The 57,254-nt window shown below is 69.1% G+C and carries 47 protein-coding genes (2 of these 47 only partly in view); 14 read left to right on the top strand and 33 right to left on the bottom strand.

The genetic code is table 11. From position 1 onward, the window contains the following. On the top strand, positions 1 to 383 hold the 3' portion of the coding sequence (locus tag HUA75_RS11245) for a hypothetical protein (protein WP_141647954.1). 208 nt of this gene lie to the left of the window's left edge; 383 of the gene's 591 nt are visible here — the last part of the coding sequence; the start codon falls outside the window, past its left edge; its stop codon occupies positions 381 to 383. Continuing rightward, positions 380 to 2,008: a carboxypeptidase-like regulatory domain-containing protein gene (locus tag HUA75_RS11240; protein WP_141647953.1), complete on the top strand. Its 1,629-nt coding sequence runs from the start codon at positions 380 to 382 to the stop codon at positions 2,006 to 2,008. The genes HUA75_RS11245 and HUA75_RS11240 overlap by 4 nt, the downstream gene beginning before the upstream one ends. Before the next feature lies 1 nt (position 2,009). Here HUA75_RS11240 and HUA75_RS11235 read toward each other — a convergent pair whose 3' ends face one another. From HUA75_RS11235 to mutL, 5 genes are all read right to left on the bottom strand, one after another. Then, positions 2,010 to 2,525 carry a hypothetical protein gene (locus HUA75_RS11235; protein WP_174456598.1) on the bottom strand — a complete coding sequence of 172 codons (516 nt, stop codon included), beginning with the start codon at positions 2,523 to 2,525 and terminating at the stop codon, positions 2,010 to 2,012. A gap of 86 nt (positions 2,526 to 2,611) precedes the next feature. Continuing rightward, positions 2,612 to 3,631: a tol-pal system YbgF family protein gene (locus HUA75_RS11230; protein ID WP_174486352.1), complete on the bottom strand. Its 1,020-nt coding sequence runs from the start codon at positions 3,629 to 3,631 to the stop codon at positions 2,612 to 2,614. A 117-nt stretch (positions 3,632 to 3,748) separates the two neighbouring features. After that, positions 3,749 to 4,468 carry an outer membrane beta-barrel protein gene (locus tag HUA75_RS11225; protein ID WP_174486351.1) on the bottom strand — a complete coding sequence of 240 codons (720 nt, stop codon included), beginning with the start codon at positions 4,466 to 4,468 and terminating at the stop codon, positions 3,749 to 3,751. Positions 4,469 to 4,493: 25 nt separating this feature from the next. Continuing rightward, complete coding sequence (locus HUA75_RS11220; protein ID WP_174456601.1) at positions 4,494 to 4,649, bottom strand: hypothetical protein; 156 nt, start codon at positions 4,647 to 4,649, stop codon at positions 4,494 to 4,496. Positions 4,650 to 4,809: 160 nt separating this feature from the next. Next, a complete protein-coding gene (mutL, locus tag HUA75_RS11215) occupies positions 4,810 to 6,672 on the bottom strand; it encodes a DNA mismatch repair endonuclease MutL (protein ID WP_141647949.1) in 1,863 nt (620 codons plus the stop codon). A 102-nt stretch (positions 6,673 to 6,774) separates the two neighbouring features. On the opposite strand from mutL, the gene HUA75_RS11210 reads away from it, so the two are divergent. After that, a complete protein-coding gene (locus tag HUA75_RS11210; RefSeq protein ID WP_141647948.1) occupies positions 6,775 to 7,740 on the top strand; it encodes an SDR family oxidoreductase in 966 nt (321 codons plus the stop codon). Positions 7,741 to 7,742: 2 nt separating this feature from the next. Further along, positions 7,743 to 10,124 (top strand): lysophospholipid acyltransferase family protein, encoded by a 2,382-nt coding sequence (locus tag HUA75_RS11205; protein WP_174486350.1) that lies wholly within the window; start codon positions 7,743 to 7,745, stop codon positions 10,122 to 10,124. A gap of 29 nt (positions 10,125 to 10,153) precedes the next feature. On the opposite strand, the gene HUA75_RS11200 is transcribed toward HUA75_RS11205, so the two are convergent. Next, positions 10,154 to 11,029 carry a GGDEF domain-containing protein gene (locus HUA75_RS11200; protein WP_141647946.1) on the bottom strand — a complete coding sequence of 292 codons (876 nt, stop codon included), beginning with the start codon at positions 11,027 to 11,029 and terminating at the stop codon, positions 10,154 to 10,156. Between the two features lie 130 nt (positions 11,030 to 11,159). Continuing rightward, positions 11,160 to 13,763, bottom strand: a complete 2,604-nt coding sequence (locus tag HUA75_RS11195) for a carboxypeptidase regulatory-like domain-containing protein (RefSeq protein ID WP_174486349.1) — start codon at positions 13,761 to 13,763, stop codon at positions 11,160 to 11,162. 182 nt (positions 13,764 to 13,945) lie between these two features. Here HUA75_RS11195 and HUA75_RS11190 point away from each other — a divergent pair, with 182 nt between their 5' ends. Further along, positions 13,946 to 14,245, top strand: coding sequence for a DciA family protein (locus HUA75_RS11190; protein WP_141648767.1), 300 nt, complete (start codon positions 13,946 to 13,948; stop codon positions 14,243 to 14,245). After that, positions 14,242 to 15,867, top strand: coding sequence for a CAP domain-containing protein (locus HUA75_RS11185; protein WP_174486348.1), 1,626 nt, complete (start codon positions 14,242 to 14,244; stop codon positions 15,865 to 15,867). Before HUA75_RS11190 ends, HUA75_RS11185 begins: the two co-directional genes overlap by 4 nt. A 77-nt stretch (positions 15,868 to 15,944) precedes the next feature. On the opposite strand, the gene HUA75_RS11180 is transcribed toward HUA75_RS11185, so the two are convergent. Further along, entirely contained in the window at positions 15,945 to 16,178 is a 234-nt protein-coding gene (locus HUA75_RS11180) for a hypothetical protein (RefSeq protein ID WP_141648765.1), read from the bottom strand. A gap of 355 nt (positions 16,179 to 16,533) precedes the next feature. Here HUA75_RS11180 and HUA75_RS11175 point away from each other — a divergent pair, with 355 nt between their 5' ends. Further along, entirely contained in the window at positions 16,534 to 18,672 is a 2,139-nt protein-coding gene (locus tag HUA75_RS11175; protein ID WP_174486347.1) for a transglycosylase SLT domain-containing protein, read from the top strand. Positions 18,673 to 18,708: 36 nt separating this feature from the next. On the opposite strand, the gene cmk is transcribed toward HUA75_RS11175, so the two are convergent. From cmk to HUA75_RS11160, 3 genes are read right to left on the bottom strand one after another with little or no spacing between them, the layout of a single operon-like run. Then, positions 18,709 to 19,401: a (d)CMP kinase gene (gene cmk, locus HUA75_RS11170; protein WP_141648763.1), complete on the bottom strand. Its 693-nt coding sequence runs from the start codon at positions 19,399 to 19,401 to the stop codon at positions 18,709 to 18,711. After that, positions 19,398 to 20,489, bottom strand: a complete 1,092-nt coding sequence (gene hisC, locus HUA75_RS11165) for a histidinol-phosphate transaminase (protein WP_174486346.1) — start codon at positions 20,487 to 20,489, stop codon at positions 19,398 to 19,400. The genes cmk and hisC overlap by 4 nt, the downstream gene beginning before the upstream one ends. 26 nt (positions 20,490 to 20,515) lie before the next feature. Beyond that, a complete protein-coding gene (locus HUA75_RS11160; RefSeq protein WP_141648761.1) occupies positions 20,516 to 21,484 on the bottom strand; it encodes an acetyl-CoA carboxylase carboxyltransferase subunit alpha in 969 nt (322 codons plus the stop codon). Between the two features lie 101 nt (positions 21,485 to 21,585). Here HUA75_RS11160 and HUA75_RS11155 point away from each other — a divergent pair, with 101 nt between their 5' ends. Then, positions 21,586 to 22,281 (top strand): tetratricopeptide repeat protein, encoded by a 696-nt coding sequence (locus HUA75_RS11155; RefSeq protein WP_174486345.1) that lies wholly within the window; start codon positions 21,586 to 21,588, stop codon positions 22,279 to 22,281. 200 nt (positions 22,282 to 22,481) lie between these two features. Here the strand turns inward: HUA75_RS11155 and HUA75_RS11150 are convergent, their stop codons facing one another. The 6 genes from HUA75_RS11150 to HUA75_RS11125 all read right to left on the bottom strand — a co-directional run bounded on the left by HUA75_RS11150 (position 22,482) and on the right by HUA75_RS11125 (position 30,902). Next, the gene (locus tag HUA75_RS11150) at positions 22,482 to 24,449 is read right to left on the bottom strand and encodes an ArsA family ATPase (protein WP_141644772.1); all 1,968 of its coding nucleotides are present in this window, start codon (positions 24,447 to 24,449) and stop codon (positions 22,482 to 22,484) included. Between the two features lie 289 nt (positions 24,450 to 24,738). Next, entirely contained in the window at positions 24,739 to 26,184 is a 1,446-nt protein-coding gene (gene nla6, locus HUA75_RS11145; RefSeq protein ID WP_141644773.1) for an enhancer binding protein Nla6, read from the bottom strand. A gap of 78 nt (positions 26,185 to 26,262) precedes the next feature. Next, positions 26,263 to 26,883 (bottom strand): sensor histidine kinase, encoded by a 621-nt coding sequence (locus tag HUA75_RS11140; protein ID WP_371746092.1) that lies wholly within the window; start codon positions 26,881 to 26,883, stop codon positions 26,263 to 26,265. A 259-nt stretch (positions 26,884 to 27,142) separates the two neighbouring features. After that, positions 27,143 to 27,595 carry a cytidine/deoxycytidylate deaminase family protein gene (locus HUA75_RS11135; protein WP_141644775.1) on the bottom strand — a complete coding sequence of 151 codons (453 nt, stop codon included), beginning with the start codon at positions 27,593 to 27,595 and terminating at the stop codon, positions 27,143 to 27,145. A 63-nt stretch (positions 27,596 to 27,658) separates the two neighbouring features. Next, positions 27,659 to 28,531 carry a serine protease gene (locus tag HUA75_RS11130; protein ID WP_141644776.1) on the bottom strand — a complete coding sequence of 291 codons (873 nt, stop codon included), beginning with the start codon at positions 28,529 to 28,531 and terminating at the stop codon, positions 27,659 to 27,661. A gap of 124 nt (positions 28,532 to 28,655) precedes the next feature. After that, on the bottom strand, positions 28,656 to 30,902 hold the full coding sequence (locus tag HUA75_RS11125) for a PrkA family serine protein kinase (RefSeq protein WP_141644777.1): 2,247 nt from the start codon (positions 30,900 to 30,902) through the stop codon (positions 28,656 to 28,658). A gap of 337 nt (positions 30,903 to 31,239) precedes the next feature. On the opposite strand from HUA75_RS11125, the gene HUA75_RS11120 reads away from it, so the two are divergent. Next, on the top strand, positions 31,240 to 32,760 hold the full coding sequence (locus tag HUA75_RS11120) for an Hsp70 family protein (RefSeq protein WP_141644778.1): 1,521 nt from the start codon (positions 31,240 to 31,242) through the stop codon (positions 32,758 to 32,760). 15 nt (positions 32,761 to 32,775) lie between these two features. Here HUA75_RS11120 and HUA75_RS11115 read toward each other — a convergent pair whose 3' ends face one another. After that, complete coding sequence (locus tag HUA75_RS11115) at positions 32,776 to 34,779, bottom strand: response regulator (protein WP_174486344.1); 2,004 nt, start codon at positions 34,777 to 34,779, stop codon at positions 32,776 to 32,778. Positions 34,780 to 34,973: 194 nt separating this feature from the next. On the opposite strand from HUA75_RS11115, the gene HUA75_RS11110 reads away from it, so the two are divergent. Then, on the top strand, positions 34,974 to 37,220 hold the full coding sequence (locus tag HUA75_RS11110; protein WP_174486343.1) for a carotenoid oxygenase family protein: 2,247 nt from the start codon (positions 34,974 to 34,976) through the stop codon (positions 37,218 to 37,220). Positions 37,221 to 37,223: 3 nt separating this feature from the next. On the opposite strand, the gene HUA75_RS11105 is transcribed toward HUA75_RS11110, so the two are convergent. The 3 genes from HUA75_RS11105 to crtI form a co-directional block, all read right to left on the bottom strand. Next, positions 37,224 to 38,270 (bottom strand): HEAT repeat domain-containing protein, encoded by a 1,047-nt coding sequence (locus tag HUA75_RS11105; protein ID WP_256433117.1) that lies wholly within the window; start codon positions 38,268 to 38,270, stop codon positions 37,224 to 37,226. 78 nt (positions 38,271 to 38,348) lie between these two features. After that, positions 38,349 to 39,158 carry a hypothetical protein gene (locus HUA75_RS11100; RefSeq protein WP_174486341.1) on the bottom strand — a complete coding sequence of 270 codons (810 nt, stop codon included), beginning with the start codon at positions 39,156 to 39,158 and terminating at the stop codon, positions 38,349 to 38,351. Between the two features lie 238 nt (positions 39,159 to 39,396). After that, positions 39,397 to 41,016, bottom strand: coding sequence for a phytoene desaturase family protein (crtI, locus tag HUA75_RS11095; RefSeq protein WP_371746091.1), 1,620 nt, complete (start codon positions 41,014 to 41,016; stop codon positions 39,397 to 39,399). A gap of 56 nt (positions 41,017 to 41,072) precedes the next feature. On the opposite strand from crtI, the gene HUA75_RS11090 reads away from it, so the two are divergent. Beyond that, positions 41,073 to 46,388 (top strand): trifunctional serine/threonine-protein kinase/ATP-binding protein/sensor histidine kinase, encoded by a 5,316-nt coding sequence (locus HUA75_RS11090; RefSeq protein WP_174486340.1) that lies wholly within the window; start codon positions 41,073 to 41,075, stop codon positions 46,386 to 46,388. Positions 46,389 to 46,460: 72 nt separating this feature from the next. Here the strand turns inward: HUA75_RS11090 and clpX are convergent, their stop codons facing one another. From clpX to HUA75_RS11075, 3 genes are all read right to left on the bottom strand, one after another. Then, positions 46,461 to 47,738, bottom strand: coding sequence for an ATP-dependent Clp protease ATP-binding subunit ClpX (gene clpX / locus HUA75_RS11085; protein ID WP_141644784.1), 1,278 nt, complete (start codon positions 47,736 to 47,738; stop codon positions 46,461 to 46,463). 223 nt (positions 47,739 to 47,961) lie between these two features. Beyond that, positions 47,962 to 48,618, bottom strand: a complete 657-nt coding sequence (locus tag HUA75_RS11080; protein WP_141644785.1) for a hypothetical protein — start codon at positions 48,616 to 48,618, stop codon at positions 47,962 to 47,964. Between the two features lie 27 nt (positions 48,619 to 48,645). Beyond that, complete coding sequence (locus HUA75_RS11075; RefSeq protein ID WP_174456616.1) at positions 48,646 to 49,569, bottom strand: AgmX/PglI C-terminal domain-containing protein; 924 nt, start codon at positions 49,567 to 49,569, stop codon at positions 48,646 to 48,648. A gap of 44 nt (positions 49,570 to 49,613) precedes the next feature. Between HUA75_RS11075 and HUA75_RS11070 the strand changes: the two genes are divergently transcribed. After that, positions 49,614 to 50,468: a tRNA pseudouridine(38-40) synthase TruA gene (locus HUA75_RS11070; protein ID WP_174456617.1), complete on the top strand. Its 855-nt coding sequence runs from the start codon at positions 49,614 to 49,616 to the stop codon at positions 50,466 to 50,468. A gap of 23 nt (positions 50,469 to 50,491) precedes the next feature. On the opposite strand, the gene HUA75_RS11065 is transcribed toward HUA75_RS11070, so the two are convergent. Then, on the bottom strand, positions 50,492 to 50,656 hold the full coding sequence (locus HUA75_RS11065) for a ribbon-helix-helix domain-containing protein (protein ID WP_141644788.1): 165 nt from the start codon (positions 50,654 to 50,656) through the stop codon (positions 50,492 to 50,494). Positions 50,657 to 50,715: 59 nt separating this feature from the next. Beyond that, on the bottom strand, positions 50,716 to 51,231 hold the full coding sequence (locus HUA75_RS11060; protein ID WP_371746090.1) for a hypothetical protein: 516 nt from the start codon (positions 51,229 to 51,231) through the stop codon (positions 50,716 to 50,718). Between the two features lie 185 nt (positions 51,232 to 51,416). Here HUA75_RS11060 and HUA75_RS11055 point away from each other — a divergent pair, with 185 nt between their 5' ends. Continuing rightward, on the top strand, positions 51,417 to 52,349 hold the full coding sequence (locus HUA75_RS11055) for a hypothetical protein (RefSeq protein WP_174477066.1): 933 nt from the start codon (positions 51,417 to 51,419) through the stop codon (positions 52,347 to 52,349). A 4-nt stretch (positions 52,350 to 52,353) separates the two neighbouring features. Here HUA75_RS11055 and larE read toward each other — a convergent pair whose 3' ends face one another. From larE to HUA75_RS11020, 7 genes are all read right to left on the bottom strand, one after another. Beyond that, a complete protein-coding gene (gene larE, locus HUA75_RS11050; RefSeq protein WP_141644791.1) occupies positions 52,354 to 53,247 on the bottom strand; it encodes an ATP-dependent sacrificial sulfur transferase LarE in 894 nt (297 codons plus the stop codon). Positions 53,248 to 53,350: 103 nt separating this feature from the next. After that, on the bottom strand, positions 53,351 to 54,151 hold the full coding sequence (gene cysC / locus HUA75_RS11045) for an adenylyl-sulfate kinase (RefSeq protein WP_141644792.1): 801 nt from the start codon (positions 54,149 to 54,151) through the stop codon (positions 53,351 to 53,353). Between the two features lie 201 nt (positions 54,152 to 54,352). Then, on the bottom strand, positions 54,353 to 54,811 hold the full coding sequence (locus HUA75_RS11040; RefSeq protein ID WP_371746089.1) for a Mov34/MPN/PAD-1 family protein: 459 nt from the start codon (positions 54,809 to 54,811) through the stop codon (positions 54,353 to 54,355). Then, the gene (locus HUA75_RS11035; protein ID WP_174486337.1) at positions 54,769 to 55,410 is read right to left on the bottom strand and encodes a ThiF family adenylyltransferase; all 642 of its coding nucleotides are present in this window, start codon (positions 55,408 to 55,410) and stop codon (positions 54,769 to 54,771) included. The genes HUA75_RS11040 and HUA75_RS11035 overlap by 43 nt, the downstream gene beginning before the upstream one ends. Positions 55,411 to 55,416: 6 nt before the next feature. Next, a complete protein-coding gene (locus HUA75_RS11030) occupies positions 55,417 to 55,689 on the bottom strand; it encodes a MoaD/ThiS family protein (RefSeq protein WP_174456623.1) in 273 nt (90 codons plus the stop codon). Between the two features lie 7 nt (positions 55,690 to 55,696). Continuing rightward, positions 55,697 to 55,936, bottom strand: a complete 240-nt coding sequence (locus HUA75_RS11025; RefSeq protein ID WP_174486336.1) for a sulfurtransferase TusA family protein — start codon at positions 55,934 to 55,936, stop codon at positions 55,697 to 55,699. 182 nt (positions 55,937 to 56,118) lie between these two features. Next, entirely contained in the window at positions 56,119 to 56,886 is a 768-nt protein-coding gene (locus HUA75_RS11020; protein ID WP_174486335.1) for a HesA/MoeB/ThiF family protein, read from the bottom strand. Between the two features lie 99 nt (positions 56,887 to 56,985). Between HUA75_RS11020 and HUA75_RS11015 the strand changes: the two genes are divergently transcribed. Next, positions 56,986 to 57,254, top strand: partial view of a hypothetical protein gene (locus HUA75_RS11015; RefSeq protein WP_174486334.1) — the 5' portion only. It continues 232 nt past the right edge of the window; the window shows 269 of its 501 coding nt (coding positions 1-269); the start codon lies at positions 56,986 to 56,988; its stop codon lies off the right edge, out of view.

The raw sequence follows: 57,254 nt of genomic DNA, 5'->3' as shown, positions 1-57,254 counted from the left end.
ACTTCGGCGGGAGCCGGTGCGAGCTGACGTTCGAGGTCGCCGTCGAGGACCCGGACGTGGATGACCGCATCAAGGTGCACTGGTTCATCGACTACAGCCCGCAGGACCCGCGCGGGCCGTACCGGGAAATCGCCCTGACGAACAACGGCGAGGCCCGCCGTCCGGACCGGGGCACGCTGCGCATCAACCTGGCCTCGGCGAACGCGGAGCTGAGCACGCCGGGCCAGCACCTGGTGGAGGCGCTGGTGAGCGACGCGGAGCTCACGGACCGCGAGCCCGAATCGCAGGTGGTGAACCTGCCCGACGGAGGCTCCATCATCGACCCGGGGTTCGTCATCAGCTACTCCTGGGTGGTGAACACGGTGCAGGGGGACTGCCGATGAAGGGGGGCCCCGCGCGGCTCCTCCTCGCGCTGACGCTGCTCTGGGGCACCGGCTGTGCCCTGCTGGAAGAGGAGCCAGAGGATTCCCTGCTCGTCTGCCGCTCGGACGCGGACTGCGCCTCCAACGAGGTGTGCTTCGTGGACGGCTGCGGCGACCCGGGCCAGGACATCGTCGTGGAGGTGACGCCCAACCCCGCCCTCGGCCTGTACGCGCAGGACTTCCCGGTGGGTCGCCTGCGGGCCGAGCAGAACCTGGAGCTGTTCGACAAGGCTTCGCTGCGCGGGACGACGCTGCGCTCGACGGTGCCTCCCGCGTCGTCGACCACCACCTCCCGTCCCTACTCCGAGCCGCTCGTCGTGCGCGCCGTCGGCACGAGCGCCCTCATCCCCGGGGTGGCCCGCTATCACGAGGCGACGCTGGTGCCGGACAACGGGCAGTGGACCCTGCCGGTGGCCAGCGGCCAGTACGCGGTGACGGTGCTCGCCGAGGACCTCCTGGTGCCGCCCATGACGAACCTGGGCACCGTGTTCCCGGGCGAGGCGCTCGCGCTGGAGTGGCTGCTGCCCGCCGCCGACGCCGTGGTGCCCGTGCAAGGGCAGTTGACCGGACACGGGGGCGCGCCGCTGGACGCGGACCTCTCGGTGGAGGCCCTGGACGCCGAGCTGAAGCCAATCTCCCAGCGCGTTCCCGTCAATCGCGGCACGGGCGCCTTCGCGCTGGCGCTGCCGCCTGAGGCCGCGAGTGCCTCCACGGTGCTGCTGCGCGTGACGGCGCGGGACGCGGGCGCGCTCCTGCCCCAGCAGACCTTCACGGTGGACCCGAGCGTCCCCTTGCCTGGCCCGCTGGAGCTGGGTGACTTCGGCGCCGCGGTGCGGGTGTCGGGACGCGTGGTGGCCCTGGACGGCCGACCTGTCGTCGCCGCCACGGTGTCGATCCAGGGGCGCGTGGGAGGAGGCGGGAGCTTCCAGAGCGCCGTGGCGACGACGGACGAGGAAGGCCGCTTCGAGCTGCGCTCCCTGCCCAGCGCCACCGAGTCCCCGCTGGAGCTGGTGGTGGTGCCTCCCGCCGGCTCCACCTCCGGGCTCACCACCTCCGCGGCCGTGGTGCCTCGCGAGGACACGGTGTTGCCGGACGTGGTGTGCGTCAACCGCCGCGTGGCGCGCGGCCGGCTCCTGCAGCCCGACAACGTCTCCCCCGCCGCGGGCGTGCGGCTGGTGGTGGAGCCCGTGGACGTCGTCCCCGGCCGGCTGCTTCCGCCCAACCTCGCCTCGGAGACCCTCACGGACGCCAACGGCGAATACGTGCTGCGGTTGGACCCCGCCCTCTACCGGCTGGACGTCGTGCCGGGTGAGAACCTGCCCCGCGTCAGCCGCTTCGTCTCGGTGCTGCCCGCCAATGACGGCTCCGAGCAGGCCGTGACGGCCTTCGCCCTCCAGCGGGGCCGCACCTTGCGCGGCCGGGTGCTGTCGTCGACGCGAGAGCCGGGCGTGCCTCCGGGCCTGCCCTTCACGTCCATCCGCTTCTATCGGGTAGTGAACGTGGAGGGGCGCCCCTCCTCCGTGCTGCTAGCCCAGTCCGTGACGGACACGCTGGGCCGCTACACCGCGCTGCTGCCGGTGCGCTGACTCACGGCCGGGGCGACGTGGCGGCCGGACTGGCGCTGGCGGCCTGGAAGGCGGCGTGGAACGAGTCCACCGTGCCGCCCACCTCGTCGGCGTACTGCACCGCGTGCGTGGTGTAGAGGTCCAGCACCACCTCCAGGCGGCGGTACACGGTGCGCAGCGGCGCGCGCTCGCGGGCCTTCAAATCGCACTGGGACTCCCGCTCGCGCATCCGCGCCAGCCACGAGGTCCGGAAGCGCATCCATTCCTGGTCCGTGTCTCGCGCGGGCGACACGCGCACCAGCTTCTCGCGCCCCGCCTCCAGCTCGTCCCACAGGGCCCGGGCACCCGCCAGACACTCCTGGAAGCTGAGCGTGGTGGCCGCGGGTGGCAACTCCTCTGGCGTCATGGCCGCCACCGAGCGGCTCACGTTCCAGATGATCCACAGCGAGAAGAGCGTGGTGAGCGCGATGTAGACCCCATACGCGGCACCACGGTAGCGGCGGAAGCGAGGATCTTTCCGAGGGTCGGGAGCGGACACGGGGTCCAGGTCTTATGACTGTGGACCCCGCGTGGCAACGCTTCCGTGTCACCCCACCCGACAGGCGGGCGGGGTGCGTCCAGGGACTACTGGCCCGCGGGGCTCGCCACCTGCTGGGTGGGGGCCGCGGCGGGGGCGGCGGCGGCGGGCGCGGGACCCGCGGCCTCCGTGTTGCCGTTCATGGCGCGCTTCACCATGGCGATGCGGCTGCGGAACTGCATCTGGTACTGGCTGTTGAGGTAGGCACCAGCCGCGTCACGCGCCGTCTCCAGCGCCTTCTCCATCTGCCCGACCTCCTGGTACGACTGGGCCAGCAGCAGCATGGCGTAGTCGCGCGTCTTGGAGTTGCGGTCTCCCTCCACGAAGCGGGCCAGCAGGGGCACGGCCTTGTCGTGCTTGCGCAGCTGGTTGTACGCGGTGCCCAGGAAGAAGGACGCGTCCAGCGACTGCTCCTGCGGCGGGTTCATGGCCAGGAAGCGCTCCATCTCCGAGACGACCTGGTCCATCTCGTTCTTGCGGAAGGCGATCTTGCCGCGCTCGAAGGCGGCATCACCCGTCTCGCGGCGCAGCGACGTGGCGCGGTCATTGAGGGCCTGGCGCTCCAGCGAGCTGAGGCGCTGGGTGTCCAGCTTCATCAGCGCGTCGATGCCCTTGAGCCGCTCGTCGCCGGGCAGCGAGGTCATCATCTTGTAGACCTCGGCGGCGCCGCGCTGGGCCGTCTGGTGCGCGGAGGTGTCCGAGCGCTGCTTCTCCAGCTGGCCCGTCAGGTCCGCCACCATCTTCTCCAGGCGCTCCCGCTCGTTGGTGGCGCTGGAGCTGCGCGCGCTGGTGATCATCACCGCCGCGCCCACCGCGATGACCGCGAACAGCACGTAGGCCGCCGCGGACGAAATCCACTGCCGCTTCTGGAAGTCCTCGTGACGCTTGCCGACCGCCTTCACCTCCGCGTGGAGGTTCTTCAGCAGGTTGTCACTTTTGATGACGAGGTTGCGGGCCTCGACGACTTCGCGGCGGAGGTCCGCCAATTCCTTATCAATCTCGGTCTTCGCCTGCTCTGGCATGGACATCTTCCTGGGCCCGGTAACGATCTCGGCCGATTCACGCATCGTAAGGAGTTCTCCCGGTCATACGGCGACAATTTCCGCACCGGAACAACACGGAGGCTTTGTCACATTTCCGGGAGCAAACAACCTTCCAATGTCCACGCCTGCTCGCTCTGCGAGCTACAGACCAGAGCCTGGGAGACCTCGTGATGGCTCGGGCGGAAAAGTGTACGTCACGCCCAGCGACAGCCAGCTCCCTCCCAGACTGAACGAGCCAATCTTCGCGTCCTCGGGGCCCACGGGTCCGCGCAGGAACATGAAGCGGTACTCACCGGTGATGCCCCAGCGAGAGGACAAGCGCCATGTCGCTCCCAGCGAACCCGCCCAGGCCTGCGTCGTTCTCTCCCGCACGGCCTCTCCGTCGCGCTCCGAGCTGATGAGCGTGGGACCGGTCAAGAAGCCCAGGAAGGGGACCAACCCATAGGGGCCGACCTCGGGGAGCAGCTTCTGGAAGCGCAGGCCCAGCATCGCGCCGTAGGCCAGGGTGTCGATGCCCCGCTCGGTGGGAGGCAGGCTCTCCACGCCCGGTTCCGTGACGTAGAGCCGGGAGCCGGTGGCGAACAGGTCGATGCCCAGCTCCACGAGGTCCGACAGCGAATAGGCGAAGGAGGCCACACCGAACGGCCCCCCTCCGGTCTTCCGCGCGCGCGCCAGGTCGCCGTTGCCCGTCCGGCCGTACCAGCCCTTGTAGAACGTCTCGTTGGAGGTGGAACGCCAGCCACCCTGCACGGTGATGCGTCCCACGCCATCCATCGACGTGGGCCCATCATCCTCCTCGTCCTGGGCGAAAGCGGGAGCGGCGAACATCAGGGCGAGCAGAAGCGGAAGTCGACGGAGCATCGAAGCAGGGACTCGGGGGCGAAGGTCAGGAGCGCTTGGGGCGCACGGCGATTTCGAGGAACGTCGTCCGTTGGCGGCGCAGCGAGGCGACCAGACAGCGGACGACACACAGGGCTCCGAACTCACGGAGCACCACGCCCAGGTTCGACACCACGTCCCGCAGGGTGATGACACCGCGCATGTGGCCGCTCCCATCGTGGTTGTTGCCGTGAGGGATGCTCTTCCCGGCCGTCCGTGCCCGGTCCGCCCCGTGCTACAGGCGTGTGGCCCACCGTAGCAGCGGCCTCCCACGGGTCAATTTTCCGGCCGTGCAAAGGCGCGGAGGGACTGGGATTCCGGCTTCAGCGGGCGCGGCGCTCCAGCTCCAGCAGGGGCATCTCCAGTACCACCACCGTGCCGTGGATGCAGGGGGGATGGAAATCGGCCCGGTCCAGTTCGCCCAGGAGCGCGCGAAGCTGCGCGTCCGTGAGCGGCACGGAGCCCGCCTTGCGCGCGGCATGACACGCCATCACCCGCACGGCCTCGGCCAGCGTGACGGAGTCCAGCGCTGCGCCCTTGGGCGGCAACGCGCGCGCGAGCGCCTCCAGCAACGAGCGAGCATCCGCCCCCTCCAACCCCGGAGGCACCGTCTTCAGCGCCACGGTCGTGCCGCCGAAGGGCTCCACGTCGACGCCCAGGCGCGACAGGGCCTCGCGCCCCTCGACGAGCGCCTTGGCGACCTGCACGGGAAACTCCAGCGTGGTGCCGAACAGCGAGGGCGCGGGAGGGCCCTTCGCATCGTCCAGCGCGCGCAGGTAGGTCGTGAGCCGGGTCCGCTCCAGCGCCGCATGAGGGTCCAACACCACCAGCGTGCCGCCGGGTCCTTCGCAGAGGTGGAAGCGGCCTCCGAGCAGGCCCATGGGTCGCAGCGCGGCGAAGTAGCCCGGCGGAGGGGCCTCATTGAGCTGGGGTTGGGCCTCGCCGAACGCGGGCGGGCGCCCCACCGCGCCGAAGGGCAGCGACGAGGGAATCCCGACCATGGGCCCGGGCGCTCCGGACAGGGCGTGCGACGGAGCGCCCCCCGATGCTGCGTCCAGCGTGGTGGGCAGCGGGGCGCCCCAGGAGGCCTCCTGCGCGCGAGTGAGGAAGCGCTCCACGGCGAGCGCGTAGTGCGCGGCATCGCGCGGCTGATTCCCGCCGGGGCCATTGGGGTCGGCGCCCGCGCCCAGCCATGGGGCCGCGCGCAGCATCCGGTTGAGCGCGGCGCTGATGGCCTCCTGGACGCCTCGGGCATCGGAGAAGCGGACCTCCAGCTTCTGGGGGTGCACGTTGACGTCCACCGCGATGGGGTCCACGTCGATGTGCAGGACGACGACGGGCTGCCGGCCCGCGGCGAGGAAGTCCTGGTAGGCGCGCTGGATGGTGCCGATGAGGCCCCTGTCGCGGACGTAGCGGCGGTTGACGAACGTGTAGAGCCCACGCGCGTTGGGGAAGGTGAACTCGGGCGAGGCCGCGTAGCCGGTGACGCTGACACCCAGGCGCCGCTCCTCCACGGGGAACAGGTGCGGGTGGGCCGCGGGGCCGAGCGCGGCGGCGATGCGTTCGCGGGGGTCCTCCGGGCAGGCCGCGCTGGAGAAGAGTTCGTTGCCCTCGTGGGTGGCGAAGAAGCCCACCTCCGGGTTCGCGAGCGCCAGGCGGACGACGGCCTCTTCGGCGTGCTTGAGCTCGGTGTCGCCCCGGCGCAGGAACTTGCGGCGCGCGGGCACGTTGAAGAAGAGGTCCTCCACGGTGATGACGGTGCCCGTGCGCGGAGGGGCATCCTCGATGAGCGGGTCCACCCCACCCTCCAGCGTCACCCGGGTGCCTACGTCCGCGCCCACCTCGGCGGTGTGGAGGGAGAAGCGGGAGACGGAGGCGATGGCGGGCACGGCCTCGCCCCGGAACCCCATGGAGTCGATGTGGAACAGGTCGTCCAGCTCGCGCAGCTTGCTGGTGGCGTGACGCTCCAGACACAGCGTGGCGTCGTGCCGCCCCATTCCGTGCCCGTCGTCCGAGATGATGATGCGGTCCACGCCCCCACCGGCCAGGTCGACGCGGATGGTGCTCGAGCCCGCGTCGAGGGAGTTCTCCACCAGCTCCTTCACGACGGACGCGGGGCGCTCCACCACCTCGCCGGCGGCGATCTTGTTGATGAGGACGTCACTGAGACGTGCGATGCGAGCCATGGCAATCATCCACCCTCCGCCACGGAACGAACGTTGTCCAGCGAGACGAGATGGGTGCAGGCTGACATTCAGGACCGGCTGGGCTAACAGGAGAGCCCGCGTATGGACGTGTCACGACCAGGCAAGGGGCGGTTGCGCGTCGCGGTGACTGGAGCCAGCGGCGAGTACGGGAAGCTATTGCTGCCCCGGCTCGAGCGGGATCCCGACGTGGAGAGCATCCTCGTTCTGGACGTCGCCCGTCCGGAGGGGGCCAAGGTGGAGTTCCACCAGGTGGACCTCACCCGGCACGACGCCGAAAGCGAGCTCACCGACGCGCTGGCCGAGCGCCCCGTGGACGCGCTCTACCACCTGGCGTTCCTCTTCGGGCCCATCCGCAACGGCTCCCTGGCGCACGAGCTGGAGGTCATCGGCACGATGAACGTGCTGACCGCGGCGGGCCGGGCGCGGTTGCCGAGGCTGGTGGTGCCCTCGATGACGGCCGTCTATGGGGCGCGGGGGAACAACCCCGCGTTGCTGCGCGAGGAGTCGCCGCTGCAGGGCTGTCCTCACAGCCGCTTCGTCACCGACAAGGTGGAGGTGGAGGGACAGGTCCGTGCCTTCCGCGAGCGGCATCCGGAGATGCGCGTGCTCGTGCTGCGCTTCGCGCCGGTGCTGGGGCCGACCATCGAGAATCCCGTGACGCGGCTGCTGACGCGCACGTCCGTGGTCCCCACGCTGCTCGGGTTCGACCCGCTGTGGCAGGGACTGCACGAGGAGGACGCGGGGCGGGCGCTTCATCTGTCGCTGCGGGCGGACGTGTCCGGGGAGTTCAACATCGTCGGACGGGGTGTGCTGCCACTGTCCGGCCTCATCCGGCAGGCGGGGGCTCGCCCGCTCCCCCTCCCAGGGCCTTTGTTCCGTGGCGCACTCCACGCGCTGGATGTGGTGGGAGCGGACACGTTGCCCGTAGCCCTTCTCGACTACATCCATTACTCGTGGGTGGCGGACGGCGCGCGCGCCGAGACCGCCCTCGGATTCATCCCCTTCCACCACGTCAGGGACGCCGCCGCGGCGCTCAAGAGGAGCTAGAGATGGCCAAGGGTGTCCTCGGGAACGATCCCTTCCAGCGCGGAGCCGCCACCCGCGATGGCGCGCCCGCGAAGCCCGGCCCCCATGCGAAGCAGGAGCGCTCGCCCTCCGAGCGCGGGACCTCCGACGACAAGAAGAAGACCGCGAACACCCGCGCGTCGTCGGGCCCGAGCGCGGCCCACGCCAGGAATGATGGCACCCTGGACAAGGGCCGAGCGAAGAAGCCCTCCAGCGCGAAGCCCGCACCCGCGAAGTCCACGGGCGGGGCGAAGGGCTCCACCACGGCGGCGACCCGGAGCGCGGGCGAGGCCAGGGCGCATTCCGGAGGCGGTGCATCCGCTTCGCGAACCGGAGTGGGAACGAAACAGCCACAGGGCACGGCGTCGCGAGGCACGGCCGGCTCGAAGGTCGGCGACGAGGCGAAGCTCAGGGCGAACGCCACGCGGCCCGACACGAAGGTGAAGCACGCGTCCAACGCCAACGCGAAAGCACCCTCTCGCACGAATGGCGCCAAGGGCCCGAAGGATGGCCCGAGTGCGGCAGCCCGTCAGCCCTCCGGGGCGGGCGCTTCGCAGCGCGCATCGGGTGCTGGCCACCAGGCCCCTGCATCGGCATCTCGCGGTGCACGGGCGCAGCAAGGCGACGAGTCCGCGGCTTCGGTGTCCCACGACACCCTCGGCCAGGACGTCGCCGCGACGCGCCCCGCCGACACGTCCGCAGTGCCTTCGGCCGAGGTCGAGCCCCTGCGTGAACCCGCGGCTCCGGTGACGCCGCGCGAGCCGCCGCCCGCGCGCGCTCCAGCCCTGGATGACGCCAACGCGGCGAGAACACCCCATCAGCGGGAGGTGGACCACGCGCTCGCGGAAGCCCTCGCCGCCGAGGTGGCCGAAGTCACCGCGAAGCACGCCGTGGATGTGGCGATGAAGCGACGGGACGGCTCCAAGGAGCCCGTGGACAGGCTCCTCGCCACGGAGATGGCGACCGAGCTCGCCGAAGCCGCGGTCGAGGAGGTCCTGGACCACAGCCCCTCGACCCGCCGCCCGGAACGCGAGCGCGAGCTCGCCGCCACCGTCGCCGCGCAGGTGGCCGAGAGCGCCGCCGAGCTCGCCGTCGCGGAGGTGATGGATCGCCGCGCCCCCTTCACGCACTCCAGGGACACGCTCGAGGAGCGCGCCGCGAACAACACCGCGAACGAATCCGACGCGGGCCAGGGTTCCCGTATCGAGCCGCACGAGGACCTGGCGGGCGCGGTGCTGGAGCTCTCCGACCTCGACGAAACCCCGGACGACGCCGATGACGTGTGGGAGCTGTCCTCCCCGCCCCTCTCGACAACCCGCTCCTCGCTGGAGCCGGAGGTGGAAATGCCAGACGCGACGCGCGACGAGTTCCCCCCAGGCCGTCGAGGCCCCTTGTCCCTGGTGCCCGCAACCGCCGAGGAGGATGCGGCGCGCGCGGCGCTGGCTCCGGATGGCTCGCGGGAATCCGACGCCCCTCGTCCCCTCGCGCAGCGCGCCACCGGCATGCTGTCGCTGGCGCGTGAAATCGCCGGACAGGCGCTGGCCAGCGAGGGACTGGGACGTGCCTGGGGCGCGATGAACGGCATGCTGGACGCCGTCCGCGCGGGCCTGGGCACGGGCGGAGGCGCCCACCTGGACGAGTACGGCAAGGACCCGTCACTGGTGCAGCGGCTGGAGCCCGTGCTGGAGTTCCTCTATGGCCAGTACTGGCGCGTCGCCGCGCAGGGCACGGACCACATCCCCAAGGGCGCGGCCATCCTGGTGGCGAACCACTCGGGCGCCCTGCCTTATGACGGCCTGGTGATGTCGCTCACCCTGGCTCGCGAGCGCCCCGACCTGCGCGAATCACGCTGGCTGGTGGAGGATCAGATCTTCCACGCGCCCGTGCTGGGCACCCTCTTCAATCGCCTGGGCGCCGTGCGGGCATGCCCGGAGAACGCGCTGCGGCTGCTCGACGAGCAGCGCCCACTGGTCGTCTTCCCGGAGGGCTACCAGGGGCTCAGCAAGCCCTTCGCGGAGCGCTACCGGCTCAAGCGTTTCGGGCGAGGTGGCTTCGTGAAGCTCGCCCTTCGCACGGGAGCGCCCATCGTCCCGGTGGCCATCGTCGGCGCGGAGGAGACCTCCCCCCTGCTGGGACGCATTCCCGCGAGCTTCTTCGGGTTGCCCTACGTGCCCCTCACGCCGCTGGGCCCGCTGCCCGCCAAGTGGAGCATCCGCTTCGGCGAACCCATCGCCATGGACGGCCTGCCCCCTGAAGCCGCGGAGGACCTGGGCGAAGTGGGTCGACTCACCGAGCGCACGCGCGAGGCCATCCAGTCGATGATCCACACGCTGCTGCGGGAGCGGCGCTCCATCTTCGCCGGCTGAATCGGACGCCCCGAGGGGCGCATGCCGCGTCAGGCGATGACGCGGTTGCGCCCACCCGTCTTCGCCTCGAAGAGCTTCTCGTCCGCCGCGCGCACCAGGTCTCCGGGCTCGCGGTGGCGAGGGTCCAACACGGCCACGCCCAGGGAGATGGTGACGGGGATGGGCTGGCGATCAAACTCGAAGCGCTGCTTCTCCACCAACCGCCGGACCTTCTCGGAGAGCTGTCGCGCGCCGACCAGCGCCACTTCCGGCAACAGGATGGCGAACTCCTCGCCGCCATAGCGCGCGAAGACATCCTCGCGCCGGATGCGCGTGCGCACCGTGGACGCCAGTTGCTTGAGCACCGAGTCTCCCGCCAGGTGCCCGAACTTGTCGTTCACCTTCTTGAAGTGGTCGATGTCCACCAGCACCAGCGACAGCACGCGCTCATAACGGCGGCTGCGGGAGATCTCCCGGTCCAGCTGCTCGTCGAAGTAGCGGCGGTTGTAGATCTGCGTCAGGCCGTCCATCGTGGTCAGCCGGTAGATCTCATCGTGGTAGGCGGCCTCGATGTTGCCGCCCGCGATGTACTTGAAGATGGTGCGGCCAATCTTCACCAGGTCGCCGTTGCGCAGCTCGCGATCACCCTCCACCACCTCGTCGTTGATGAACGTGCCGTTGGTGGAGCCCGCGTCGCGAATCTTCACGCCCTCGCGGGTATTCGCGATGGCCGCGTGGTTGCGGCTCACCGACTCCTGGTCGATCTGGATGTCGCACTTCGACGAGCGCCCGATCAGCGTCTCCTCGCGCGTCAAATCGAACTTCCGACCCAGGTCCAATCCGTAGATCACCACCAGCGCCGCGTCGAGGTTGACCGGCCGGTCGGAGATCTTCGAGATGACCGTGACGACCGTCTCCTTCTGCACCGCTCCTCCAGCGAACGACCCACGAGACGCTACCACCCTGCAAATCCAGAAAGCGAATCACAAGGCGAGACGCCAGGTAGGGAACCTCCGTCCATCGACATCCAACCAACGACGTCTTCCTTCATCCCCCCTAGGGGATATCCACGCCCCTCGAGGTGAAGACAGGTGGACGCAGCAGCGCGCCCTCCGTGTCCTCCAGCGAGGCGATGAGCGACACCCCTGTCCCGGAGCAGTTGACCGGGAGCTGGAGCTGCACTTCCCCCGTCGCGGGTGAGGCGGCGGAGTCGCTCACGAGGATCTCCTCGCAGCCCTTCCCGCCACCCCGTACCATGACACGCACGCGGCCGTCGGCCCCGGCGCTCGCGCCCGGGCGAAAACCGGTGACTCGGACGCGGACGGCGCTTCCCCGGCTCAGCCGCTGTCCCTCCAGCTCCGGATAGAGCCAGGTGACTTCCGGGCGCCCCACGTCCAGCGACGACGCCGCGCGAGTCAGGTCCCCCACGTGGTCCAGGCCTGGACCGCCCGCCGCCACCAGCCGCGAGGGCCCCAGGGTGTCGCGAGCATCACGCCCGGTAACCTGGAGCACCTCCACTCGAAGGAGCGCCCGCGAGCCCAGGTGGTCGCCGAAGTACGTCCGGTCCTCGAGCCCCGCGGGAGGTCGAGGAACACGGATGCCCTCCTCGAGCTCGTCGGGTGAGGCCAGGACCGTCCAGCGTCGCCCGAGGCGGTCCGTGAAGACGACGCGGACCAGGGTGGCGGGCTCGTCGACATCGGCGCGCAGCTCTCGTCCCTGGAGTCCGTGGGCCTCGGCGCCGTCGAAGTTGTAGCGGGCGTCCTCGGGAATCGGGAGGAAGTCGACGGTGGGCTCGACGGGGTGCTCGCCCAGGGGGTCGAAGGTCAATCCCGGCAGGTCCGCCACCACGAAGCCGGTCGCCGTGCCCGCGGAGGCATCGTCGAGGGCCGCTCGGGAGGTGGCTCCCACCAGGAGTCGGTAGGGCTGCCCCTCCAGGCCATGGTGCGCGGGGGCCATGCGCAGGGCCACCACGCCGGACCGGCCCACCCGCACATCCGCGTCCGTGTTCGGGTCCGCGGGCGCGACGTTGGCCGCGGCTCCGAGCCCCAGGGGCACCAGCCCTCGTCCCGGCGCCACCACGGTGCTCACCACATAGGCCCGGTCCAGATAGGTCCCCCGGTAGCGAGGAAGCTCCGGGACGCGCACGGCGAAGGGAAACGCCAGACGCACGCCCTCGAAGTCCAGGGACACGCTCTCGGAATACGCCACGGTGTCTGGCCTTGGCTCTCCCGTGGAGAGGCCCGGCGTGGGGACCAGGCGGAAGGCGGCATCGCGCGCCACGGACGAATAGAAGCGCGGAGACAGGGGGAGCAGGCGCCCCAGCATCAGCAGCGGGTCGGCTCCGGGTTCCAGTGCATTGAGCGGCAGCTCCGCCACCGGCACGCTCCCCGTCAGCCCCCAGGCCGCGCGGGTGCCACAGGTACCGGACAGGATGGCCTCCTCGGGATTCAACACGCCCGCCAGCGCGCCATCGCAGATACCCGCCACCCCGGGCGCGGAGGCCGGAGGCGGCGTGCCCCCCTCCAACCAGAGCGCCGTGCCCGACGGCAAGGGCAGTCGCCGCGTGCCGCCCGCGCTCACTTCCACCTCGCGCTCGAAGCCCAGCAACGTCCCCGACGCCAGCTCGGAGAAGAGTCCCGGCACCGACAGGCCCGTCATTCCCAACCGCAGCATGGGAGCCGGGACGCCGGCCGCACGCGGCTCGACGAAGTCGACCCGCACGCCTCCGGAGAAATCCTGCGGGTTGCGCCGCAGCGCCATCCGGACATCGCGGTGGTCGTCCACGTCATGGCGGGCCAGCGTGAGGTAGCCGAAGTCCGGGTGGAAGGCGGACAGGCCCACGGTGCCCGAGGCGGGCACCCACGCGACGCCATCGAGCCCCGTCAGCGCCACCGACAACATCTTCCCGCCCACCTCCGACACGGCGACGGAGGCCAGCGGCAACGGGCGTCCCGTCAGCTCGTCAAACACGAGCACTCGCACTCCTCCGTCCGGCACGTCGGGGCTGAGCACCATGACGCGGGCGCGGCACACGGCCGAGCCGACGCGCGCCTCCACCACGTCCTGCTCCGCGCCGGGCACCCGCAACGTGAAAGCAGCCCGGACGCCCGTGCCCCCGCCTGTCGCCATCGGAGAGAGGGACGACCACGTCGCGCCATCACGCGGCACCACGGGCCGCCCGGACGCATCCTTCACCCACACCCCGAAGACGACGGACAACTCGGGGCTGCCCACGACGACCTCCGGCGTCACCTGGCACGAGGCCGCGAGCGCCGGGGCAGGAGGCGCCCCGCAGGCCCCGTCCCGGCAGACCTCGTCCACGCCGCAATCCGCGTCCGCGGCGCACAGGCCCACCACGCACCGGTTCATGTCGCACTGACAGCCCAGCGGGTTGTCACACATGGGCAGCGCATATTGCTGGCGCTTGCCCTCCTCACAGTCCTCGCGGGTCCGACAGGCGGGCTCACAGCGGGACAGCGCCGTGTTGCAGATGAAGAGGGACGGGTTCGGGCAGTCCTGGTCCACCGCGCAGGGGCCCGGCAGCGGCTTGTTGTCGCCGGGGATGCCGGGGATTTCGTCGGCGTTCATCCCACAGCCGGCCAGCGTCCCCAGGGCGCACACGAGGGCTGTCAGCAGCAGGGGACGAGGCGAGGGACTCATTCGGTGCGGCTCCCGGGGGGCGGAACGCCCAAGACCATACAGGCACGACGCCCGTCGCGCGACGGCGCGGAGGGCCCTGAAGCCCCCTCGCTGGACACCGTCGGACCCGGCCGCCCGCTCTTCGCCCACGTCACGCAACAGGTGGTTGGCTTTCAGGTTCTCACGAATCATCATCGTGCGCGATGGCCCGTGGCGAGCCCAAGTCCCTGGAAAGTCTCCTACCCCGTGTCCTGGCGCGCCTCGCGGGTGAGTCAGGCCGGGGCCATGCCCTCGCACCCGTGTGGGGCGCGGTGGTGGGAGCACACATTGCCCGCCATAGCTCCCCCCGTGCGTTGGAGGGCGGCACCCTCGTCGTCATCGTCACGAGCGCCGAGTGGGCCCGCACCCTGGAGGCCGAAGCGCCCTCGCTGTGCGCGCAGCTCAATGAACGACTGGGCCCCGGCACGGTGAAGGCGCTCACCTTCCGGTGGGACACCCGATGATCGCCGTGCTCGCGCTGACGGCACTCCTGGCCGCCGCGCCCGGGCCCACGACGGGAGCAACGAGGCCCGCCACGCCCTCCAGGGCCGCGCCGCCGCCGTCAGCGCCCCTGGCGCCGCGCACCCCACCGCCCGAGCGCAAGGCCCCGCTGACGCCGGCGGAGTCGATGGAGCGGCAGGCCGCCCAGCATGTGGTGCGGGAGTTCGAGCGCGTGGGACGTCGCGCGCCCACGGAAGACAGCGCGCTGAGCGTGGCCGCGAGGCGACTGGCCCACGATGCGCTCAGCGGCGTCTTCACGGGTGCACCCGACCTCTTCACCCTCACGGAGGCCGTCAGCGACGCGGGCGCGGCGGATCCGGCGCCCCGGGCGCTTGTCATCCGCGCGTGGGCCCATGCGCATGCGCTCGAGTCGCTGCGCGCCCGGACCGACCTCAACTCGGATCGGGCCACCCACTTCGGCGTGGGCGTGGCCCTGGTGGACAAGCGCGCCGCCCTGGTGACGTTGGTGTCGGACCGCAAGGCGGAGCTGAAGCCGTTCCCCCGCGTCATGCCCGGCGAGCGCGCGGTGCAGACACTCTGCGGAAGGCTCAATCCGCCGCTCCATGCGCCGGAGATCTACGTCACGCGACCCGACGGCGAAGTGGTCATCGTCCCCCTCACGCGGCGAGGAACGGAGGGCTCCGACTTCTGCACGCGCCTGGATTTCCTCAAGCCCGGCACCTACACGGTGGAGGTGGTCGCGCAGGGCGACGCGGGCCCGGAAGTCACGTCCCTGTTCCTCACGCAGATTGGGGAAGTCCGTCTGCGCGGCGAGCGCGAGAACAACGTGGAGCCCACCACGGAGGAAGGCGCGCGGAGCGCGCTGCATGAGCGCATCAACGCCCTGCGCCGGGCCCATGGGCTGGTGGAGCTGATGCCGGACCCGGTGCTGGAGCGCGTGGCCCAGGGGTACAGCACGCGCATGACGACGGAGGGCTTCTTCGCGCACATCGCGCCGGATGGGAGCACCCTCACCCGTCGACTTCCCCCGGGCTCGCGCTACGGACGGGCCGGAGAGAACCTGGGGCAGGCCGCCGGGCCGCTCGCGGCGCACTTCGGCATCGAGCACAGCCCGGGTCACCGCCGGAACCTGTTGGATCCCGGGTTCCGCTTCATGGGGGTGGGCGTCGTCCTGCGAACAGTGGCAGGCGGTCGCAGCGAGGCCACCGTCACGGAGGTCTTCACCGCCGCGTCGCCCGCCTCGGCGGACCCGCAGAATCCCCAGCAGGACGCGTATGACGCCCTGGCGCGGTGGCGCGCCGCGAAGAAGCTGCCGCCCCTGGCCCGGAGTCAGGCGCTGGAGTCACTGGCGCTGGCACATGCCCGACATGCGCTGGAGTTGGACCAGCCCGCGGCCCAGCCTGGCGAGGCGCCCTTGCACGAACGGGTGTTCCGGGTGCTCCCCGACGCGGGGACCGCATCGGTGGACTTCTTCGTGGTCTCGGACCCGGCCGCGCTCCCCGAGTCCCGCAGCGTCACCGAAGCCACCAACAACCGGGTGGGCGTGGGCGTGGTGCGGGGCGATTCGAAGCGCTTTGGCGCGAAGCAATACTGGGTCGCCGTCATCTACGCCGCGGTCCAGTGAGGCGCGGCGGGCGCGGCCCGTGTGGGGCGCCCCTCTCCATAACGGGGCCTCCCCTCACACGGTGAAGCGACTCTGAATCAGACGGGACGGCGCTGGGTGGCGTAAGCCTCGAGGCCCATCTGCGGCGGCGCGGCGTGCTGATACATCGGGCACTTCATGCATGTGAAGGACTGCCACCCTCGCCGGACCGCTTCGTCCAGGCAGTTGTCATACTGGTGGCAATTCAGGTTGCGATGCGTCTCGACACCGGCACGCTTCGGCCCGGCCTCGGGATTGATGGTTTGCGGCAGATCGGCTGGACACGGCTTCATGGAGCCCTCCCTCTGTGCTGTTTCCCCCCCCGAGCGCTGTGAACGAGCAGTGTTACCGGACGACAGGTCCCGCCTGGACAACGACGGACCGGGGTAGCGTGCAACGGCCGTGCAAAGTAGTGATGCACCCCGGGTGACGCAACGGGCCGACTTCAATGACCCAAGAGCACGTAATCGCCTGAACGCTTTCAGCGAATGACGACGGGTTGAGGACATTTCGAACCGGCCCGATGGCGCGCGGATTTAGGACTTGTCGGGCCGGCTGTCAAACCACCCCCCTCGTGTGAGAGGGGGAATGATTGAGGGACGCGTCTCGTTGGCAGGCCGCAAAGCCGCGTGCTGAAAGGGAGAACACATGAGCTGGATGGGGACGGTCGCGGGGTGGGCACTGGGGGTTTCCCTGGGACAATCCCCGACAACCCTGGAGGCCGTGCGGCTTCATCAGACCGACGCGACCTCTCGGGCCCAGAGCGAGTGGGCTGCCTGCGTGGCGAAGCAGTGTCCAGACGCGGGGCGGCTCGCCTTGCTGGCGGGCACACTGGCCCTGTCCGACGGGCGAGCGGCCGAGGCGCGCGACATGCTCGCGGCCGGCCCCGCCCCTGCCCTGCTGGAGCCCTACCGGGCCTTCTATCTGGGCCAGGCGCGCTTCTACGCGGGGGATGCCGCGGGGGCCGCGCTGGACTTCGCGCGGGTGCTGGAGGCCCCGGGAGCGCCCCTGGACCTGGTGACGCGGGCCCGGTCACGGCTGGGCGAATCGCTCCTGAAGGCGGGCAAGGCGAAGCAGGCGGTGGGCGTGCTGGAGGCGGCGGTGAAGGCGACGCCGTCCCCGGAGCTGCTCTTCCAGCGGGCCCAGGCGCGAGGCGCGTCGGGCAATCGCGCGGGGCAGCAGGCGGATTTGATGACGGTGGCGCTGCGCTTTCCCACGCACCCGTACGCCGATGACGCGGTGAAGTGGCTCACCGAGGTCCGCCGTCCCGGGGTGCGCCTGGGCTTCGCGGAGCGCGCGCAGCGCACCGAGGGCTTCCTCAGCGGTGGCGCGTCCCAGCGCGCGCTGGAGGAACTGGAGGCGCTGAAGGGCGACAAGCTCTCGAAGGAGCAGACGGCGAAGGTGTCGCTGCTGCGGGCCAGGGCCCTGTTCGCGCTGGGCCGCGACGAGGAGGCGCGGCAGGCGCTCGCCGTCGCGGAGAAGGGGCCCGCGAGTGTCGCGGCCGACGCGGAGCTGCTCGTGGCGCGGCGGGCCCTGCGCGCGGACGACAACGAGAAGGCCCGGGCGCTGATGGCGGCGCTGGACCAGAAGTACGCCTCGCAGTCCGCGGGCGAGGAAGGCGCCTTCTTCGCGGGCTGGCTCGACCTGCAGGCGGGGCGCTTCGCCGAGGCCGCGAAGGCCTTCACCGCGCATGGGGAGCGCTACGCGCGCTCGCGGCGTCGGGACGAGGGCCTGTGGTTCCGGTCTCTCGCGTACCTGCGACTGGCGGACTACGCGAAGGCGCGCGCGTCGCTGGAGTCGCTGGTGGCGACCTTCCCGAGGAGCAGCCTGGCCCCGCAGGCGCGCTACTGGATGGCGCGCAGCCGCGAGTTGGGCGGCGGGGCCGCCGCGGAGGTCGGCCCGGAGTACGAGCGTCTCATCACCGTGGCGCCCGCGTCGTTCTACGCGCTGCTGGCCTCGGAGCGGCTCAAGGAGCTGGGACGGGTGGCACCGGCGAGCTTCCCGCGCCCTCCCCTGTCGCTGGAGCTGCCGCGTCCTCCCGAGCTGGGGCTGGCGGTGGAGCTGACGCGCGCGGGCCTGTTCCGGGACGCGGCCGAAGAGGTGGAGTCGCATGTGGCGCGCCTGCGCTCCGCGGACCAGGCCCTGCCCTTCGCGCACGCGTTGATCGGCCTGGGTGAGTTCGGCCATGCGCACACGGTGGCGGCGCGACACCTGTGGGGCCGGGCCTTCGGCTCCCGCGAGCCGGATGCGCTCGCGGCCTTCTATCCTCGGGCCTTCTCGAACGCGGTGGAGCAGGCGGCGACGGCGCACAAGGTGGACCCGTTCCTGGTGTGGGCCATCATGCGGCGGGAGAGCGCCTTCAAGCCGGAGGTCATGAGCGCGGCGGACGCGCGCGGGCTGATGCAGATCATCCCCAAGACGGCGACGGAGATCGCCCGGAAGCTCGCGGAGCCAGACCCGGCGCCCGCCGACCTCTTCTCGCCCGAGCGCAACATCCGCTACGGGGCCTGGTACCTGTCACGGCTCATGGAGCGCTTCTCACATCCGGTGCTCGCGGCGGCCGCATACAACGCGGGACCGAGCGCCGCGGCGAAGTGGGCCCAGGAGCGCGGCGACCTGCCGCTGGACCTCTTCGTGGAGTCCATCCCCTTCCGGGAGACGCGCGGCTACGTCAAGCAGGTGGTGGCGGACCTGTTCCTCTACCACGCCTTCTACGACGCCCAGGGCGTGCAGCCCCGGCTGTCGCTGGTGGTGCCCGCGCCCTCCAAGGAGGGCGTCACCTTCTGAGCCGAGCCGGCCCAGCAGGTGGAGCGCCCACGCGCCCTACCCGCGCGCCGCCATGCGGCGGAGGATCTCCGCCTCCATGGAGTGCACCACCTCCGACAGCGGCAGGCTGCTGGAGTCCACGCGGATGGCGTCCTCCGCGGCCTTCAGCGGAGCCACCGCGCGCGCGGAGTCATCCTTGTCGCGCTTCGTCTGGTCGGCGAGCACGTCGTCGAGGCTGCTCTCCACGCCCTTCTGGAACAGCTCCTCGAAGCGGCGGCGGGCGCGCACCTCCGGGTTGGCCTCCAGGAAGAACTTCGCGTCCGCGTCCGGGAACACCACCGTGCCGATGTCGCGGCCTTCCAGGATGGAGCCCTTGCTCGACTCCAGGGCCAGGCGACGCTGGAGCTGGAGCAGCCCCGCGCGGACGACGGGACGCCCGGACACCTGCGACGCGGCCATGGAGATTTCGGGCGAGCGGATGTCGCCCGACACGTCCTTGCCGCCGAGGAAGACGCGGTTCTCTTCGCCCACCACCTGGAAGTGGATGTGCACGCGGCCCAGCAGCTCGCCCAGGCGCGCGTCGTCGTCGTAGGGGATGCGCTCGTCCGTCGCCATCAGCGCCACGCAACGGTAGATGGCGCCCGTGTCGACGAGGGAGAAGCCGAGCCGGCGCGCCAGCAGCTTGGACACCGTGGACTTGCCAGCACCGGCCGGCCCGTCGATGGCGACGATGAAGCAGCGTGGGCTCACGAGAGCACCTCTTTCAGTGCGCGCACGCACCGCTCGTTCTCCGAGGCCGTCCCCACGGAGATGCGAAGACAGGTGGGAAAACCCCCGCCCGCGAAGGGCCGGACGATGACGCCCTTGCGCAGGAGCAGCTCGTACAGCTCGGTGGAGGAGCGGCGGAAGTCCGCGAACACGAAGTTCGCGTGGCTCTTCGTGAGGGTGATTCCCAGCGGGGGCAGCTCCGCCTCGAAGTAGCGCAGGCCCGCGCGGTTGTTCTCCCGCGTGCGCCGCACATGCTCGGTGTCCTCCAGCGCCGCCAGCCCCGCCGCCTGCGCCACCACCGTCAGGTTGAAGGGCATGCGCGTGCGCTGCAGATACATGGCGAGCTTCGCGTCCATGACGCCGTAGCCCAGGCGGATGCCCGCCAGCCCGTGAATCTTGCTGAAGGTGCGCAGCGCCACGACGTTCGGGTGACGCCGGAACAACTCCACGCCGCTGACGTAGTCGGGCCAGTCGACGAACTCGAAGTAGGCCTCGTCGTAGGCAATCAGCACCTCGGGCGGGACGGCCGCGAGGAAGGTCTCCAGCTCCTTCCGGCCGAACGCGGTGCCCGTGGGGTTGTCCGGATTGGCCAGGAAGATGAGCCGCGTGCGCGGCGTCACCGCGCGCGCCATGGCCTCCAGGTCGTACTGGTAGCCCTCGCGCATGGGCACCTCCACGAAGGGCCGCCCGTGGGCCTGCGCGGAAATGCGGTACGCGGAGAAGGAGTTCCTGCACAGGAGGATTTCGTCCTCCGGCGTGGTGAAGGTGCGGATGAGCAGCTCGATGAGCTCGTTGGAGCCGCTGCCCAGCACCACTTCCTGCGGCTGCACGCCCAGGGACGCGGCCAGCCGGCGCACCAGGTGGAACGACGTGGCATCCGGATACAGATGCACCTGGGTTGACGCCAGCCGCATGGCCTCGAGCGCGCGCGGGGAGGGCCCCAGCGGGTTCTCGTTGGAGGCGAGCTTGATGACACCGGTCAGGCCGAACTCGCGCTCGGTCTCCTCGATGGGCTTGCCCGGCACGTACGGCTTGAGCGTTTCGACATGGGGAGGAACGAGAGGTCGCATGGAGGTAGAGGCCCTGGAGATGTGCCTCAGCGACCGGTGAACACGCCGAGCGCGCGGAACTTCGCGTAGCGGTCCTTGACCAGACCGTCGGGTGACAGCTCGGCGAGCTGGCCCAGGTGCTTGCGCAGCACCTTGCCCAGCGCCTCGGCCGCCTTCGCGGGGTCTCGATGCGCGCCACCTGCGGGCTCGGGCACCACCTCGTCGATGATCTTCATCTGGAGCAGGTCGCCCGCGGTGAGCTTCATCGCATCCGCCGCCTTGTCCGCCTTGCTGGCGTCGCGGAAGAGGATGGAGGCGCAGCCCTCCGGCGAGATGACGGAATAGACACTGTTCTGGAACATCAGCACGCGGTTGCCCACGCCAATGGCGAGCGCGCCACCCGAGCCGCCCTCACCCACCACCGTGGAGATGATGGGCACGCGCAGCCCGCTCATCACCTCCAGGTTGACGGCGATGGCCTCCGCCTGGCCGCGCTCCTCCGCGCCGATGCCCGGGTAGGCGCCCGGCGTGTCCACGAAGGTGAGGATGGGCTTCTCGAAGCGCTCCGCCAGCTCCATCAGCCGGCGCGCCTTGCGGTAGCCCTCCGGGCGCGGCATGCCGAAGTTGCGCGCCATGTTCTCCTTGGTGTTGCGGCCCTTCTGGTGCCCCATCACCATCACCGGCTTGCCGTCGAAGCGGGCGAAGCCTCCGACAATCGACGGGTCCTCGCCGAAGTGCCGGTCTCCGCACAGCTCCACGAAGTCGGTGAACAGCAGGCGGATGTAGTCCAGGAAGTAGGGGCGCGCGGGGTGGCGGGACATCTGCACCACCTGCCACCGCGTCAAGTCACTGAAGATCTCCGTCTGGAGCTTCTTCGCCTTCTTCTCGAGCTTGGAAATCTCCGAGGTGAAGTCCGCGGAACCACCCGTGGACAACGCCTTGAGCTCATCGATCTTCTTCTCCAGCTCGATGAGCGGGCGCTCGAAGTCGAGCGCGTAACTGATGCCGGTTGCCATGGCGCGGAACTAGCACCAGGGTAAGGCACCTTTCAACGCGCAAGCGGTTACGCACCGCACCGTGTCACGCTGCCGGACACCTGCGTCCCATTCGGAGCGACATGTTTCTGGCCCTGCCGCTGCTCGTCCTGGCGCTGACCGCCCCCCCTGCCACCCCGGCGCCCCCCTCCGCGAAGGGCCTCAACACCGAGGGTTTCCGCCTGTACCGGGCCGGCCGCTACCCGGAGGCCCTGGAGAAGTTCCAGGCCGCCGCCAAGGAAGACCCGGCGTACGCCCTGCCCCGCTACAACGCCGCCGCCACCCTGGGCGTCCTGCGCAAGCAGGGCCGCGTGTGCGAGCACGGCGCCCACCGGGACGTCATCGTCGAGCACCTCTCCCAGGCGGTGAGGCTGGACGCCCGGCGCCTGGCCCGCGCCCGCCAGGACGCCGACCTGGACGGCATTCGCGACACGCTGGGCTGGCAGCGGCTGCTGGGCCGCGTCCCGGAGCGCGAGGCGGATGTGCCCTTCCTGCTGCGCACCGTCGCCTGGTACGGCCCGGGCGTCGGCGTCCAGGGCAGCACGCGGGGTTTGCGCTTCCTCACCCGGGGCAGGGCCCTCCTCTGGACCCGCTCCGTGGACGCGGACGGCCAGCTCCAGCGAAGCGAGGTGTCCGGGACGTACTCGGTGACTGGCCGTCAGGTGGAGCTGCGCCTCAAGGGACAGGCACCCCGCACCGGCACGCTGACGGAGGCAGGTGCGCTCACGTTCCCCGAACTCGGAACGTTCACCGACGCGCCCTCGGAATGCGACGCCTGAGACGTCACGCGTCCGAGTGCTGACCAGCCACCACTTGGGATGACGGGGCTCGCACGCCTACAGAAGCCCCACGAGAAGAGCGCTTGGTCCTCACGTGAGAGGACGCCAAGGTGCTCAGCGGGGGCGGACGGGAACGGGCCTCGGCGGGCGTTTCAGGTGGGAGGCCACCAGCACAATGGCGGGGCCCCCACCTCGCTGCTTCAGGCGGCCTTGATCTTCGCGGCCGGAGGAGACAGCGCGTACCACGCCGTCCGGAACGCCTTCAGCTCGCGCAGCCCGGCCGGGTGCCGACCGAGCGCCGGCGCCATGGTGACGGGCAGGCCCAGCTTCTTCTCGATGGCCTTCGCCGCGTTCAGCTCCAGCTTGCGGCGGTTCTCGCACTTCTCGCAGGTGGACTTGGGGCCCACGCGGTTGACGAGGATGCGCTCCACCGGGAGCTTCCTCTCCTTCAGGTACTCCACCACGCGCTCGGTGCGGGACGCGGCCAGCTCCTCGCCGCGGGTGACGACGACGAAGCGCGCCTCCGTGGGAGACGCCAGCGCCTCCTCGAAGCGCTTCGCGTGCTTGATCATCCCCGCGATGTCGTCCGCCAGCTCGCCCAGGCCCTTGGCCCGGTGCTTGTTGAGCACGGTGTGCAGCGCGCCCAGCCAAGTCTTCGCCGTCTCCGCCAGCTCCACCACGCGCACGGAGTTCACCACCGGCGACGAGTCCACGACGATGCGCTTGAAGCGCTCCTGCACCAGCGCGTCGGTGAGCACGCTCATCGCCGCCAGCTCGTCGATGCCCGGGGGCGCGGACTCCAGCAGGTTGCGCAGGTAGAGCAGATCCGCGGGGACGTCGTTGCCCGCCTTGGGCGCGCCCTCGAAGGCCTTCTCCGCCTTCTCCTTGAGCCGCTTGCGCAGGGCGTTGAACCAACCCGCCATGTCCAGCTCGCGCGCGTACAGGCCCTTGGTGCCCTTCACCTGCGTCTCGGTGTCCGTCAGCCGGCTCTGGAGCACGTCCGACAGCGAGTGCGCCGGATCCGTGGAGATGAGGAGCACCGGCCCCTCCTTCTCCGTCAGCGTCACGGCGGCGGCGGCGGCGCAGGAGCTCTTGCCCACTCCGCCCTGCCCCACGAAGAAGATGAGCCGCGTGGGCGGCAGCGGCGGCGCGGCGATGGGCGGCATGGACGGCGCGCGCACCAGGGCCGGAGGGCCCTCCGCAGCGGCGAACTCCAGCGCCTTCGTCTCCTTGCCACCCGCCCACGCCTTCGCGAACAGGCCCACGCCGTCCAGCCCGCGCGGCGCCACTTCACGACGACCCAGCAGGTGGACCGGCACGGCCTTGTCCAGCGCCTGGAACTTGCGCACGTGCGGCGCCTGCAGACCCCGGCGGCCCTGACACGCGGGACACCCCTCGCGGTCCTCCACCTGGTTGACGACGATCTCCGTCACCGGCAGCCCGCGCTCGCGCAGCTGGGTGAAGAGCATGCGCGTCTGCGCCTCGGGAACCGGCTCGGCCAGCGCCACCAGGTGGAAGGCAGTGCGCGCGGGGTCCTTCAAGAGCCCCAGCAGCTTCTCCGCCTTCTGCCCCAGCGCTTCCAGGTAGGTCGGCTCCGCCGCGGCGGCCTCCGCCTTCTTGCCCTTGCCCGTGGACGGAGCCGGCTTGTCACCGCCCGCCTTCACCAGGCCCAGGAACTTGCGCAGCCCCACCGGCAGGTCGAACAGGCGCAGCGTGTGGCTCGTGGGCGAGCAGTCCACGACCACCCGGTCGAAATCCTCACCCTCCAGCAGCGACACCACGTGGAAGAGCCCGACCAGCTCCTCCAGCCCGGGGACGGCCTGCTGATACAGCGAGCCCAGCTCCTCCTCGGAGAAGTGGGTGCCCTTGCCAGCGGCCTTCTTCAGCGCGGGCAGGTAGTCCGCCAGGAACGGCTTGAGCAGCGCGGCCGGCTCCAGCTCCAGGCCCCAGACGCCACCCTCACCCTTGCCCGCCACCAGCTTCGAGGGCTTCGCGGTCAGCTTCTTCTTCAGCAGATCCGACAGGGAGCGCACCGGATCCAGCGAAACGAGCAGCACCCGCTCCTTCGGGACCTCCTCCGACAACCGCAACGCGTACGCCGCCGCGAGCGTGGTCTTACCGACCCCGCCCTTGCCGCCGAAGAAGTGAAGAACTCGCGCGTCGCTCATTGCGTTGTGGCCTTCCTTGTGCCCCCCCGGCGGCACTCTGATGCACACTCCTGATTTGCCGAGAAGAAGGCGTCGGAGTTTGCCCGGTGCGTCGACCTGTACGGCCGGGCCATCCCTGTGGGTGGGAGTCGACCACAGAATCCCTTGTCCAGAGGTCAAAAGTCAAGAATTGACGCGGGGTTTCGCGGAGGGTCGGCCCCTCTCGGCACCTCCTGCCAAGGCCTTCTTGACCGCCCCTCCGAGCCGCTCCAACAGCGCGGAATCCGGAGGGGATTTCCTACCCGTCAGGTCAGCGAGCGACCAGGTTGTGGGCGCTCAGGGGGCCATCGCCTCCCTGTCCGCCCAGCGGCCCGTTGTCACGCGAGGGCCCGCCTTGCTGCGTGCGCGCCTCCGCCGCATAGCGATTGAGCTTGTTGTAGAGCGTCTTCTCGCTCACCCCGAGCACCTCCGCCGTGCGCGCCTTGTTGTTGCCATTGCGCTGGAGGCTTCCCAGGATGTACTCGCGCTCCACCGCGTCCAGGCTCAGGCCAAAAGGCAGGCGGAACGTGTGTCGTTCCGGGCCCTTGCCCGCCATGTCCGGCGGCAGGTGCTCCCGGGTGATCAGCTCCCCGTCGCAGAGGATCACCGCGCGCTCCACCGCGTTGCGCAGCTCGCGGATGTTGCCCGGCCACTCGTAGTTCTTGAGCACCTCCATGGCCTCCGGGTGCACCCCGGACACGCGCTTGGCCGAGTCCCCGCGGAACTTGTCCACGAAGTGCTGGACCAGGATGGGCACGTCCTCGCGGCGCTCGCGCAGGGGCGGCAGGTGGATCTGGAACACGTTGAGGCGGAAGTAGAGGTCCTCGCGGAACCGCCCGTTCTTGATCTCCTGCTTCAGGTCGCGGTTGGTGGCGCACAACACGCGCACGTCCACCTCGAGCTCCACCTTGCCACCCAACCGGCGCAGGCGGCTCTCTTCCAGCACGCGGAGCAGCTTGGCCTGCAGGTCGATGGGAATCTCTCCCAATTCGTCCAGGAACAGCGTGCCGCCGTGGGCCAGCTCGAACACGCCCGGACGGCGCTGATCCGCGCCGGTGAAGGCGCCGCGCTCGTGGCCGAAGATCTCCGATTCGATCAGCGTGGCGGGGATGGACGCGCAGTTGATGGCGATGAAGGGCTTGTCGCGGCGCAGGGACAGGTTGTGGACGGCGCGGGCCACCACCTCCTTGCCCGTGCCGGACTCGCCGCTGATGGACACGCTGGCCTTGGACGGGGCCACCTTCTCCACCAGCTCGATGACCTTGCGCATGCCCGCGGACTGGGCGATCAGGTCCGAGGAGCCCAGTTGCTTGAGGCGACGGCGCAGCGTCTGCACCTCGCGCATCGTCTCCTTCTTCTCCAGCGCGCGGTCGATACAGACCTTGAGGCGCGCGGTGTCCAGCGGCTTGACGATGAAGTCATACGCACCCTCGCGGATGGCCTCCACCGCCGCGTCGATGGTGCCGCGGCCCGTGAGGAACACCACCGGACAGTCCGGCAGCTCTTCCTTGAGGTTGCGCAGCAGCCACAGTCCGTCGGTCTCCGGCATCGCCAGGTCCGACAGGACGACGTCCGGTCGAAACTCTCCGGCCTTGCGCAGGGCATCGTGCCCGTCGAAGGCCGTCTCGACCTTGTGCCCCCAGGTGCTGAGCATTTCCGCCAGCGCCTCGCACGTGTCGCGTTCGTCGTCCACGGCCAGGATTCGTGCGCTACCCAAGATGAAGACCTCCGGTACTGCGTCGTGACGCGAATGGGGGATGACTCTGAAGGAGAAGCCTGGCGCCCGGTACAGCCCTCAAGCGCGAGGAAAGATGAGCCGGCAGGAACCACCTCGGACGTGGAGGTCCACTCCCAGCTGGGCACAGCGCAGCCCCAGGGCCGCCACCACGTCCGCGTGCTCCGGAGCGCTGTCGCCCCCGGTGTCCTCCACCTCCAGCACCGCCACCGAGCCTTCTCCTCGCACCGTGACGCGCACCGAGCCCCCGCCCTCGGCCCGCCGGAAGCCCCGCAGCAACGCCTGGATGACGAAAAAGCCCAGCTCCGAGGTGTCCGCCAGGCGGACCAGCACCCCCGCCTCCACCGCCACCTGCACCGTGGCCCGACGCTTGCGTCCCTCGTGAGCCACCACGCCCAGCGCCCGCGTCGTCGCGTCCGACAGGTCCACTTCGCCCGCCGTGCCGCCCCGGGTCACGATGAAGTCGGAGAACTGCCGCAGGATTCCGTCCACGCGCTGGATCTGCTCGCGCAGCGCCTTGAGGTTCTTCTCCTGCGACGGCGGCACCTGCCCGGTCTCCGCCTTCAGCTTCTCCGACAGCACCTCCAGGTGGATGGCCATCGCATTGAGCGGGTTGCGGACGTCGTGCAGCAGGCTGTCCATCAGCGTCTGCACGGCGCCATAGCGGGCAGCGCCCACCACGGGATCCGTCGCTTCCTGGACACGCACCACGCTACTGGACACAGCCGTCGAGCTAACCAACGGAAACTCCTCGGGTTTTTCGTCTCCCTCTCCCGCCGCCACCCCACCGCCGGCAAGAGTTAGGGAGCCTGTTCCACAACGTCAACCCTGGGTCGGTAATTCTTGCCGGAAACGGCAAATTCCCGAGTGGAGTCAATGGCTTGGACAGGCTCCGGAGTGTTGTCCGGATGACGCTTCCCGAAGGCTTCCAGCAGGCGCTTCAGGTCGAGGACGCGGGAGGGCGCGCGGCCTCACCCAGGCCGACGAGCTCCAGCTTGAGCTGGGAGGCCACCTCGAAGATGCGGGGGTCCCGATAGAACTCGCCGAAGACGATGCGGACGAGGCCCGCGTTGGCGATCAGCTTGAAGCACGGCCAGCAGGGGCTGGCGGTCGTGTAGATGGTCGCTCCATCAATGGCCACGCCGTTGGTGGCGGACTGGATGATGGCGTTCGCCTCCGCGTGCACCGTCGCCACGCAGTGTCCGTTCTCCATCATGTGGCCCACGTCGTCACAGTGCGGCAGGCCGCGGATGGAGCCGTTGTAGCCGGTGGACAGGATGGTTCGTCCACGGACGATGACGGCCCCCACGTGCTTGCGATCACACGTGGCCCGCGTCGCCACCTGCTTGGCGATGTCCATGAAGTACTGATCCCACGAAACACGTCCCGACATCCGCTCGCCTCCTGGCCCGAGCAGATGTAGCGCGCAGCGGACGGCTGTCGACAAAAAGGCGGCTCAGCGCCCGGCGGCGTGAGCGACGCCTCCCTCGCCAGGCAGGCTGCGTTCCAACAAGCGCCCGAAGCCCTTGGCCTGCAGGAACTGTCGCACCTTGGTGCTGGGCGCGGCGAACGTCTCGCCGGGCATGGGCACGTCGAAGCTGTAGCTCTCCTCACGCACCGCGAAGTCCACCTGCGCCGTGCGGTAGCCCTCCACGATGGCCAGCAGCCGGCCCGACTCCAGGCTGAAGATGCCGCCGCCCGACGCGCCGTAGCCGATGGGCGCGTCCGTCTTCACCATCCTCGGACGCCGGGACTCCCGGTCCCACTCCACCTGGGACAACATGCCGCCGGACAGCGACAGCGCGCGGCCATAGGGCGACGCCGCCACGACGACATCCTCGCCCAGCTCCAGCTCCGCCTCGTCCGCCAGCTCCACCGCGGGCAACGCCAGCCCCGGCACCTTCACGAGCGCCAGGTCCAGGTCTGGCACCTGACCGGTCGCCACCACCTGGCCCACGTGCGACTCCACGTCCGCGCGGCGGTCCACCAGCACGTTCAGCGTGGGGGCCTTCAGGTCGTCCATCACCACCGCGTGCGCATTGGTGATGACCCACGCGACCACGCCCTCCGCGCTCCGCTCGGAGCCCACCACCACGCCAGAGGCCGTGCGCCTCACCTTGTCCGCCTCCGTGATTTGCAAGCGCACGTTGTGAGGGAGGATGCGGCGCACCATCTCCTTGCGCGTCGGCCTCGACGGCTCCGGTGTGGATACCCGCACCACCTCCGGCGGCGCCTGAGGCACGGGAGCGCTGGCGGGGGACGCGGGCGCACCGGCACACGATGCGAGGGCGAGCAGGGCGACGGGGGCGCCCAGGAGGAAGCGGGTCATCGACTCTCCGGGATGAAGGACGGCGCTGAGACTGCGAACTCGCTTGCGACGCCCATCTTCCCCACGCCCCATCCTCATTGGAAAGCAGGCGCCCTGCAGGGGCCGGTCGCCTGCCCGCCCGGCCTCAGGCGTAGCGCTTCTTCATCAGGAACAGGATGGCGTCCTTCGCGCAGTACTCGCAGTAGCCGTAGCGCTCCGCCATCGTCTTCAGCGTGCCCTGCACCTGCGTCTGCTCGCGCGTCGACAGCTGGTTTCGGTCCTCGGAGAGGTACTTGAGGACGTTCTCCTTGTTCTTGCGCAGCACCCGCTTGCGCTCCTCGAAGTAGTGGTCCCTCAGGCGCTTGAACATGTCCGGGAAGATGCGCGGGTAGTCCATCGCCAGGTCTGGATTGTCCAGCCGGTGCGCGCCGATGGAGGAGATGAGCCCGCGGCGGAACTCGGAGACCTCTTCTCCGCGCGGCATGACGATGGCTTCCACCTCCTGCATGCGCTGCTCGTCGGGCTTCTCCATCTCGCCGGTGATGCGGTTGCGCATCTTCTCGCCGCGCACCCAGTGGCTGACGCCCTGGATGTAGCGCTCCACCAGCTCGCGATACTGGCCCTCGGAGACCAGGCCCATGGACTCACGCACCTCGGTGTCCACGCGGTCCAGGTACTCCGCCTCCGCCACGCGCACGAACTCCTCATGGTCGTGGTAGCCGTCCACCACTTCCTGGAGCAGGAACTCGTAGACGCTCTTGTCCTTGCAGATGGCCTCCAGCTCCTCGAGCACCGCCAGGCCGTTGAGGCACTTGTAGTCGGGGTTCTGCGCGGCGTTGAACAGCGCCGTCTTGATTTCGCGCGCGCTCGCGCCCACGCGCCCCTCGTAATTGGGGTACGCGTCCGACTCGGTGAACAGCTCCTCGCGCAGCTTCCTCAGCTCCTTGGTGTTGGCCAGGCTGAGCCGGTCCGGCGGCGCGCCCTCCTCGTACAGGTGCAGCTTCTCCACCGGCGTGACGTGGTCGATGAGTTCCTTCACATCGCTGGGATAGCGGTCCGGAATGGGCTTCTTCAGGCGTGTGAGCACGGCCCACATCGCTGCCAGCTCCGTCGCGTGGGGCGCCACGTGTTTGCCCACCGTCGTCGCGGACACCTGCGCGTCGTAGATCTGCTGCTCGGTGCGGTAGCGGCGCAGGTAGGGCACGCGCACCAGCTCGATGCGCCCCTTGAACGACGCGAAGTCCGGCAGCTCCTTGAAGGCACCCAGGTGTTTCTCGTTGGACGACGCGATGAGCACCTCGTCCAGCTGGAGCACGAACGGCTCCAGCGGCACCTCGCTCGTCTCGCTGAACCCCAGCAGGTACTTGAACGCCTCCAGCGGGCGCTTGAGCAGGTCCGCGTACTCGATGAGGCCCCGGTTGGCGTGGACGAGCGGCCCGTGTGGTTCGAACAGGACGGTGCTGTGCAGCGGCGCGGGCACGTTGAGCTGGGTGCGGTCCGCGGTGATCTGCTGGACGACGGCGTCCACGCTCATCTGCGGCTCCACCGTCACGGTGGCCACCTGGTAGCGGCGCGACACGTAGAAGCGCTCCACCTGGACGTGGCGCATCACCTTCAGCCAGTCGCCGTTGTACGAGTTGAGCAGCGCCGTGTAGATGCGGCGGCACTTGGAGCACAGCTCTCCGTCCCGCACGTAGTCGGACAGGATGTAGTCCCCCGACTCCCCGTCCCCGGTGCCCAGCCCCTTCTTCTTCAGGGCCGTCTCCAACACCTTGCGCCGCTCGCCTGGAGGCATGGCGAACATCGGATGATCCCGCAGCTCACACGGCATGCGCAGGTCGATGTTCTCCGCGTCCAGATGCGCGAAGGTCGTCAGCTCCCCGTTGCCGTCCGTGCGCTCCCCGAAGCCAATGGAGCCCTTGATGAGCTTCTCCGAGGGGAACACCCAGGCGATGCGGTAGAGCGCCCCCTGCGGCAGCCAGGAGTACGTCTCCATGCCGGCCTTGAGCGCGTTGACCAGCGTGGACTTCGCGCTGCCGTTGGGGCCGTGCAGGAAGATGAGCTTGTTGATGCGGCCGGCGCGCACGAAGTTGCCGAGCACCCGGTAGATGGCGTTCTGCACCTCCTCCTGCCCCGCCACCCGGCCGTCCCGCCCGCTGCCCTCCGTGTTGAAGACCTTGAAGCGGCGAATCGTCCCCGTCGGATGCGGCACCGTCTCCGTGCCGAAGTGGTCCATCACGTCCCGGAGGTACTGCGCCGCGTTCCGCGCCTGGGCGCGCGGATCGTTGATGAAGAGCGACAGGTACTCCTCGAAGGACAGGATCGAACGGTTCTTGACGAAGTCGGCGTTCACCTGCGTGCCCACTTCCTGCAGATAACCCTTCGCGTCCACGGTGGCTCTCCTCGTACGGGTCAGTTCTCTCTAGTCAGGGGCCCGGCGCTCCGCAGCCTCCGTTGGCCTCCCCAAGACCTTTCCGCCCGGCCTGCTGGAAGTCCAGGCCCCTTTGCCGTCATGTCGTCCAGCCCACGGGCTCGGGCAGCCGGTTGCCCTCCAGGGAAGAGAGTGGCCGGGTTGGACTTTTCGCCCGACATCGTGCGGGGTTCCAGGGTTTTGCCAGGAGCCGACCGGAGGCGAGCGGGCGCGCTGGGTGTAAGCATACTCGCGTGGGGGCCGGGGGTGAGATACGGTCCGGACCTTCTCTTCGGTGCCCACCCGGAGTCCAAACACGATGCACAAGGAGCCCATCATCGGCATCGACCTCGGCACGACGAACTCGTGCGCGGCGATCGTCGAGGAGAGCGGGAACGTGAAGCTCATCCCCTACAAGGGCGGTGAGTACACCATCCCCTCCATCTTCGCGATTGACGACAAGGGGAACGAGCTCATCGGCTACGAGGCCAAGCGCCAGTGGCAGCTCAACCCGCGCAACACCGTCTACGGTGCCAAGCGATTGGTGGGGCGCACGTTCGGCAGCGACGTCGTGGAGACGATGAAGAAGGTCGTGGCGTACAACCTGCGCCCCGGCAAGAAGAACGAAGTCACGCTGGATGTGGGCAAGAAGGAGTTCACCCTCCAGGAAGTCAGCGCGAAGATCCTCGGGAAGATTCGAGAGGTCGCGTCCAACTACCTGAAGATGCCCATCAAGCGGGCGGTGGTGACGGTCCCCGCGTATTTCAATGACAGGCAGCGCCAGTCGGTGAAGGACGCCGGCAAGCTCATCGACCTGGACGTCGTGCGCATCATCAACGAGCCCACCGCGGCGGCGCTCGCGTACGGCGTGGGCAAGGGCCTGAAGCAGAAGGTCGTCATCTACGACCTGGGCGGCGGCACCTTCGACGTCTCCATCATCGAAATCCGGGACCGCGTCTTCGAGGTGAAGGCCACCGGCGGCGACGTCTTCCTGGGCGGCATCGACTTCGACAACGCCATCATCCACCACGTCCTGAAGGACTTCGCGGCCAAGACGGGCATCGACCTGGCCACGGACCCGGTGGCGATGCAGCGCATCAAGGACCTGGCCGAGCGCACCAAGATCGACCTGTCCGCGCGCGACGAGGTGCCGTTCAACATCCCCTTCATCACGATGACGTCCCAGGGCCAGCCCCTGAACATCGAGATGAAGTTCACCCGGAAGATGCTGGAGCAGCTCACCAACCACCTCGTGGACCGCACGCTGCAGATGGTGGCGCGGGTGCTGGTGGATTCGGGGCTGTCCACCAAGGACATCGACGAGGTGATGCTGGTGGGTGGGCAGACGCGCATGCCCGTCGTCCAGGACCGGCTGACCAAGTTCTTCGGCAAGCCGCCCAGCAAGGGCGTGCACCCGGACGAGGCCGTCGCCATCGGCGCCGCGCTCTACGCGCACTCGCTCCAGGACGACACCAACCTGCGCATCCAGTTGCTCGACGTGATTCCCATGGCCATTGGCCTGGAGAAGGCCGGCGGCGCCTTCCACGTCGTCTTCCCGCGCAACGCGCCCATTCCCAACGCCAAGCAGCTGCTGGCCACCACCAGCATGGACAACCAGACCGAGCTGGCCATGCGCATCTTCCAGGGCGACCACGAGATGGTGGTGCGCAATGACATGCTCGGCGAGTTCACCTTCTCCGGCATCCAGCAGGCCCGCGCCGGCGGCGTGCAGGTGGAAATCACCTTCGATGTGAACATCGAAGGCATCCTCACCATGCGCGCCAGGGACCCGGCCACCGGCCGGGAGATGAACACCACCGTGCGAGTGACGCAGAGCTGAGCGCTCCGCCGTCCCCTACCGGGACGGCAGCGCCGCCAGTCCCTGCTCGCGCGTCTCCTCACGCTTCTCCGACACGACGAATGGCGTGGAGTCCTCGGGCGTCACGTCTCGAGGCCCCTCGCCGCGCAAGAGCTCGAAGACGGTGAGTGACGTCGTCGCGCCGTGCAGCACCTGCTCTCCCTGCGGCGCGTAGACGAAGGACTCCCGGGCGCGCTCACGCGTCCTGTCGCTGAGAAGCACCTGCCCTCTCCGGGCCAGGCCCGCGAGCTTCGAGGCGGTGTTCACCACCTCGCCCAGCACCGTGTAGTCGAGCCGCCCGGACGCCTTCGCGCCGATGCTCCCGGCGACGAGGTCTCCCGAGTCCAGGCCCATGCAGACACCATGCGCGTAGGGCGCATGCGCGCCGCCGCGAGTGGCCAGGGTCTCCAGCTGACGGCGGATGGACAGACACGCCTCCAGCGCCTGGTCCACGTGCCCTGGCCCTCGGAACACGGCCATCACCGCGTCCCCCACGAACTTGTCCACCGTGCCACCGCGCGCGAGGATTTCCGGGACAATGGCCTCGAAGTTGGCGTTGAGCCGGCGCAGCGACTCCGGGGGCGCCTGCTGGCTGAGCACGGGCGTGAAGCCATCCACGTCGATGAAGACGACGGTGCCCTCCACCCACTCGCCCGACATGTCCTCCGTGCCCTGCAACATCGGAGGAATCCGCTCCAGCACGCCGCCGGGGACGAACATGCGCAAGAGGCCGTTCTCCTCCGTGTATCGCACCGTGCGGCGCAGCTCGCGCACATGCTTGAGCGTCTTGATGAGCGTCGCCTCCATGTCCGGGAAGTCGATGGGCTTGGTGATGAAGTCGAAGGCCCCCCGGTTCATCGCCGTGCGCAGGTTGCTCATGTCCCCGTACGCGGAGACGATGACCACGCGAGTCAGGGAGCTGACCTCGCCCACGCGGGACAGGAAGGTGAGCCCGTCCATCCTCGGCATGTTGATGTCGCAGAGCACCACTTCGGTGTCGGGATTCTGGCGCAGCTCCTCCAGCGCCTCCTCGCCGTCCGACGCGAAGAGGAACTGGTACACGGAGCGGCGGATCTGCTTGCGGAAGCTCTGCTCCATCAGCACCGCGACGTCCGGCTCGTCGTCCACCACCAGCACCTTCGCCGGCCGTGACGGACGCCCCGCCTCCACCCGCGCGATGAAGTCCGAGGACAGCTCGTGCGCGGACTGGTAGCGCCGCGAGGGCTCCACGTCGAGCGCGCGCGCGAAGAAGGCATCGACCTCCGTGCCCAGGCCGGGCACCAGCGTGGACGGCGACACGGGGGCCGGAGGCACGTTGCCCAGCCGCAGCTGCCGCAGCGACTCCAGGGGGAACGGGTGCTGGCCGGTGAGCGCGCGGTAGGCCACCACGGCCAGGGCCCACAAGTCACAGCGGTGGTCCAACCGGGGCGACAGGCCGCGCAGCTGCTCGGGGCTCATGTAGCGCGGCGTGCCCGCCATCTCCTCGTCCGGATGAGGCTGCGCGTCGCCTCCCTGCGTCAACAGGGCGAGCCCGAAGTCGAGCACCTTGACCAGCTCCCCCGCCGTGCTGCGCGAGAGGAAGAGATTGGCGGGCTTGAGGTCCCGGTGGATGACGCCCGCGGCGTGCGCGGCGGTGAGCGCGCGGGAGGCCTGCGTGAGCAGCCGCTCCACCATGGCGAGCGACAGCCTTCCGCGCCGGTTGAGCAGCGCCTCCAGGTCCTCGCCTTCCAGCAGCTCCATGACGATGTAGGGCTCGTCACCGGAGAGGTCGCAGTCATGGACCTGGATGACGTGTGGACTCTGGAAGCGGGCGATGGCCTGCGCTTCCCATTCGAACTGGCGCAGCGCGTGGGGGGTGGGCGCGCAGTGGCTCGCCATCAGCTTGAGGGCGACCAGGCGCTGGAGCTTGGGATCCCTCGCCACCCACACGGTGCCCATTCCACCGCCCCCGAGCACCCGCTCCAGGACGTATCGCCCGCCGATGACGCGTGGCTGAGACATGTCGTGTTCGTTCATGTTTGTTCGCCCCGAGCGGCGGGATGATGGCACATGGGGTCCACACCCGGTACCCCATCCCGGTCCCTCCCTACCCAAGCGGACGGGCCACCTCGTGCGAGGTGGAGATGCGGCGCGTGATAGCGTGCCGGCCCCGTTCCCCCGACACGACTTGCACCTCCCTACCCGTGGAGGCGTCCATGCACGAAGCGATCAAGCCCCCTCTTCCTCCTCTTCCCCACGCCGCCGGTGACGACGAGCCCGCTCCCGCGCCGCCGCACATGCCGGACGGAACCACCTACCCCGGCCTCGTCGTGCATCCGGGCCTGCGCCCGGGCATGCCGCGCAACGCGATGACGTCCGATCGGACGCCGTACTCAAAAGAGCCGCTGAAGGTGCTCGCCGGCAAGCTGCCGCCGGATCTGCATGGACATGTCTTCGTCGCGGGCCCCAGCGTCCATGCGGGCTCGCCCGCGCTGGCCTCGGACGGGCTGGTGCTGCGGCTCGACTTCGACGGCGCCGATGCGACGTTCAGCTCCGCCATCATGGAGACGCCGTCGTACTACGCGCGGGAACCGGTGAACGCGGGAGCGACTTCTCGCGGCCCCATCACCCGCTACCTCAACGAGTTCCGTGAGACGACGCTCTCCGACGTGAGCATCTCGCTGGGCGCGCAGGAGGCCCCCAACACGGCGCCGTTCCTCGTGGAGGGTGAGAACATGTTGCTGGTGACCACGGACGCGGGGCGCCCGTGGGCCATCCACCCGATGACGCTCAAGGCGTACACGCCGCTCGGTTATCTGCGCGAGTGGAAGCCCGCCATCCCCACGCCCTGGGCCTTCCCGCTGCTCCAGAGCACCGCGCACCCCGCGTTCGCGCCCGAAGTGGCGGAGCCCATCTCTCCCCGGGAGACCGAGTCCCAGCAGAAGCCTCGCCTCTTCTTCACCAACCACGCCCCCAAGTGGCCGCTCGGCGAAGGCTGGACGCACCTGTCGAGCTGGGACACGTGGGAGAACCGGCTGCACCACTGGGCACTGATGGACGCGGCGACGGGCAATCCTGTGGTGGCGCAGTCGCTCCATCAAATCGCCGTCACGCGCGACTACGTCGTGTTGCTCGACAGCAACTTCCCCATCAACTTCTGGACCATCGCGGTGCAGGCGGCGCTGCCGGGGATGACGCGCGTGCAGCGACTGGTGGATAGATTCACCTCCGAGCGCGCGTACCCGCAGGCGGTGTTCTGGGTGGTGAAGCGCTCGGACCTGCGGCCCTCCCCCGGCACGCTGTCGCGGGACGACCCGCCAAGGATTCCGGCGCATCGCTTCCAGTCCGGCGGGGGTGGCCTGCACTTCGCGGCGCGCTACGAGAACCCGGACGACGTCATCACCCTGGTCGCGGGACACTCGCCGTCCGAGGACCTGTCCCACACCATCAAGGAGGGGGACCTGCTCATCAATGGCCGCCGGGCTGAGGCCTACCAGGAGGGCATGCCCACGGCGGTGCCGGTGACGCGCAGCTCGCTGGGGGTGCACCGCATCGACATGCGCAACCGGCGCATCGAGTCGCGCCTGCACTCCCACGACAACTTCACCTGGGGCCTCACCGTCTTCTCCAACGCGGGCCTCGTCAACGGAGAACTCGAGACGAACCTGCGGCTGTATCTGCGGCAGAAGTGGCGCTCGCCCACGTCCGACAACAGCGACGGGGCCGAGCCGAACTGGGTCATCCCGGATGACGAACTGGCCATCTACTTCAACTCGGATGGGTTCGCGGCGGACATGGTCCCCGAGTACGTCTACCAACTCTACAAGCCCATCGTTGGAGACAAGAGCGGCCTGCCCATCCAGGAAGGCCGGGCCGCGAGCTTCTTCAAGTTCTACGTCAAGTCGGGTCGCTTCGACGGCTACGTGTTGCCCACGGGCTGGTTCGGCTTCGCGCCGCAGTTCGTGCCCAGCATCAAGCTGCCGAAGGTGCCGTACTGGAAGGGCTACGTCGTGGCGCTGGTGGTCTCCGACCCGACGCCGGACCTGCTTGCCGACTCCACGGGCGACGAGGTGTGGATCTTCGACTCGGAGAACATGAGCAAGGGGCCCATCTGCCGGCTGGGCAGCAAATACTTCGACGTGGGCATGACGCTGCACACCACGTTCCTTCCGCCAGGGCTGGGGGAGATCCTCGACGGCCACGTGCCGGATAATGCGGGCCCGCAGTACTGCGTGGACGTTCGCGAGGACTACAACGTGGACGCGATGGAGAAGACGTACGCGGAGTGGCTCCCGGGACTGTTCCCCCGTGTCCCGCGCGTGCTCTTCACGCCGTGGAGGCTGGGAGTGAGGTGGGCGCTCAACTTCCCGAAGCTGCGCAAGGTGTTCGAGGAAGACGTGTTCCCGAACTTCCCGCGCCAGCGCCCGCGGTCGCCTCCGGGCGGGGGCGGCAAGAAGGACTGAGCGTCACTTCGCCGGGAGCATCCCGGAGTCCGCCATCTCGAAGTCTCCCTCGGGGGAGACGAGGACAGCTCCCCCGAAACAGGAGATGTAGAGGCGTCCGTCGGCGAGCCATCCAGAGCCCTGAGGAGCACCGGGGAGCTGTCGCCAGGGCTCCACGTCGAAGGTCTCGCCCTGGGCAAACACCCGGTACAGTCGACCCGTGTTCCCTCCGAGGTGGGCCAGTCCTGTCGCGACGATGATGTGCGGCCCCAGGCGATGGATGCCAACCACATGGGTGTAGAGGATGTGCGTTTCGGTGGCGTCGTCCCGCTGGTGAACGAGTTCGCCACCCCACTCTCCCCGACTGGCACCCAGCAGATATCCGTCCGAGACACGCAGGCCGCATTGGGGCCGCTGGTTTCGCTTCTTCACCCGAGAAGGATATTCGCCCATGTCGAACACCTCGGCGGAGTAGGTCCGTTGCGCGAGGAAGACCGCGGGGAGTTCATCCGGGCCCAGGTCGAGAAACGGACGGGAGGTGGCCGTCAGGGATGCGCCCGCATGCTCATGGGCGAAGAACACGGAGTTGGTCCTCCCCGCCGGATACTCTTCCTCGCCCCGGATGACCCGAACGGCCTGGCTGGCCGCCTCCTTCACGGGCGGATACCAATGCCTCGCCGCGATGCGCTCGAGCGACTCGATGGCTCGCTCCGCGTAGAGCAACCCGAGAGCGCGGGCCGAGGCATGGACACGGCGCCAGTCCGGGCCATCCTCGAGCTGCGCGATGAGCGCATCGGTGGCCTCCGCGTATTGGATGAGGCCGAGCGCGAGGGCCGCGGTGATCCTCATGTCCCAGCCTTCGCTGGCCAGATGCTCGACGATGACACCCCCCGCGTGGCGCGCGTGCGGGCCAAGCTCCGCGAGATCCCGCACCGCGAAGTCATCGTACGGCCGCTGCGCCAGGCGCTCGATGAGTTCTTGAACCCTGGCGGAGTGAGTTCCATCGACCCAGGTACCGAAACTCCGGAGGAATGCACTCACTCGGCCTGACGGGGTTGAGCCCAAATCCATACCTCCCAGGGGAAAGCCTCTCGAAAACCTATCACCCCCGAGTTCCGCGCGAGCCCCGCGGCGTGGTGACTCCTCGCATCACTCCCGTGCCATGACGGTACGGGTGGCGTCCTCGAAGAGCGTGTCCGGCACGGAGGCCAGGACTTCATCACGGCGTCCCTCGACCCAGGCCCAGCGCGCGCCCAGCTTCGTCACCAGGCCCAGGGTTCCACCGCGAAGACGTGCGATGAAGTGCCGCGCCTGACCCTTGCCGCCATCGAACCGCCACAGCACCGCGTCGAGTTCCGGCGGCGGAGTGTCCGTCGCGAGCAATGGAGCGATCGCGGCCTGGCACTCGAGCCGGAGGATGCGCGCGTCCAATTCCACGATGAAGTCATGCACGCTCAAGTCGCCGCGCGTCTCCGCCTCGCGCAGGTACTTCACCACCCGAGCCACCGCCGCGGTGAGGTGGACATACGTGTCCTTGCCCCGACACAGGGCCGCCGCCGCGCCCGCTGTGCGCCGGGCCACCGCGAGCGCTTCCGACTCCTTGGGCTCGGAGCGGGAGTCCGCGATGAGCCGGTGGTAGGCGCGGCCCGCGTGGCTGGTCAGTTGCTTCTGATGCCCGAGCGAGAGTGACTCCTGCGGCGTGAGGCGCGACGGCTTCGCGAGGAAGTCACGCACGTGGTCCAGCACGCGTCGTGCGACGGCCTCCTCGAACCGGTCAGCGAGGTGCGGCGCGACGAGCGAGGAGAACCACAGCCCCAGTTCCACCTGCCCCGCAGCCGGACAGACAGGGCGCGGCCCCCCAAGCGCCCACGGCCCGGCGGGCCGGTCCTCCGGGCTCGCGGCCTGGAGCGCCGCCTTCAGGATGATGTGACAGTGGGCCAACTCGTCGACCGCCGCCATGCACGCGCTCCTCCGTGGCCTGATTCTCGGGCACACGCGCCCCGCCCTCAATCTCCGCGTGAGCGCAGGGTGACGATGTGGGCTGCCCCGTCGCCATCGAGGTCCGAAGCAGACCCGGCCCCAGCACGAAGCTCACGCCTCCGTGCGGCGATACGGACTCACGCGCCGCCATCGAGACCTGAAGCCGCTCCGCCGCCTCGTCAGCACGAGGCTCACGCCTCCATGCGGCGATGCGGGCTCAGGCCTCCGCCATGACCGTGTCGACGATCTTCGCGGAGCACAACACCGCGGGCAGTCCCGCCCCCGGATGCGTCCCCGCACCCACGAGGTAGAGCCGGTCCACGTCCTCGCTCTTGGCCTGGGCTCGGAGGAACGTGGTCTGCATCAGCGTGGGCGCGAAGCTGAACGCCGCGCCCCGGAACGAGCGCAGGTCATCCCGGAAGTCCTCCGGCGTGAAGACCCTCGACGTCACCAACTCCTGCTCCAGTCCCGGCAACACCGTGCGCGAAAGCCGGGCCGCCAGCTTGCGACGGAAAATCTCCGCCCTCGCCTTCCAGCTCGAGCCGTCTCCCAGGTGCGGCACCGGCGCCAACACGTAGAACGCATCGTGGTCCGGAGGAGCCAGCCCCACGTCCGTCGCCGTGGGGCGATGGAGGTACAGCAGCGGGTCCTCGGAAGGCAGCCCCGGCCCGGCCAGTCCGGAGAACATGCCCTTGAAGTCGCGTCCGAACAGCAGCGTGTGGTGCGCGACCTCTGGATACCGACGCCGCGTTCCGAAGTACCAGAGGAACACGCTCATCGAGTACCGCGCCTGCTGGATTCGTGTGTCCGTCCAGTGACTGCGCACGTGCCTGGGCAGCAGATAGCGATACGTCCACGCCGCGTCCGCATTGGACACCACGGCCTCGGCGGGAAGCCATGAACCATCCCCGAGCCGAACCCCCGTGGCCTTGCGCCCCTCCACCGTGATCTCCGACACCTCGCTGCCGTAGCGAACCTCGCCCCCCAGCGACTCCAGCAAGGACACCATTCCCCGCACCAACGCCCCCGTTCCTCCCACCGGAAAGAACGCACCCCAGCGCCGCTCCACGAACTGGATGGACGTGTACACCGCGCTCGCGGGCGAGAAGGGACTGCCACCGATGAGGAGCGGATGGAAGCTCAGCGCCTGCCGCAGTCGCTCGTCCTTCACGTGACGCGACACCAGCCCATACATGCTCCGGAAGGCTTCATCGCGCACCAATGCCGGAGTGAACGGCGCGAGGCTGAGCACGTGCGGCACCGGCGCACTCATCAGCGGGCCGATGCCCGCTTCGTACATCCGCTCGACACGAGCACTGAGCGACAGGTAGCCCGCCTCGTCTCCAGGCGAGATGCGTCGCACGGACTCCAGCATCGCCTCCTTGTCCGTGTGGTAGTCGAACGTGACGCCGTCCGGAAAGCGCATGCGGTACAGCGGCGTCACCGGCTTGAGCTCCACGTGGTCCGCCAGCTTCCGTCCCGCCAGGGCCCACAGCTCCTCGAGCAGGTGCGGACAGGTGATGACAGTAGGGCCGGCATCGAAGGTGAACCCGTCCTGCTGGAAGGCATGGGCCCGACCACCAGGTCCATCCCTCCGCTCCAGGACGGTGACTCGCCAGCCTCGCGCGGCCAATCGGACCGCGGCCGCCAGCCCTCCAAAACCACTTCCGATGACGAGAACGCGCCTGCCGTCTCGCCGCGTGTCGAGTTCCACCCTGGCCGAAGGTCTCATCACCGTGGAGGTTCCATGGCACACCCGGGCCGCGCGCTCCACTCCGGCGAGCAGGCAACCCTCCTCGCGAAGCGACCGGGCGCTGTTGCGAGCCTGGGGGTGCACAGCTAGCCTCCCCCATCCAAGGGGGGTGCCGCGCCCCTGCGCGCACGGGTTGAGCAATGATTGAGGTTCCTGGCTACCGCAGCGACAGAGCGCTCTCCTCCTCCGGCTCCTTCCAGCTCCTTCGCGCCACGCGCGCGGAAGATGGTGCCCGGGTCACCCTGAAGGTCGCGGAGCCCACTCGGCCCCCGTCCCTCACCAATCGTCTTCGTCACGAATTCGAGCTCACCCACACCCTCCGCCTCGACGGCGTCCTCCACCCTCTTTCCCTCGAAGAATCCCGCCCTGGCATGTCCGTGCTCGTGCTTGAGGGTTTTGGAGAGACGACCCTCGCCCAGCGACTCGCCGCGGGCCGCATGGAGGTCCGTGCCGGGTGCAGGATCGCCGTCGCCCTCGCTCGCGCCGTGGGCCAGCTCCACGCCGCCGGCATCCTGCACCGGGACCTGCAACCCGCCTCCGTGCTGCTGAGCGCGGACGGCTCGTCCGTGAAGCTGACGGGACTCACCCTGGCCACGCGCCGCGCGCGGGCCGAAGTGGCGCCTGTCGCCCCGGAGCGCTTGGAGGGCACGCTCGAATACCTGTCGCCCGAGGGCACGGGCCGCACCCACCGCAGCGTGGACTCGCGCAGCGACTTCTACTCGCTGGGTGTCATGCTGTTCGAGCTGTTCACCGGCCGTCGGCCCTTCGCGGACACCGATGCCCTGGGGCTCATCCACGCGCACGTTGCGCTCCCCCCGCCGGCACCACAGGAGCTCGTGCCGGAGCTGCCTCGCCCCCTCTCGGCCCTCATCCTCAAGCTGCTCGCCAAGTCACCCGAGGACCGATACCAGAGCGCGTACGGACTGGTCGCCGACCTCCAGCGCTGCCTCGACGCGCTGGAGGAGACCACCGGCGCGGTGCCCGACTTCGAGTTGGGCACGAAGGACGTGCCCGAACGCTTCGCCGTGCCCGAAAAGCTCTATGGGCGCGAGACACAACAGGCCGAGCTGAAGGCCGCCTTTGATCGCGCGGCGTCGGGTCGCTCCGGCTTCGTGCTGCTCACGGGTGCGGCCGGCATGGGCAAGTCCGCGCTCACCGGCACGCTCAAGCGTCCCGTGTCGGCGAGACATGGCCTGTTCGTGCGGGGCAAGTACGACCAGCTCCTTCGGGACACGCCCTACAGCGGCGTCTTCGAGGCCTTCCGCGAGGTGGCCCGCAGCCTGCTTGGCGAGGAGCGACTGGAGGATTGGCGCGCGCGCTTGCTGGAGGCGTTGGGTGGCATGGGGCGGCTGGTGGTGGACGCGGTGCCGCGCCTGGCGCTGGTGCTGGGCGAGCAGCCTCCTGTCCCCGAGCTGGGCCCCGCGGAGTCGGAGCTCCGATTCCAGCTCGTGTTGCGCAAGCTGGTGGGGGTGCTCGCCACGAAGGAGCATCCGCTCGTCATCGTGCTCGACGACCTTCAATGGGCGGACAGCGCGAGCCTCCAGTTGCTGCGCCTGCTCCTGTCGGACCGGGGACTCAATCACCTGCTCGTCGTCGCGGCCTGTCGCTCCGAGGAGCTGGGGCCCGAGCATCCGGTGGAGGGACTCACGCAGGCCCTGCGCGATGCGGGCACGCCCGTGCAGCGCATCGACCTGGAGCCGCTGACACCCGCACAGCTCACCCGCCTCGTGGCCGATGTCTTCCCCGCGGCGGCGGGTCAGCCGGACACGCAACTGGACGCGGTGGTGCTCTCGTTGACGGAGGGCAATCCATTCTTCGCGGTGCAGCTCCTGCGCGCCTTCTACGAGCGCGGGCTCGTGCGCTTCGACGCTGAGGGCGGCGGGTTCCGGTGGGATGGTGGAGCGCTGCGCGGACAGGACTTCAGCGACGGCGTGGTGGCGCTGCTCACGGCGCGAATTCGAGAGCTGAGCCCGGGTGCTCAGGCCCTGTTGCCCGTGGCGGCGGCACTCGGCCATACCTTCACGCTGCGCAACCTCGCCGTCGTTCTGGAGCGCTCGCCGGAGCAGGCGGAAGAGGCCCTGGACGAAGTGCTCCAGGCGGGGCTGGTGGCACCGGTGGGCGAACGGCTCGCCGATACCGAGAGCAGCGACAGCTTCCAGTTCGCGCACGACCGCGTCCAGCAGGCAGCCCTGGAGCTGACGCCCGTCAGCGAGCATCCGGAGGTGCATGCGCGCATCGGCCGGCTGCTGCTGCGGCATACCCCTCCCGAGCTGATGGACGAGCAGCTCGCCGACATCGTCAGCCACTTCCACCTCGCCCTGCCCGTCTTGAAGGACGCGGAAGAGCGCAACCGCGTGGCGGAGCTGGACCTGCGCGCGGGGCGCGGCGCCAAGTCACGCGGTGCGTGGGCCGCGGCGCTGCGGCTCCTGACGACAGGTCGACAGCTCCTCGGAGACGAGGGCTGGAAGTGGAACCGCGTGCTCGCGTTCGACCTGCACGTCGAAGCGGCCGAGGCGGCGTACCTCGCTGCGGACTTCGAGCAGATGGAGCGGCTGGCCAGCACGGCGCTGGCCCACGCGGTGGACCGGCTCGAACAGGTGCGGGTGCATCTGGTGCGACTCCAGTGTCACTCGCACCGGGGTGAGCACGAGCGCGCGGTGGACCTGGGGCTGAAGGTCCTCGGGACGTTGGGGCAGCACCTGCCGGCGAAGCCCAAACAGGCGCATGTCCTGGCCGCCGTGGCGAAGACGAAGATGTACCTGGGGCTGCGCAAGCCCGAGGACCTGGAGTCGCTTCCGGAGCTGACGGACCCGCTGCTGCTCGCCACGCTGCGGGTGATGATGAAGCTGGCCACGGCCGCGTTCATGGCCCGGCCGCTGCTCTTCCCGCTCGTCGTGTTGCGCAACCTCCAGATTTCCATCCGTCATGGAGCGACGGGCACGGCGGCCTTCGGCTACGTGGGCTATGGCCTGATGCTCAGCGTCCACCTGGGCAATCCCGAGGAAGGATACCGCTACGGCCGGCTGGCATTGAAGACGTTGGACCGCTTCGGCGCGGAGAGCCTGCGGTCGATGGTCCACTTCGTCTTCAACCTCTTCATCCGGCACTGGAAGGAGCCGCTGTCGCCGTGCATCGACGACTTCTTCGCCGGGGCGAGCAAGGGCCAGGAGACAGGCGACATCGAGTACTTCGCGTACAACTCGAGCGCGGGCTGCGCCGTGTCGCTCATCGCACGGGATGGACTGGGAGAGCATGGCCCGCGCGTCGACCGCTTCATCGATGCCCTCGCCTCGCACCGGCACCAGAACGTGCCCTTCCTCCAGTACACGCGGCACACGCTCGACGTGCTCACGGGGGCCTTCACCGGGGACGTGGAGGCCCGGGAGCAGGACATCGTCGCCCCGTATCACCAGCTCGGTTATGCCAACGGCATCGCCACCTGCGACGTCATGCGCACCATGCGGCGCTGGTTGTGGGGTGATGCGAGCGGAGCGCTGGAGAGCGCGGCGGCGGTGGACGCGCGCGTGGAGCTCATCGCGGGGCAGATGTACCTGCCCTGGTACAAGTTCTTCCAGGGCCTGGCGCTCCTCCAGCTCCATCCCACGAAGGGACCGCTGGAGCGAATCCGCTCCTCGCGCGCCATCGACACCCTCCGCAAGCAGATGCGGGGTTGGGCCCGCATCGCCCCGATGAACTACGGCGCGCGCGCGGAGCTGCTCGACGCGGAGCGCGCACGCGTGGACGGGCGCGCCGACGAAGCAGCGGATGGCTATGACCGGGCCATCCGGCTGGCCCGGGAGCACGGGTTGTCGCTCGACGAGGGCGTGGCCTGCGAGCGGGCCGCGCACTTCCACCTGTCCGTGGGTCGCGAGCGAGTGGCCCGTTCGTATCTGGAAGAGGCACGGAGCGCGTATCTGCGCTGGGGTGCTCGGGCCCTCGTCTCGCGAATGGAGCGAGAGCATCCGCGCCTGCTGACGTCTTCGGCTCCAGAGTTCCCTCGGACCGAGGAGTCCGGTGGCACTCCGCTGGCCGCGCTGGACCTGGAGTCGGTGCTCAAGACGGCGCGCGCGCTGTCCGGCGAAATCGTGTTGGACAAGCTGCTGCGCAAATTGATGACGCTGCTCATCGAGAACGCGGGCGCGCGGCGCGGCTTCCTCATCCTCAAGAAGCCCGCGGGCCTCTTCATCGAAGCGGAGGGCTCCGTGGATGGAGCCCGCGTGCTGCAAGGGCAGGCCGTTCCGGTGGAGTCGTCCACGGCGCTGCCGGCCTCCATCGTCCACTACGTCGTGCGCACCGGGGAGACGGTGCTCCTGGATGACGCGACGGCGGAGGAGCCCTTCTCCGAGGACCCGTACGTCCGCAGCGCGCGTCCGAAGTCCGTGCTGTGCAGCCCGCTACTGAAGCAGGGCTCGCTCACGGGGGTGCTCTACCTGGAGAACGACGCGACGCGAGGCGCCTTCACCCCCGAGCGCCTGGAGGTGCTGCGCCTCTTGTCCTTCCAGGGCGCCATCTCCCTGGAGAACGCGGGCCTGTACGCGAGCCTGGAGGAGTACAGCCACACGCTGGAGCGGCGCGTGGATGAGCGCACCGCGGAGCTCCAGAGCAAGAACGTGGAGCTGGCGGGCACGCTCAGCCGCATCCAGGAGATGCAGCGGCAGTTGGTGGCACAGGAGAAGCTGGCGTCCCTGGGCTCACTCACCGCGGGCATCGCCCACGAGCTGCAGAACCCGCTCAACTTCGTGAACAACTTCTCGGAGCTGTCCGCGAAGCTGGCCGCCGAGCTGGACTCCACGCTGCGGGGCATGACGGACAAGTTCGACGCCACGACGGCGGAGGACGTGCTGGAGACGCTGGAGGACTTGAAGCAGAACTCCAAGCGCATCCAGTCCCACGGCCAACGTGCGTCGGGAATCATCAAGACGATGCTGCGACACTCGCGGCGCTCGGAGGGCTCGCGCAGCCGCGCGGACCTGAACATGTTGATTCGCGACAGCGTCAACCTGGCCGTGCAGGGACTGCGAGCCCGTCAGGGTGCGGCCACCGTGGAGACGGACACGGAGCTGGACGCCACCGTCGGCACCGTGGAGGTGGTGGCCGGCGACATCAGTCGCCTGTTCATCAACATCCTCGACAACGCCTTCTACGCCACGGTGCAGAAGCAGCGAAAGGCCGACGGGGGCTTCGTCCCTCGCGTCCAGGTCTCCACCCGCCGCCAGGGAGACCGCGTGGAGCTGCGCGTGCGCGACAACGGGCCGGGCATTCCGCTGGAGATTCGCGAGAAGCTGTTCGACCCGTTCTTCACCACCAAGCCCGCCGGCTCCGGCACGGGCCTGGGCCTGTCGCTCTGCCACGACATCGTCCAGGAGCATCAGGGCGAGATTCGGGTGGAGAGCGTCCTCGGCGAGTACGCGGAGTTCATCATCACCCTCCCCGCGCCCAAGGGCTCCACCGCCTGACGCCGGACATGAGAAGGCCCCTCGTTCCACACGGGAAGGAGGGGCCGGAACAGCAGAGAAGCAGCGCGGCGGCTAGGCCGTCTTCTTCTCCTTCTCCATGACGAGCTGGGGTGCCTCGTGACGGGTGATGACCGTCTCGGTGATCTTGCACTCCTTGACGCCCTCGCGGAACGGCACGTCGTACATGATCTCCAGCATCGCGTCCTCGAGGATGGCGCGCAGGCCACGCGCTCCGGAGTGACGGCGCATCGCCTCGCGAGCGATGGCGCGCAGCGCCTCCTTCGTGAAGGTCAGCTTCACCTTCTCCATCTCGAAGAGCTTCTGGTACTGCTTCACCAGCGCGTTCTTCGGCTGGGCGAGGATGGTGACCAGGTCCTCTTCCTTCAAATCATTCAGCGTGGCGATCATCGGCAGACGACCGATGAACTCGGGAATCATCCCGAACTTCATCAAATCTTCCGGCTCCGTCAGCGCCAGCAGCTCGCCCACGCTGCGGTCCTCGCGGTGCGAGATTCGCGCCCCGAAGCCCAGGCCCTTCTCGCCCACGCGGCGCTTGATGACGCCGTCGATGCCGTGGAACGCGCCGCCACAGATGAACAGGATGTTCGTCGTGTCGACCTGCACGTACTCCTGCTGGTTGTACTTCTTGCCACCCCTCGGGGTGACATTGGCGCGCGTGCCCTCGATGATCTTCAAGAGCGCCTGCTGCACGCCTTCACCGCCCACGTCGCGGGTCGCGCTGGGCATGTCGCCCTTGCGCGCGATCTTGTCGATCTCGTCGATGTAGACGATGCCGCGCGCCGCCTTCTCCACGTCGTAGTCGGCGTTGTGGAGCAGGTTCTGGATGATGTTCTCCACGTCCTCACCCACGTAGCCGGCCTCGGTGAGGCTGGTGGCGTCCGCGATGGTGAAGGGGACGTTGAGGAAGCGCGCCAGCGACTGCGCCAGCAGCGTCTTGCCGCTGCCCGTGGGGCCGATGAGCAGGATGTTGCTCTTGCTGAGCTCCACCTCCTCGCCCGATGGACTCTTCACGCCAGGGCGCGGTCGAGCCGAAGGCTTCTTCTGGTAGATTCGCTTGTAGTGGTTGTACACCGCTACGGCGAGTACCTTCTTGGCCTGGTCCTGCCCGATGACGTACTCATCGAGGAACGCCTTGATTTCCGAAGGCGTTGGCAGGCTGACCTGAGGCTTGCCTTCTTCACGCTCGTTCTCATCCGCGATGATGTCGTTGCAGAGCTTGATGCACTCATCGCAGATGTAGACCGTAGGTCCCGCAATCAGTTTGCGGACCTCGCGCTGCGATTTTCCGCAGAACGAGCAGGACAGGTTGACGTGGTGCTCCTTCTTCACTGCCGCCTCCGAGTTCGCCGACCCCGGTTCCCCCGGAGCCACTTCGCCGTCCACCGCTCCCCAACCCAAACGGCCTGCCCACGTCTCGAACAGCCGCCGGGCCCACCTACATGGGGGCCCATAACCACTATAGGGCCCTCCCCCCTGGGCAGGAAGCCCAACGGTGCGGGCCCGTTACGGAGCGTACAGCCTCCGCAACGGGTGAGCGTTCAGTAACAGTGGCTCAGGCGTCCGTCACGCCCGCGGCGAGCTCTTCCACGTCGTCCGCCAGGGCGGCTGCCCGCTCGGCAACAGCGTTCGGAATCTTGCGGCACCCCGCCAGCTCGCTGGCGAGCTTCCGAGCCATCGACGCCAGCTTTCGCACCTGGAGGCTCTCGGGCGGCGGCTCGGGCGGCGGACGGGGGAAGCGCTCGGTGAACTCCTTCTTCAGCTCCGTCGGAGACTTCTCCGGGCTCCAGATGCTGTCACGTAGGGATTTGTATTCAGTGGGTGACAACTGGCCCCGCTCCTCGGCGTCGGCCAGCACTTCGATGACCTCGAAGGCCGGAGCCTTTTCAGGGAACTCCTGAGCCCGCAGCTCCTCCTCGGGCTCGTGCTTGGCCAGGAAGCTGAAGGAACGGGTGAGCTTGAGGGCCGTCTGCTTCTTGATGTGCAGTTCCTTGAGGCAGTAGGCCTCGAAGGTGGGGTGGCCCCACTCCTCGAACTTCGCCTCGTCCCGGACCGTCACGAGCAACTTGCCCAGCTCGGCCCAGGTGGACTTGAAGCGCTTGGCGGCCATCAGCACGGTGTGACGGAACGTCCCCGGCGGCACGCTCAGCGCTTTCTTCGCGATTTCGGTCTCGGCAACGGATGCGGCGGACATGGCCCCGGTATGCGGCATGCCCGCGAGGTGGGCAAGAAAGTGGCCCTACCCCCGCTTGCCGATATTGAACGACAGGCCCACCGTCGCCCGCTCTCCGTCGTAGGCCCGGAACGGCCACTTCTGCAGCTCCGTGAAGAGGCAGTCGTAGAGTGGGCCCTTCTTGAACTGGGGGTTGTCCACCCACAGCTTGTTGACCTTGCCGTCGTTGCCGATGACGAACTCCAGGGGGATTTTCGTGGCCAGCCCGGGACTGCGCTCGGCCTCCTCCTTGAAGCACTTGAAGAGCGTGGACTTGTTGCCCGCGACGATGCGGTTGATGGCGGACTGGTCGAACTGCTGCGCCACCTCCATGCCCTCGGCGTCCGTGTTCACGCTCCCCGAGGGACGCGGCGGCTTGCGGTCCTCCGTGCGTGACGCGGAGGCCACCGCCGTGGGCTTGCCCGTGCCGTTCGCGGGTTTCGTCGTGCCCGTCTCCCCGGGTTTGGTCGGCCGGGCGGAGCCTTGCGTGGGGTAATCGAAGAGTTCCTCGTTGTCCTGGCGCGCTTGCGCCACGCGGATGACGGGGGCCTCCATCTCGATGCCCTCGAACTCGTCCTCTCCGAACCAGCCGTGCACCGCGGCGTTGCGCGCCAGCAGCAGGCCCGCGCTGCCGAGCACCAGCGCCAGCGCACCCGCGACGCCGCCGAGCACCATCACCCGCTTGCGGTTCTTCTCCCGCTCCACCAGGACGGCCGCGTCCACGCGCACCCGTGCCTCGGAGAGCGCCACGTGCACCTTGAAGGGCTCCACATCTTTAATGGGGTGGAAGTCCCTCTCGCCGGCCAGGGCCAGAGGGGAATCGGGCGTCAACTCGCCCGTCTTGAGCTTCTCCACGATCTGGGAGCCACTCACCGGTCCAAGGACCAGGTCTCCATGTCGGAAGAGCCACTGCCCATCCACGTCCGCCGCGAGTTCTTGTCCAGCTGCCATTTCACGCGCGATTATCCCGTGTTACCCCGCGCCCTCGCAACGCCGTGCTTACTTCGACCTCCAAGCGGATTCCTGTCGCACTGTGGATCTGGTACCGCGGCGGAAACTTCCGCGGGTTCCAGCGCCAGCCGGAAGGCCCCACCGTCCAGGAGGCCCTGGAGGGGGCCCTGCGCTCGGTGGGCGTGCCCGCGACGGTGATGCCCTCGGGGCGGACAGACCGGGGCGTCCATGCGCGAATGCAGGTGGTGAGCGTCCGGCTGGAGGCGGGAGACTCACCCGAGTCGCTCGCCCAGCGACTGCCCCCGCACCTGCCCGCGGGGCTCGGGTTGTGCCTGGTGCGCCGGCCCGGCTCCTTCCATGCCCAGTGGAGCGCGAGCGGCAAGGAGTATCGATATCGACTGTGGCTGGGCGGCGAAGCGCCGTCGCCGGAGTGGGCGCCCTACTCGCTCGACGTGGCGGGCGAAGCGGGGCTCCAGGGACGAGGCGCGACGGTGACACCCGAGCGGGTGGCGGAGCTGCTCGCCATGGCGGCGGGCACGAGGGACTTCATCGCCTTCCATGAGAAGTCCAGCCCCCGCAAGCCGCGCACGCTGGAGTCCGCCACCCTGCACGAGCGGGGCGGTGGCCTTTACGAGGTGAGGCTGACCGGGGACGGCTTTGCTCGCTACCAGGTGCGCTACGTGGTGGGTGGCGCGCTGAAGGTGGCGGCGGGGCTGCTGCCAGAAGAGGCGTGGCTCGCGGCCCTGGAGACGGGGGCGGCCATGGAGGGCTTCAAGGCGCCCGCTCACGGCCTGATGCTCTGGGAGGTCCGCTACCCTCCTGGAGTGGATCCCTTCACCGCCCCGGAGCGTCTCCACCCTCCAGGGCTGCCGCTGGAGCCACCCTTCCTACCCGGGTGACACGCGGCGGATCCTCGCGCTGATCAGTCGACGAGGCGCTCTTCGTACTTCGCCAGCAGATCCGAGATGGCCTCTCGGAGGTATTCGCTCTGACGGATGCGGGTGGTGCGCGACAGCTCCTTCAGAGCATCGAGCTTCTCGCGGTTCAGCCGGAAGACCACCGAAGTGAGACGGGGATTCATGTCCAAGTGCGCAACCTCCTACAGATGCGCACACCATCTCACAGACCTATTTGATCGCAAGATTTTCACTCGGATCCGCCTACCGGGAAGATCCACTGCAGCCCGGTGAAGCCCTCGGCATCGGCGCGCAGTCCGGATCCGAACCCGAGCGTGAGCCCGAGTCCCCCGTACACCGCGAACCGCTCCGAGAAGGTGTGTCGCAGGCCCAACGCTACGCGAGGCCCCACCCACGGCCCAGAAAACGGACGCACGACGGCGCCGAGATCCACGAAGGACTGCCAGGACTCGTCCCCGAAGACGCTCCGGAAGCCCCCCACCAGCGAGAGATCCGGCTCCCGGAGGCTGCCGCGGATCAGCACGAAGACCTCGTCCCCGTCGTAACCCACCGTGAGGCTGGCCCCCACGTCGAGCAGCGCGTCCAGCCCCTTCACCACCTCGGCATCCCCGCTGTCGATCAACTCCGTATAGGAGGCGCCCGGGCCGAGGATCAGCGAGAAGGCACTGCGGTCCCGGTACGGAGAGTCCACGTACTCAGCGGCCAGTGCGCCCCTCGGCGAGAGCACCGTGATCAGCAGCGCCACGACCCTCTGAGGATTCGTCAGCACCGAGGACCGTCTCGACGTCACTGTGCGCTCGCGAGGCATCTTGCGACCGCGTGTTCTACCAGCCTCCAGGGCACGCGCGGACTCATCCCGGGGCACTCCCCGTCGTTTGACGCGATCACCCCGTACTCCTACGGTTCATCGCTCCAGTGGAGACCATGAAAATGAAGAAGTTGAACCTGAGCGCATTGCTTCTCACCCTGCTCGTCGCGGCCTGCGGCGGGTCGTCCGGGACGGGCCTGGACGACGTGCCCGAGTCCGAGGGCGTCATCCAGGTGCCGTTGATCACCACGGGGACGAGTGGCCAGACGTTCCGTCTGGTCGGGGCAACGTTCGACATCACCGGGCCGAAGAACCACACCATCACCGACACGTCCGCGGACACAGTGGCCGTGCAGCTTCCGGCGGGTGGGTACACCATCCAACTCCAGGGCGAGTGGCACATCGAGCGTGTCGGCGCACCGGGTCAGTCGATTCCCGCGACGCTCATCTCCCCCAACCCCCTGTCCTTCACGGTCGCCGAGGGAGAAGCGCGCACGGTGCGCTTCCTCTTCAAGACGCCCGCCGAGGGCACCACGGACGTGGGCTTCAGCGTGGACACGGGTGGCTGGCTCGCGGGCACCCTGGACTTCACGAACTCGCCGATACCTCCCAGCTCCGAGCTTTATGAACTGACAGGGAAGACGGTGCCGTTCGCCATCAGCTTCGAGTCCGCCCAGGTGCGCCAGGGCAACGACTCCTCGTTTGGCTCTCATCTGATGGTGACGACCAGCCCCGTATCGGTCCAGTTCGGAGGGGCCTACTCCGCCGTCCTGAATGAGCGCGTCGCACGGACGCTGTCGGCCCACGAACTCAACTTCATCGTCGCTAAAGGGGGCCCCGCCGTTGGACTCCGTGTGCGGAACCTTTCCCTCTGGGGCTTCGATGGGGCTGCACTTGAGCTATCGATGGCCGAGAGTGCGAACTTCCCGGGATACACCGACGCCATGGGCTTCCCCCTCCCAGGCATCTACCAGGTAGAGGGCCTCGTGATGCTCGGCCGCCCCTTCGGAGATCGGATCCCGGGCACCCTGCGCGCCACACTGTCTCCCAAGTAATCCCTCAGCTCACGACCGGCAGTGCGAAGCCCGTGGCCCCCTGGGTCGCGGGCTTCGTCACGCCAGCGGCCTCGTTCAGGCGGCCGGAGCGGAACGGCTCCAGGTCCAACGCCACGAACTTGAACCCCAGCGCCAGGAACGCGGTGTTGATCCGCTGGCGCACGTCCGCGACGAGGAACCGCTCGTACTCCTCGGCGGCCACTTCCAGGCGCGCCACGTCGCTGTGGTAGCGCACGCGGAACTGCCGGAAGCCCAGCTTGCGCAGCTCCGACTCGGCCGCGGCGATCTGCAGCAACCTGTCCCGCGTCACCGCCGTGCCATACGGAATCCGCGACGCCAGGCACGCCATCTGCGGCTTGTCCCACGTGGGCAGCCCCAGGAACTGGCTCCAGGCGCGAATCTCCTCCTTCGTCAGCCCGGCCTCCGCCAGCGGAGAGCGCACCGCGTGCTCACGCGCCGCCTTGTGCCCCGGCCGGTGGTCCTTGAAGTCGTCCGCGTTGAAGCCGTCCACCACCACCGCCAGCCCCAGCTCCTTCCGCTGGACCTCGCAGATGTCGTACAGCTCCGTCTTGCAGAAGTAGCAGCGGTTGGTGGGGTTGGCCGCGTACTGCGGATTGGCCAGCTCGTTGCTGCCCAGGACGACGTGCCGGGCCCCCATCTTCTCCGCCAGCTCCCGCGCCTCCTGCGCCTCCTCGGGGGCCACCGAGGCGGACAGCGCCGTGAGCGCCAGGGCACGCTCGCCCAGCTCCTCCACGGCCACCTTCAGGACGAAGGTCGAATCCACGCCTCCCGAAAAGGCCACCAGCGCACTTCCATGGGCGCGCAGCGCGGCGCGCATGGCCTCCAGCTTGGGACGCGACGACTCACACAGGGCCTGGATTCGCTCGGGGCTCAGCATGGGGGACTCCTAAAACGAAAGGGCCCCGGATTGCACGCGCATCGCGCGGCAACCTGGAGCCCTTGACTTGAAGTGGAACGAGGGCCGTGTCCGGCCCCCCTCTTCAGCGGGACTTGCCCTTCGCGGGCTTCTTCCCCGCGGGAGCCGGCTTCGCAACGCGGGCAGCGCGCGTGGCGGGACGCGACTTCGCGCCCTTGTCCGCCTTGTCCGCCTTGGCCGGCTTCACCTTGGCGGCCACCTTCGGCTCCTCCGCCCGACGGGCTTTGGCACCGCCGCCCTTCTCGGGCTTTTCGGCCTTCTCCGCCCGCTCGCCCTTGGCCGGCAGCGGGTTGGCCTTCATCTTCTTGCCGGTGATGATCTTCAGCTCCTCGGTGGTCATGTAGCCGAGGTCCAGCAGCGACTGGAAGATCTTCGCGGCGCCGTCCTCCACCGACTCCACGTCGGAGTGGATGGTGACTTCCGGCGAGTTGGGCGGCTCGTACGGCTCGGTGATGCCGATGAAGTTGGGGATCTCCCCGTTGAGCGCCTTCTTGTAGCGCCCCGTGCTGTCGCGCTCGATGAGCTTCTCGGTGGGGCAGTCGACGTAGACCTCCACGTAGCGACCGATGGCGCGGCGGTTCTCCTCACGCTTCCCCTTGTAGGGGCTCACGCAGGGCACCAGGGCGGCGACACCATTGCGCGTCAGGACGTTCGCCACGAAGCCGAGACGACCGGCGATCGTGTTGCGCTCATCCTTCGAATCACCCAACCCCGCCCACAGCTCGTCGGCGAGCTCCCCCTCGTCGAGGATCTCCACGTTGCGGCCGACCTGACGGAGCCGCGCCGCGATGTAAGCGGCAGTGGTGCTCTTACCGGTCCCGGACATGCCGGTCAGCCAGAGGGTGAATCCAGTGTTGGAGGCCATAAGGGTTTTCAACTCCCTGCGTCCGGAGCGCTTCTTGCACGCCGCGGTGGACGCCGCAGATCCAGAAGATGGACGTGGTTATAGACGAAAACCCACTCACTTGACAATTCAGGCGCACCTTTCCGCAGGTAGGGGTAACAGGCGGTCAAGTGCTTGCGCATACTGGGCTTTTTCGTTCTTGCAATGGTCTTTTCAGACCCGTCACGTCTGAAAATCTCCATCCCTCCACACGTACTCGGACACCCAGGAGACACAGCCTCGGTGTACGGATGCGATGAGATAGGAAACTCCCGGTAGGAGCGGATGCCCGGCGGGGGCGGCCAGGGAGCGGTCCTCGCTCGAAAAAGTGGGAGGCCCGTCTACATGGGAGTGGAACACACTTACGACCTGCTCTCCCCGTGTTTCCGCCTGGAGGCACACCGCCAGCCACTCCTCGGGGGCGAAGGCATAGGCGTGTACCGGGCGCGGGGACGCGTTGCGCAGGGGGCACACCCGCCAGGAGCCATCCCCGGGAGCGTGGAGGATCACTCCGCAGCCCTCCAGCGGGTAGCACGACTCCAGGTGCTGGATGACTTCGCGACGGACCGCCTCCGGCCAGCGCGGATCCGACCAGGGCATCACGGCGAAGAAGGCTCGGCTCGCGAGGCGCAGCGCGAGCACTGGCGTACGTCCATCTCCTCCAGCCCTCCCGGGGGCACCAACCAGCGGCCGCCCAGGGCCGGCTCCAGGACCAGCTGGAGACGTTGGAACACCATGGCGCCCAGCGTCCCGAGCGCCACGCCCAGCGCGCCATCGGGAGGCGGCCCCAGGTGCCGCACCGTTTCTCCGAAGCACCAGACGCAGCCCTTCGCGCCCCGGAACACCACGCCGGCCCGAGCGCCATCGCCGCAGAGCGCCACCCAGGGGGCATCCCCGCTCCACGCCGTGGGCAGTTCCGCCAGCAGTCCGCCGCCACGCTCCGGATTCGCCGCGTCCGGGTTGAGCGCCGCCACCTCGCGGGCCAGCGTCACCGCCACGGGCTGACCCACGTCCGTCGCCGACATGAGGAAGCCTGGAGCCCACGGCCCCAGCGTCAGCGAGCCCACCCCGGCCACGGGTGATCCTCCCCCCGCCAGATACGCCGCCGCCGTCATCCCCGAAGCGCCCGTGGCGTCCACGCGCGCGCCGCCGGACAGGAGCGCTTCCTGGCCTCGACCGCCCACCTCGCGCAGGAGGATCTGCCGCGAGTAACGGAGGATCTGATCTTCACGCAGGGCCATGCGACGTCACCCTCCCGCCATCGCCGGGATGAGGGTGAGCCGATCCGCGTCCTTCACCGGTGTGTCCAATTCGCGCAGGGCGCGGATGTCCTCCTCATTGAGGAAGACGTTGACGTAGCGCCGGACGGCGCCGCGCTCGTCCAGCAGTCGCGAGCCGATGCCGGGGTAGCGCGCGTCCAAATCCGTCAGCACCTCGCGCACGGTGGCGCCGGAGGCGCTGACCTCCGCCTGATTGCGCGTCAGCGTCCGCATCGTCGAGGGAATCCGAATCGTCGCCATGGCTCACTCACCTTCCCTGCTTGCGGAGCACCAATCGGTGCGTTCCATCGTCGCGCGACTCGAGGGAGACGACTTCATGCCCCTCCTCGCGCGCGCTGCGGGGAACGTTCTTCAGCGGCTCGGTGCCCCGGAGCAACACTTCCAGCAACGCCCCCGACTCCAGCGCCTCCAGGCGCAGCTTGGTGCGCACGTAGGTCATCGGGCAGACCTCGCGAGTGATGTCCAGCGTCGCCGGCACCTCGCTCATGGCCGTGTCTCCGCGCACCGACGAGCAGAGCGCTGTACCTGGAGAACATCGAGGAGGCCCGACATCGCCGTCGCCGAGCTCATGGCCGTGCCTCCGCGCACCGACGAGCAGGGCGCTGTACCTGGAGAACATCGAGGAGGCCCGACATCGCCGTCGCTGGCCTCATGGCCGCGCCTCCGCCCTCAGCGCGCGCATGCCGTGCCCTCCTCGGGGAACGTCGGAACAGCGGTGATGCGGCAGCCTGGACAGTCCTCGGCCCGCTCGACGCGCGTACGCCGTCCCAGCAGCGTGTTCCCATCCAGCACGTGCAGCGTGGCCTCACCTGGCACACGGCGCGCGGCGCCGGCCAGCAACTCCAGCACCAGCAGCGCCTGCACCGAACCCACCATCCCCGCGAGCGAGCCGAGCACTCCCGCCTGCGCGCACGTGGGTACCGAATCTGGTGGAGGCGGCGATTCATAGAGGCAGCGCAGACAGGGCCCCTGGGGCTCCACCCGCATCGCCTGCCCCTGCATCCGCAGCACGCCTCCGTAGACGAGCGGGACGCCCGTGAGCACCGCCACGTCCGAGAGGAAGAACTTCGTCCCCACGCCATCGGTGGCATCAATGACGGCGTCATGCGCGCGGAACAGTCCCTCCACATTGTCCGCGTCCACGCGCTCCGGAAGCACGTCCGTCGTCAGCGCGGGGAAGGCCCGCATGAGCCCCGCCGCCGCGGACTCCGCCTTGTTGCGCCCCACGTCCTGCGCGCGGTGCCAGAGCTGCCGGGGCAGATTCGTCATGTCGACCCGGTCCGGGTCCGCCAGCGTCAGGTGGCCGACACCGGCCTGGGCCAGCGCCAGCGAGGCCGGGCAGCCAAGCCCGCCTGCTCCCACGACGAGCACCCGCGAGCGCTCGATGCGGGAGGCGTGGGGAATCCGGGGATGGTGGTGCTCTTCTGGGCCGTGCATCGATTGCTGCTCCGCGAGGGCGGATGCGAATAACGTGCGGGACCCTGCGTCGCACCTGTCAACAGTTGGGCGCAGGCGCCCTTTCCACAGCCAGGACATATGAGAAACCTGACCTGCGTGCTCGTCTTTTCCACCACCCTGCTGCTCGTCCACGGTTGCCACAAGAACACCGGCGAGGCCCAGGGCCCCGCGGACGCATCGCTGCCGGCGGCTGACGCCCAGGGCTCGCCCGAAGCGGCGAAGTTCCCCGCCGACAGTGGCCAGGCGCTCCAGGAGGCCGCGCCCACCGGCTCCGAGAAGGCGACCGCCGACTCCGGCACGCTCACGTCCGGCACGCCCGACGCGGCCACGCCTCCCCAGCGCACCCT

The organism is Myxococcus sp. CA040A, assembly GCF_013336725.1.
GTDB lineage: Bacteria > Myxococcota > Myxococcia > Myxococcales > Myxococcaceae > Myxococcus > Myxococcus llanfairpwllgwyngyllgogerychwyrndrobwllllantysiliogogogochensis.
Note: the sequence above shows the minus strand (reverse complement) of the source record. Positions and strands in the feature narration are given on the sequence as shown.

What these genes read in the sequence shown, in the direction of transcription:
- HUA75_RS11240 (WP_141647953.1), top strand. Translation starts at nt 380, where the DNA reads ATGAAGGGGGGCCCCGCGCGGCTCCTCCTCGCGCTGACGCTGCTCTGG.
- HUA75_RS11230 (WP_174486352.1), bottom strand. Translation starts at nt 3,631, where the DNA reads ATGCGTGAATCGGCCGAGATCGTTACCGGGCCCAGGAAGATGTCCATG.
- HUA75_RS11225 (WP_174486351.1), bottom strand. Translation starts at nt 4,468, where the DNA reads ATGCTCCGTCGACTTCCGCTTCTGCTCGCCCTGATGTTCGCCGCTCCC.
- HUA75_RS11220 (WP_174456601.1), bottom strand. Translation starts at nt 4,649, where the DNA reads ATGCGCGGTGTCATCACCCTGCGGGACGTGGTGTCGAACCTGGGCGTG.
- mutL (WP_141647949.1), bottom strand. Translation starts at nt 6,672, where the DNA reads ATGGCTCGCATCGCACGTCTCAGTGACGTCCTCATCAACAAGATCGCC.
- HUA75_RS11210 (WP_141647948.1), top strand. Translation starts at nt 6,775, where the DNA reads ATGGACGTGTCACGACCAGGCAAGGGGCGGTTGCGCGTCGCGGTGACT.
- HUA75_RS11205 (WP_174486350.1), top strand. Translation starts at nt 7,743, where the DNA reads ATGGCCAAGGGTGTCCTCGGGAACGATCCCTTCCAGCGCGGAGCCGCC.
- HUA75_RS11195 (WP_174486349.1), bottom strand. Translation starts at nt 13,763, where the DNA reads ATGAGTCCCTCGCCTCGTCCCCTGCTGCTGACAGCCCTCGTGTGCGCC.
- HUA75_RS11190 (WP_141648767.1), top strand. Translation starts at nt 13,946, where the DNA reads ATGGCCCGTGGCGAGCCCAAGTCCCTGGAAAGTCTCCTACCCCGTGTC.
- HUA75_RS11185 (WP_174486348.1), top strand. Translation starts at nt 14,242, where the DNA reads ATGATCGCCGTGCTCGCGCTGACGGCACTCCTGGCCGCCGCGCCCGGG.
- HUA75_RS11180 (WP_141648765.1), bottom strand. Translation starts at nt 16,178, where the DNA reads ATGAAGCCGTGTCCAGCCGATCTGCCGCAAACCATCAATCCCGAGGCC.
- HUA75_RS11175 (WP_174486347.1), top strand. Translation starts at nt 16,534, where the DNA reads ATGAGCTGGATGGGGACGGTCGCGGGGTGGGCACTGGGGGTTTCCCTG.
- hisC (WP_174486346.1), bottom strand. Translation starts at nt 20,489, where the DNA reads ATGCGACCTCTCGTTCCTCCCCATGTCGAAACGCTCAAGCCGTACGTG.
- HUA75_RS11160 (WP_141648761.1), bottom strand. Translation starts at nt 21,484, where the DNA reads ATGGCAACCGGCATCAGTTACGCGCTCGACTTCGAGCGCCCGCTCATC.
- HUA75_RS11155 (WP_174486345.1), top strand. Translation starts at nt 21,586, where the DNA reads ATGTTTCTGGCCCTGCCGCTGCTCGTCCTGGCGCTGACCGCCCCCCCT.
- HUA75_RS11150 (WP_141644772.1), bottom strand. Translation starts at nt 24,449, where the DNA reads ATGAGCGACGCGCGAGTTCTTCACTTCTTCGGCGGCAAGGGCGGGGTC.
- HUA75_RS11135 (WP_141644775.1), bottom strand. Translation starts at nt 27,595, where the DNA reads ATGTCGGGACGTGTTTCGTGGGATCAGTACTTCATGGACATCGCCAAG.
- HUA75_RS11130 (WP_141644776.1), bottom strand. Translation starts at nt 28,531, where the DNA reads ATGACCCGCTTCCTCCTGGGCGCCCCCGTCGCCCTGCTCGCCCTCGCA.
- HUA75_RS11120 (WP_141644778.1), top strand. Translation starts at nt 31,240, where the DNA reads ATGCACAAGGAGCCCATCATCGGCATCGACCTCGGCACGACGAACTCG.
- HUA75_RS11115 (WP_174486344.1), bottom strand. Translation starts at nt 34,779, where the DNA reads ATGTCTCAGCCACGCGTCATCGGCGGGCGATACGTCCTGGAGCGGGTG.
- HUA75_RS11110 (WP_174486343.1), top strand. Translation starts at nt 34,974, where the DNA reads ATGCACGAAGCGATCAAGCCCCCTCTTCCTCCTCTTCCCCACGCCGCC.
- HUA75_RS11105 (WP_256433117.1), bottom strand. Translation starts at nt 38,270, where the DNA reads ATGGATTTGGGCTCAACCCCGTCAGGCCGAGTGAGTGCATTCCTCCGG.
- HUA75_RS11100 (WP_174486341.1), bottom strand. Translation starts at nt 39,158, where the DNA reads ATGGCGGCGGTCGACGAGTTGGCCCACTGTCACATCATCCTGAAGGCG.
- HUA75_RS11090 (WP_174486340.1), top strand. Translation starts at nt 41,073, where the DNA reads ATGATTGAGGTTCCTGGCTACCGCAGCGACAGAGCGCTCTCCTCCTCC.
- HUA75_RS11080 (WP_141644785.1), bottom strand. Translation starts at nt 48,618, where the DNA reads ATGCCGCATACCGGGGCCATGTCCGCCGCATCCGTTGCCGAGACCGAA.
- HUA75_RS11075 (WP_174456616.1), bottom strand. Translation starts at nt 49,569, where the DNA reads ATGGCAGCTGGACAAGAACTCGCGGCGGACGTGGATGGGCAGTGGCTC.
- HUA75_RS11055 (WP_174477066.1), top strand. Translation starts at nt 51,417, where the DNA reads ATGAAGAAGTTGAACCTGAGCGCATTGCTTCTCACCCTGCTCGTCGCG.
- larE (WP_141644791.1), bottom strand. Translation starts at nt 53,247, where the DNA reads ATGCTGAGCCCCGAGCGAATCCAGGCCCTGTGTGAGTCGTCGCGTCCC.
- cysC (WP_141644792.1), bottom strand. Translation starts at nt 54,151, where the DNA reads ATGGCCTCCAACACTGGATTCACCCTCTGGCTGACCGGCATGTCCGGG.
- HUA75_RS11035 (WP_174486337.1), bottom strand. Translation starts at nt 55,410, where the DNA reads ATGGCCCTGCGTGAAGATCAGATCCTCCGTTACTCGCGGCAGATCCTC.
- HUA75_RS11030 (WP_174456623.1), bottom strand. Translation starts at nt 55,689, where the DNA reads ATGGCGACGATTCGGATTCCCTCGACGATGCGGACGCTGACGCGCAAT.
- HUA75_RS11025 (WP_174486336.1), bottom strand. Translation starts at nt 55,936, where the DNA reads ATGAGCGAGGTGCCGGCGACGCTGGACATCACTCGCGAGGTCTGCCCG.
- HUA75_RS11020 (WP_174486335.1), bottom strand. Translation starts at nt 56,886, where the DNA reads ATGCACGGCCCAGAAGAGCACCACCATCCCCGGATTCCCCACGCCTCC.